Here is a 57671-nt window from a genome sequence, read left to right as displayed (position 1 = left end):
CGCCGCATCGACCCCGAAGACACCGCGCGGCGGCCCGAAGTAGGTCGACATGCCGGGTCGCGGCACCCCGTCATCGGTCGAAAGGACCTCGCGCAGCACCCCGGTCAGCTGATCGGTCATCTCCTCCATCGAGGCGAACCGCACGTCCGGATCGTCGTCGGTGGCGCGCAACAGGAACCGGTAGAGCGAATCGTAAGTAACCAGCAGCGGTTCGGTGTCCGGCCCCGGCAACTCGGCGAAATGCCCGCCCCGCTGCGGCACATCCATCAGCAGCACGGCCAGCGTGCGCCCGACCGTATAGACCTCGGTGGCGATGGTCGGCCCGGTCTCGGCGATCTCGGGCGCCTGATAGCCGATGGTGCCGTAGATCGGGCTGTCCTGATCGTCCATGGCGATCACCGCACCCAGGTCGATGAGCTTGAGCTGCTCGTCGGTCTGCATCACGTTGTCCGGCTTGAAATCACAGTAGGCGAGCCCGAGGGAGTGCAGATAGCCGAGCGCGGGCAGCATCTCCAGCACGTAGGCGATCGCCTGGGCCGGTGGCAGGAATCCGCCGCCCGCGTCGCGGTGCGCGCGCAGGATCTGCTTGAGCGAGGTGCCGCCGACGTACTCCATCACGATGTAGCCGACCGCGACCCCGTCCGCCCCGGCGTGCTCGACGAAGTTGTGGATCTTGACGATGCTCGGGTGCTCCACCTCGGCGAGGAAGCGCTTCTCCGCCACCGCGGCCAGCATCGCGTCCGCATCACCCGCGTTGAGCAGGCCCTTCAGCACCACCCAGCGGTCGCTGACATTGCGATCGATCGCCAGGTAGATCCAGCCGAGCCCACCGTGCGCGAGGCACCCGGCGACCTCGTACTGACCGGCGACCAGATCGCCCTTGGTCAGCTTGGGCGCGAAGGAGAATCGAGTGCCGCAGTTGGCACAGAAGCCCTCGCTGCGGCCGGGCTTTCCGTCCCGGCCCCGGCCGACCGGCTTCTCGCACTTGCCGCAGAACCGCTTGTTCTCCGGCACCTGCGCGTCGGTCATGATCGCGGTGCTCGGATCGATCCGCGGTACGCGCGGCACCTCGACCATGCCCGCGCCGAGCCGCCCGCGCCTGCTCGACCTGGACGAGGATCGGCCGGTGCGCACCGAGCGCGAGCTAGCCCTGGCACTGCGGGTGCTGCCGGACATCGTCGCGACCGTCTCCGGGGCGGGCGCGGTGCCGCATACCTCGCAGTAGCCGTCGATAATCGTTCCGCCACAACCGGGTTCGGTGCACTGCCGATGCACGGACTCGACCGTCGTCGACTCGGTCGTCGCGTTGGCCGCCCTGGCCTGGGTCAGCTTCGCCTGGGCCGCCGTCGAATGCACGGTCGTCGCCTCGGCCGGGGCGGTCCCGCACACCGCGCAGTAACCGTCCTCGATGGTGCCCGTGCAGCCGGGTTCGGTACATGTCCTCACGGTCGCCTCCCCGATTTCTCCGCGATGAGTTGCTGATAGTCGGCGACCGCGCGGGTGACCGCCGCCAGATCACACGGCGTGCGCGAGAGCAGCCCGGTGGCGATCTGATGGGAGGCGAGCAGGTCACGGTCCTCGCCGACGCCGAGCCGCGCTGCCTTGGCCTGGTAGGCGGCCAGCCTGCCGCGCAGTTCACCGCGCCGGTCCAGCAGGCCCTTGGCCAGATTCTCAGCGGCGGCGGCCGCCGCGATCGCCGCATCGATCCGGCGGCCGAGTTCCAGGAGCGCCGCTGCCGCACCCGGATTGGAGGGGACCGCGTCCAGTTGGGCGCGCAGTCGATCGATATCGTCCGCGGGTACCGGCAGCGGACCGGACACGATGGTGCGCTCGACCTTCGCCCTGGCCTGCGCGGCCCGCTCCCGCGTTTCCCGCAGCGCGTCGAGCCGCTTGCGCGCACCCGCGATCGCGGCGGGCCAATTCGCCGCCACCGCGGCGAGTTCGGCGAGCACGGCCGCCTCCCGCCGCAGGGCGCCGTCGAGTTCGGCGAGGCGGGCATCGATTTCGGCGGCGGTCAGCGCGAGCGGATCGGTAGCCGAGCGCCGCAGCAGTTCGGCGATGCCGTCGCTGACGGCGCGCAGCTCAGGGGTCACTCCCCCGGCTTTGTCCAGTTTGTTCTGCAGCGGGGCAAGTCCGGACATCACGCGGGTGTTCACCTTGTCCACCGCGTCGAGGAATTCGGCGATCATCGGGAAGGTCGCCCGCATGCGATCCAGCGTATCGGCGAGCCCGACGAACAGCACGAATTCGCTCGGACCGGTCAGCGAACGTTCGGCAAGCGGGATCGGCGTGCGCGACACCTCGTGCGGTCGGCCGCGCAGCAGCTCGGTCAGCTGCGCGCGTTGACCGTCGTCGAGCCTGGTGCGATTGCCGCGCACCGCGTGCGCCGAATCCAGGATCGCGCGCATCCGGCCGAAGTCCTCCCACATCAGCGCGAGCGCATCCCGGACCGGCAGCCAGCGCGCCTCGGTCACCCCGGAGGGTGGGTAGCTGCGCACCAGGTTCAGCCCCGGATGCTTGTCGAGCTCCAGCAGGGTGGCCACGATCGAATCGGCTTCGACTGCGCGCCTGGCCAATTCGCGGTCTATCTCGATCAGGGTGAGCGGTTGCATGATGGTCGGGCTCATCCCACATACCGTGGCTCGGGCGGATCCTGGGCCTGGCCGAGAGCGCCGAGCCGCGCCTCGGAGATCCGCCGCCAGGTGCCATCGGTCCGCATCCGCTCGAGCACGCCGTTGACGAAGCGGATCATGTCGTCGCCGCCCTTGGGCAGGCCGACCGCGTAGGCGCCGGTGCCGACGGGCTGGCCGACCACCTCGAGGTTGTGGTCCTGGGCGACCAGACCGAACAGGATCGGGTCGTCGCCGCTGATCGCGTCCACCTGGCCCAGTTGCAGCGCGACGAGGCAGTCGGTCCAGTTGGTCACGCCGACGACGGTGGGGCGCTTGGGCAGCGCGAACAGCGGCGCGGGGGCGGTGGTGCCGCGTGCCACGCACACCCGCTTGCCCGCCAGGTCGTTCGCGGAGTTGATGCCCGACGCGTGCGGCGCCAGAATGCGTTGCGCCGCACGGTAATAGACGGCCGAGAAGTCGACGTCCTTGCGCCGCTCGCAGGTCGCCGAGAAGGTCCGGACGACCATGTCGACCTGTTTGTCGCGCAGCGCGGAGATGCGTTCGGCGGCGGTCACCGAGCGCAGTTCGATCTTGTCCGGATCCCCGAACAGCGCCCTGGCGACCTCGCGCGCGATGTCGATATCGAAGCCCTCCAGCCGGCCGGTGGCCGGGTCGCGGAAGCCGAACAGGTAGGTGTTCTGGTCGACGCCGACGCGCAGCCGCCCGTTCGCCACGATCGTCGCCATCGGCGAACCAGCGGGCATCGCACCGACTCTCGGCAGCGGGCCGGGCCGCAGCGACCCCTCGGTGTCACAGTCGCTCTCGCCCTCGGCCTGCGGCGGGGTGGTGATCTCCGCGGCGCCCGCGGGTTGCGGGTCCACTGCGGCGAGCGTGCTCGGTGTCGGCAGATCGCCCGACCCACAAGCCGTCATCAGGACGCTCGCGCCGACCAGCAGCGCGGCGAGCAGCAGGCGGGTACTCACAGGAACTCCTTCAGCCGCGGCCACAGTCCGGTCACCACGGCGGCCGCGGCGAGCACCAGCAGCACGAGCGTGCCGAACGGGCTGATGATCAGCACCGTGCCCGCGTCCCGCAAGCCACCGCGCAGGTCGCGGCGGGCCTGGGTGAGGTTGTCGTTCAGCGAGCGGTCCAGCGCGGCGAACTGGGTGGCCGACGAGGTGGGCTCGGTGCCGATCGCCTGCGCGAGGGCGGCCGGATAGTTCGCCGCCTGATAGGCCGCGACCTGTGCGCGGTGACCGGCCGACCACTTGGTGAGCTGTTGCGCGGCAGCGGAGTCCGGGCCGACGACGGTGCCGAGACGGTCCCGCAAATCGGTGGCGTGCCGGTTGTACGAATCCTCACCCGCCGCGATATCGCCGCGGGTGATCAGCTGCAACGTTTCGTCGGTGCGAGCCTGCTGCGCCGCGATGCGCGCCTTCGCCAGCGTTTCGAAGCGATCACGCGCGCCGGACGCGCCGGTGTCCAGCACACTCGCGGCCACGCCGGTCGCGACGACCACCCACAGCAGGGCCAGGATCGCCGCACCCGCCGCCGCCATGACGCCGACGTTGGCCAGTCGGTTGGTGCGCCGCAACAGGATCCACGAACCCACCGCGCAGGTGAGCAGCACCAGCAGGATCAGCACGATGCTCACCACCGGCAGCGCGCCGATGGCCCGCTGGTCCTCCTGCACCGCGGCGAACCGGTCGGTGGTGAGCCGTTCGGCGTTGGGCAGCAAGGACTTCTGCATCACCGCCGAGGCCGCGCTGAGGTAGGACGACCCCACCGGGAAGCCCTGCCGGTTGTTCGCCCGCGCCGTCTCGATGAGGCCGGTATAGGCGGGCAGGTCGGCGGCGATCCTGGCCACGATCTGCCTGGTCTGCTCGTCGGAAACGCCCGCGGTGGCCTCCGACAGCGCGGCGGCGGCGTCGGCCAGCGATTGCTGATACTGCTGGCGCAGCGCGGGCGCCTCGATCCCGGTCGATAGGAACGCGGTGGCCGCCGAAGCGTCGGCGGCCGAGAGCGCCACGTACAACCGCTGCGCCGCGAAGGCCAGCGGTTCGGTGCGGTCGAGCGCGACGTCGCGGCGCGCGCTCTTGTCGCTCATCTGGTTCGCGCAGGCGAAACCGGCGAGCAGACACAGCACGACGGACACGACGACAACAACGGCGATCACCCCCGGCGTCGTTCCGGCGAAGCGTCGCAACCACAGGGTCCCGTTGCGGATGCGAGGTCCCACACCGTCCTCCTAACATCTCCCCGGCCGGTGCATTCGATCGCGATAGTACGGGAGGAGGATTACGGCTGCCGACCGATTGCCCAGGTAGTGGACAATCGGGGTTTCAGACGCCGGTGCGAACCAGCTTGGGCGCGGTGCTGATTCGAGCCACGACCAGTGCGGCGGCACACAGGCCGGTGATGGTCAGCCAGCCGAGATCGGCCGGCGGCCGGAAGGCTTCGGCCGAGGTCAGGGCGTCAGGATGGCTGGCGATCAGTGATCCGATGATCGCGACGCCGAGCGACTGGCCGATCTGCCGCGACGTGGTCGCCAGGCTCGCCGCGACGCCGGACTGCGCGGGCGGCAGCCCCGCCACCGCCGTCGCAGTGATCGGCGTGTAGATCAGGCCGATGCCCGCGCCGAACATCGCGTAACCGATGAGCAGCAACAGGTTTCCGCCGCCGTCGAAGGTCACCGTCAGCACCGCCGCCGCGGCGGTCGCCAGCACCGCGCCCGCGCTCAGCGCGCTGCGGGCGCCGCGGCGCGCGACGATCCGGCCCGACATCGGCCCGAACACGAACATGGCGACCGCCATCGGCACCAGCGCGAGCCCGGCGGTCAGCGGCGAGTCGTGCCGAATCTCCTGGAGGTAGAAGGTATTCAGGAACAGGAACCCGCCCAGCGCGGCGAAGGCGAGGATCGCGATCACGAACGCGCCGGTGAACGGGGCCGACCGGAACACCCGCAGGTCGATCAGCGGGTGCGGGTGCCGCGGCGCGTACCGCAGCAGCGCGACGAGGCAGGCCGCCGCCCCGGCGAAGCAGCCGATCGTCAGCGGCGCCAGCCAACCTCGATGCGGCCCTTCGATAATCGCGAACACCAGCAGCCCGAGCAGACCGATCACCAGCAGCTGCCCGAGCGGGTCGAGCGCGTGCGGGCTATCCGACTTCGATTGCGGAACGACCAGGAAGGTGAGTGCCAACGCGATCATCGCGATCGGCACGTTGATCCAGAACACCGCCTCCCACCCGATCGCGTCGACCAGGAAGCCGCCGACCACCGGGCCGGCCGCCATGCCGATCCCGACCGACCCGCTCCAGATCCCGATCGCCCTGATCCGCTGGCCGGGTTCGGTGAACACCGCCGAAATGATCGCCATCGCAACCGGAGTGAGCATCGATCCGCCGACGGCCTGCAGCACCCGGAACGCGATGAGCCAGCCGATCGAGGGCGCGAGACTACAGGCCAGCGAACTCGCGGCGAATATGGCGAGGCCGAGCTGGAAGATGGTCCGGCGACCGATCCGGTCGGCCAGCGAGCCGGACAGCGTCAGCAGGCAGGCCAAGGTCAACGTGTAGGCGGCGACCACCCACTGCGCCCCGGCCAGCGAACCGTCCAGCCCGTGCCCGATGGCCGGTAGCGCGACGTTGACCGCGGTGGTGTCCACGTTCGCCATCACCACCGCGGTGCAGCAGACCGCCAACACCGTGGTCTGCCGGATCGTCTTCGGGACACTCGGCGCGACAGGGGCGCTGATCGACATGCCAGCATACTTGCAGCATCCCGACGGTCTTCCGCTCCCAACACACCGTGCGGCTCGACTCGTTCCAGTTGGGAGCTCCTGCTGAACTCCCTAGTGGGCGCCCGCGGGGACCGGAGCCCTGGTCGGTACGGACGACCGGCCGCCGTGCAGCCGGAACTCCTGCGGCGGGCAGCCTTTCCAGCGGCGGAAGGCGCGGATGAAGGAGGCGGCTTCGGCGTAACCGAGGCGGGCGGCGACCTGTTCGGTAGTCAGATCGGTGTAGGCGAGCAGCTGCTCCGACATCAGCTGCCTGACCTCGTCGAGCAGGCCGCGGAAGGAGGCGTCCTCGTCGTTGAGTCGCCGCGACAGGGTGCGCGGGCTCATGAACAACTCGTTGGCGACCGCGATCTGATCCGGAATATTGCCGGGGGTGCGAACGAGCAGATCGCGGACCGCGCCCGCGACACCGGAGCGGGTGCGATGCCGATCGAGTAGATCGCGGCAGAGCTGCACACAGGCACTGCGCGCCCGTTCGTTGGTTTGCGGCACCGGAACGTCCAGTGAGCGGCCGTCGAACGAGACCGCGTCGGCCGCCGCGCCGAAAATGGGCACCACGCCGTATATCTCGTGATACCGACTGGTGTCCGCGGGCGTCGCGTGCCGGAATTCGACTCGAATGGAAGGAATTCCGGTATCGAACAGCTCGCTGCCGATTGTCTTGATACCGGCCAGGATTCGCTCGGCGAGAAAGACGCGCAGGTCCGGCGGGCATTCCGCATCGTCGAATCGCACGCTGGTGACACCCGCGGTTTCCTCCACCGTGAGCCGCCCGGAAACGGCGGCGCGGTCGAGATAGCGCACCATGACGTCGACCGCGTCGCGCATTGTGCGGCTGCTGAGCAGTGCGAGACCCCAGGGTCCGGACACGGGGATATCGGCCCGGCTGCCCGCTTCCGCACCGAGGCCGGGCTCCGTACCGACGCGTTCGAGCACATTACGCACGACCCGTAATTCCTGAGTGGCCGTGCACTCGATATCGGTCGGCGACAGCATGGTGCCGGATAGGCATTCCACAGCGGACATTCCGCGCTCCGCGGCGAGCGCGATCAGCACGCGAACGCTGGAAGTGCTGCGGCGAAAATCCCGGTCGAACATGTACTCGCATTCCTCATCGAATTCGCCGCGCCAGACGGCTTGGCGAAATCTATCAATGCGCGGCCGGTCGGTGGGGCAAAACGACAAACTGGTCAGGGCGCGCGCAGCAACATTTCGTTCAGCATGGCGATGATTCGGTCGCTGTCGAATCGGACGGGATCGTCCAGCACCAGTTGGGTCGCGGTGTGGATGATGGTCTCGAAGACGCGGACCAGGACATCGATATCGACGTCCTCGGCGCCGCGTTTGCCGGAAAGCCACGCGCCGAGAGCGTGATTCAGCGGGGCGCTCAGGTCGTCGCGGGACTTCTCGATGCGGTCGCGCAGGGTCGGCGGGACGCCGTCGATCGGGAAGTAGATCAGCCGCCAGCTGTCGGGCACGGCGCGCACCTCCGCGAGGAAACGGGCCAGTGCCGCCGACAACGCGTCGGCTCGATCCCCTTGCGGCACTGACGATTCGATGCCGAACATCGATCGGTCCACCGCTTCGCGCATGCGTGCGCTCTCGCGTTCGATGAGCTCGTGCAGCAGGTCGTCGCGGCTGGCGAACGAGTCGTAGACCACCGGACGGGTGACGCCACCGCGCTCGGCGACCGCGGCGATGCTGACGTCGCCGAATCCGCTTTCGATGATGATTTCCAGTGCGGCGTCGAGCAATTGGGCCCTGCGGTCGGCGGGCGCGAGCCGCTTGGCGTAGCGGCGGCGCTGCGGCTTGGCTTCGGGCTCCGACTTCGGCACCGGCTATCCAGCCTCTGCGGCGAGCGTGGCCTCGGTCATCCTGCGGAGCATCCAACGCAGGGTACGCGACACCGCGTCCCGCTGTGCGCCGCCGTCGGCCAGCGCCAATCGAACGCCGATCTCGCTGGCGCTTGTTATCGCGTGGCTCAGTAGCTCCGCGTCGATCACCCGGTCGTGCAGCGCGGCCACCGCCGCGATCGCCGCTTCGGTCTGCTGCCGAATCTCGTTCCTGCCGTGCTCGATTCGGTCGTGCGCGGCGGCCGGCAGGCCGTCGCCGGACATCACGACCAGCTGCCAGGTCTCGGGTGCGGACTGCACCATGTCCAGGAAGACGTCGACCGCGTCCACCACGAGGTCGACCACGATCTCGGCCGGGTCGGCGTCCGGCGGGATGGTCGGCTGGGCGGTCGCGGCCATCGCCACCACCCGTGCCTTCTCCCGGTCCAGCAGCGCCGCGAAAACCTCGTCGCGGTCACCGAATTCGGCGTAGAGCGCGGGCCGGGTAACCCCGGCCGCGCGCGCGATGGCGTGCATGCTGACCCCGACGTACCCCTCCCGGACGATGACCCCCCGCGCCGCATCCAAGATGCGCTCGCGTCGCGCCGACACGATCTCCTCCAGTGCTGCTCGAGCGGTGATCATCAGGTCGGTCGACCGGTGATCCGGTGGCGCCAGTGTACGCATCGGCTATAACTGCCGTGGCGGCATCGGGGTTCGACGACTGCTGATCAAAGATCGGATAGTACGTGCTCAGCCCGGCCTTGGTAGCGAAATTGACACTGTTGTTCTGGAGCCGAACCGGTGCTACCGTGTGCCGAGCGTTGGTGTGGCGGATCACAGTTGGGCAACCAGTCGCACCATCGACGCGCGAGCACGCGACCTCACCGACGCGGTTGTCGAGAACTGTCAACACCTTGGCCAGCTGAGCCACGAGCAACTCCACCGGTGCGACCGACCGTGCGGAGAGCCTTGTCCGCGGATCGCCGATCGATCCGCGGACGAGGCAGTAGGAGGACTGATGAAGGGCGCTCCCCCGCTCACGGAGCAGGAAGGCTCCGCCTCGGCCGGGCAGATCGTGCGTGAGAATCTCACCGGCACCGTGCTTTCCAGCCTGCGCACCTTCGGGCGCGCGGTGGACCTCGGCCTCGAGTCGGTGCGCGGCACAGTGACCGACGTGCTTGGTTTGCGCTTCCAATGGCAGGAAATGCTGCGCCAGGCTTGGTATCTGATCACCGTGACGGCGATACCGGCGGTGCTGATGGCCATTCCGTTCGGGGTGGTTGTTTCGCTGCAGGTGGGCAATCTGATTCACCAGCTCGGTGCCGACTCGATGATCGGTGCCGCGGGTGGGCTCGGGGTGATTCAGCAGGGTGCGCCGATCGCGACCGGGCTGTTGCTCGGCGGCGCGGGCGCTTCCGCGATCGCCGCGGATCTCGGCGCGCGTACCGTGCGCGAGGAGATCGACGCGTTGCGCACGATGGGGATCAGTCCGGTGCATCGGCTGGTCATTCCGCGGGTGACGGCCATGCTGCTGGTCGCGCCGCTGCTGAACATTCTGATCATCTTCGTCGGCATCGTCTCCGGTTACGCGGTCGCGATCGGCGCGCAGAACGTGACGCCGGGCAGTTACTGGGCCACGTTCGGTTCGTTCGCCGTGCTGGCCGACGTGTGGATCTCGCTGGCCAAGGCGATGCTGTTCGGCTTCATCGTGGTGATCGTCGCCTGTCAGCGCGGGCTGGAGGCCAAGGGTGGGCCGCGCGGGGTGGCCGACGGAGTCAATGCGGCGGTGGTGGTCTCGGTCGCCGGGATCATCGTGGTGAACCTGGTGATCACCCAGGTGGTGGCGATGTTCTTGCCGTTGCGGGTGGCCTGATGACCGCGACACCGTATGCCCCGAAGGGGCTCGGCTGGGCCTATCGCGTTGTCCGGCAACGCGGTCGGGTGTTCGCGCCGATCGAGACCGTCGGGTTCATGCTCGGCTTCGTCTTCCAGGCGCTGTGGGCGATCCCGCTCACCCTGCGCCGCTATCGGGCGCAGACGATGCGCACCATCACCGATATGACCTGGGGCCGTGGGTCGGTCCTGGTCGGCGGCGGGACGGTGCCGATGCTGGTGGTGCTCGGCATCGCGATGGGTGCGGGGGTCGGCATCCAATCCTTCGCGGCCCTGGATCTGCTCGGTCTCGGCCCGGTGACCGGTGTGGTGTCCGCGTTCGCGAATACCCGTGAGCTGGCGCCGATCGCGGCGGCGGTCGGGTTCGCCGCGCAGGCGGGCTGCCGGATGACGGCGGAGATCGGCTCGATGCGGATCTCCGAGGAGATCGATGCGCTGGAATCGCTTGGGCTCCGGTCGATTCCGTTCGTGGTCACCACCCGGGTGATCGCGGGGGCGGTCGCTATCGTGCCGACGTTCCTGATCGCGCTGGTGCTCAGCTATATCGCCTGTTCGACCGTGGTGGTGCTGTTGCACGGCCAGGCAGGCGGCGTGTACGACCACTACTTCTTCCAGTTCACCAGCGGCTACGACGTGCTGGCCGCGGTGATCAAGATTCTGGTCTTCGGTGTCGCGGTGATCCTGATCCATTGCTACTACGGCTTTTTCGCCTCCGGCGGACCCGAAGGCGTCGGCATCGCGTCCGGGCGTGCGGTGCGGGCGAGCTTCGTCGCAATCGTCGCCTTGGACATGGTGCTGTCGATTCTGCTGTGGGGCGTCAACTCCGCCATCGAATTCCCGGGGTGAGCTGATGCCGAACTACAGCATGCCCGGCGTCTCGATGACGCGCCGCGGCTCACTGGTCATCGGTGCGCTCGCCCTCGTCACGGCCACCGTGGTCACCCTCGGCTGGCGCGGCGTTTTCGACAACGCGGACGCCGACCGGGTGCGAATTCAGTTGCGCACCGAGCAGATCGGCGAAGGGGTCATCCCGGGCACCAAGGTGCGGATGGATGGGGTGACGGTCGGCGAGATCGCCACTATCACCAGCGCCGACCAAGGTCGGCAGTTGATCACCCTGGATCTGAACCGCGCCGAAACATCTTCGCTCACCGACGCTTTCACCGTCGACTACGCGCCGGACAACCTGTTCGGGATCAGCGCGCTCACCCTGCGCCGGGCCACCGGCGGCGCGGCGCTGCACGCGGGCACGGTCGTCGATCTGGCGGGCCGCAACGCCGACAAGGCGACCGATGTGACGATGGGCAGCCTGCTGCGCTCTCTCACCGAGACCTCCACCGAGGTGCTCACCCCGAAGCTGACCGAGCTGATCACCCGGTTCAACGGCGACTTACACGCCTTCACACCACTGTTGCAGTCCATGGTCGCGCTCAGCCGCGCGGTCGCCGACACCCAGCGCTACCCGACGCCGTACCTGCTCGATCAGTACGCCGCGCTGTTCGGCGGGATCGGCTCCTTCACCTCGGCCACCTTCCGGCTGCTCGATGCCGTCATGAATATCGAGGTGTTCGTCAACGATCGGGCGAAGTACGACGCGTTCATCGGCATGGTCGTCAACGATGTGTTCCCGGCGATCGGCCAGGTCGGTGACGCGGCGCGCGGCCAATTCCTCGGCTACGCCCAGATGCTCACGCCGCTGCTGGAAGCCATGGCCGCGACAGTGCCCGCCCCGCAACGGACCCGGGCCGAGGGCACCGAGCTGATCGACCGGCTGAACCGGATGTTCGCCGATACTCCGGACGGGCCCGCGGTGAACGTGGACGTGGTGCTGCGCGGCATGCCGGGCATCGCGACGCCACTGTTCGGCCGGCCGGGCCTCGGGGGTGTTCGATGAAGCAATTGCCGATCCGGTCGATCGTGGTGCGGCTCAGCGTGTTCGCGGTCGCGATGGTGGTGCTGCTGGTGATGGTCGCGCAGGCGATCACCCGGCCGATCGGCGGCGACACCGACGACTTTCGCGCGCGGTTCACCGATGCGAGCGGCTTGAAGACCGGCGATGACGTGCGCATGTTCGGGGTGCAGGTCGGCAAGGTCAGCGCGATCGACCTCGACGGCGCGACGGCGGTGGTCCGGTTCTCCGTGCAGCGGGATCGGCCGGTCTACGACGCCAGTGTGCTCGCCATCCGGTATCAATCGCTCACTGGGCAACGCTATGTCGACATCAAGCAGCCGGACCGTCCTGGCACCCGGCTGCGGCCGGATTCGACCATCGCCGAGGCGAATACGATTCCGTCGTTCGATGTCACCCAGCTGTTCAACGGGTTACAGCCGGTCATCGCCCAGTTCTCCCCCGGCGCGCTCAACCAGTTCACCGAGAACGTCCTTGCCGTGATCGACGGCAACGGCTCCGGCATCGGGCCCGCGCTGGAATCCCTCGACAAACTCAGCCGATTCGCCACCGATCGGCAGGCGGTGATCAGCACCATCGTGGCCAACCTCAGCACCATCTCCAGCCAGATCGGCGGCCGCTCACCGCATCTGGTCACCCTGCTGCGCGGGATCGCCGACGTGTTCACCGCGTTCCGCGAAAAGCTGGACGGACTCCTCGATTTCGCCGCCGTCGCACCGTCCGCGCTCGCGCCGCTCAACAGCCTGATGGACACCCTCGGCTTCACCGAGAACACCAACCCGGATCTGATGACCGATCTACGGCTGCTGTTTCCCGACCCGCAGGCGGCACTCGACCTGCTCGGCAGGCTGCCCGGACTGCTGCAGGCGCTCAGTGCCGTGCTGCCGCCCGCCGGTGCCGCGGCGAGCGAGGTGAACCTGACGTGTTCGAAGGGTTCGGCCGAGCTGCCGGAGGTCATGAAGATTCTGGTGGCCGGGCAGAGGATCACTATATGCAACGGGTGACGCCCCCGAAGGGCTTGCTGCACAAGCTGATTCCGGATCACGCGCACGTCGACCGGCATGAGGCCACGAAGAATCGGCGTGAGTTGCGGCTCGGTCTGCTGGGTGCCGCGTTCGTCGCGGTACTGCTGGTGATCACCGCGGCGATCTATGTGGTGCCGATCGGCAAGTCGACCTACACGGCCGAACTGGCCGAGGCGCAGTCGGTGAAGGCGGGCGATCAGGTGCGCGTCGCGGGGATCACCGTCGGCGCGGTCACCGGGCTGGAACTGAAGCCGGATCGGGTGCGAATGACCTTCACCGTCAAGCGGGGCGTGTTCCTCGGCGACGCGACCTCGCTGGAGCTGCGTATGCTCACCGCGGTCGGCGGTCACTACGTAGCGGTGTTCCCCGCGGGCTCGAAGCCGCTCGGCAACAAAGCTATTCCGATTGATCGCACGCGACTGCCCTACAGCCTGATCCGCACCTTGCAGGACGCCGCGCAGCCCACCCGCGACGTCGACGGAGATACGCTGCGGAAAAACCTGGCGGCCCTGCAGGATTCGCTGGATCAGAGCCCGGACGCATTGCGCCGGATCGGCGGGTCGGTGCAATCGTTCGTGGACATCTTGAACCGCCAGAACGCCGAGGTGTCGCGTGCACTCACGGTGATGAACGAGTTCCTCGGCACCATCGACCAGAACAAGGGCCTGGTAGGTGTATTCGTGCGCCAGATCGGGGTGCTGCTCACCGAGGGACTGGACAAGCGGGCCGAGATCGAGGTGGCGCTGCGGATCACCGCGCAACTGCTGTCCAGGATCGCCGCGCTGGAGCCGTCGTCGCGGGAGGTCCTGGAGCCGCTGGCCGGGAAGCTGCGCGAGACGCTGCCGCAGCTGGCCGAGCTCGGGGCGCAACTGGACGTCGCGATTCCGGCGTGGCGGGAATTCCGCGATCGCCTGGTCGCCGCCACCGCGGGACCGGACGGGATCGTGATCGACCAGACCGCGCTCGCGCCGCACGTGTGTGTGCCGGTGCCGGGGCGGGGGTGCTGATGAAACGTCTGCTTGCCGCACCGGGTTTCGTCACCGTGGTCGGTGCGCTGCTGCTGGCCGTCGTCGCGGTGACGGGGTACGTCATCGCGTTCGATCCGGCCAAGAAGATGCTGAGCTACTGCGCGCTGATGCCGGACGCCGTCGGCCTGTACACCGGCAATCAGGTGACCACCCTTGGCATTCCGGTCGGCAAGGTCACCGCGATCCGGCCGGAGGGCACCGCCGTCCGGGTCGATTTCGAGGTGGCGGCCGATCATCCGCTGCGCGGGCAGCCCACCGCGACCACTCTCTCGGACAGTCTGGTCGCCGACCGCACGCTCGCCGTCTTCGGTGAGCCGACGGCCCCGGCCGAATGGGACCGGAGCCGTTGCCTCACCAAGACTTTCACGCCGAAGAGCATCAGCCAGACGCTGGAAGGCTTCTCCCAGCTCGCGGCTCAGCTCGGCGGGGGCAACAATCCCGCCGATCAGACCCGAATCCGAGACGGTGTCAACGCTCTGCAAGCGGCCACCGCCGACACCGGCCCGCGACTCAACACCCTGATCAAGGATCTGGCCGGTGCGCTGCGGCAACCGGATGCCGCGATCGGCAATATCGGGCACCTGATCGACGCGTTCGCCTCGATCGCCGGGAGCATCTCGACGAACTGGGACGATATCGCCACGGTGCTGGTGCGGGCGAATACCGGCATCGCGTTCGTCAACGACATCTGGTCGAGGGTCGTGCAGATCGTCGATTCGCTGCTGGTCCTGTTGCCGTGGCTCAACCGCCTCGCCCGCGATTACGGCAGGCCGTTGCTCGGCGCGCTCGACGGTGCCGTGCCCGGGTTGCGGCTGCTGGCCGCGAATGTCGGTTCGCTGCAACAGGTCGTGAACATGATCCCGGCGATCGTGCAGGCCTTCCAGCAGTCGATCGATCCGGCGACCGGCTGGCCCCGGATCACCTACGCGGCACCGAAAGTGGCGCTGCCGCAGGAACAGGCGGATCAGGTGTGTGCGGCGATCAATGCGGTGAGCCCCGGCCGGTGTGGCTCGGCGGCGAATGGTCTGTCCGCGGTAGATGTGGTGCCGATGATCCTGGGATCGGTGGGTGCGCGGTGAGTACTTCTGGGACAAGACGATTCAGACTCGAGTCCGCCGTAGTCGCCGCTGCGGCGGCCGTGCTGCTGACTGCGTCCGGCTGCGCGTTCGACCCGGCCACGGTGCCGGTGCCGGGCGCGTCGGTGTCCGGTCCGACCTATCAGGTGCGCATCGAACTCGCCAACGCGCTCAACCTGCCCACGCAGGCGAAGGTGGTGGCCAATGGCGCGCAGATCGGCAGCCTGCGCTCGGTGCACGTGGTGGACCCGACCGCGACGAGCAGCGGCCGCGTCGATGCCATCGTCGCGATATCGAGTTCGGTGAAGTTGCCCGCGAGTACTACTGCGCAGCTGCGGCAGAACACCTTTCTGGGCGACATCTACATCGGACTCACCACCCCGGCAACGGGTTTCGCCGACATGATCCCGGACGGCGGCACCATCCCGCTGCGCCAGACCAAGGCCGCGTTGCAGGTGGAGGACCTGCTGGCCGGCATGTCGACCTTCGTCGGCGGTGGCGCGCTGCAACAAGCCCAGGACATCATCAACCGGGTGAACGCGGTGCTACCGGAGCAACCCACGGAAACAGCGCGGATCTTCGACGTACTCGGCCGCGACGCACAGGACGTCGCGGCCGACACGGGCTCGGTAGACCGGATGCTGGACGCGATCGAGAAGGATCTCAATGCGGTGCTGGACAATCCGACCCAGCTCGACGCATTGCTGAGCGATCGTGGCGCCGTGGAGATTCCCGCGGACGCGCAGTCGCTGGTGCTGACGCTCGGCGTGGTCGGCGGACTCGGCGTCGTCGGGCATGCGGTGCAGTGGCTCGGGCCCGCGCTGGAAGCCGGTGACGCGACGGCAAAGGCGCTGGTGCCGTTGCTGTTCGCGAATCGTCCCCTCGATCTGAACTCGCCGTCCAACCTCAACCGGGTGGTTGCGCTGTTGCGGGACAAGGTCATCCCGTTCGCCGAGCGGGGACCGAAGATCAATGTCACGCACGTCGGCATCGAAGGTGCGAGCCCGGCGGACGCCGACGAGCAGGTCGCGCGAATGATCGACGCGCTGCGGATGATCGGAGTCGTCCGATGAGGCACCTGGGCTCGATCGCGTCGCTCGGTTCGATCGGCGCGATCCTGATTCTCGTCGGTTCGTATCTCACCTTCGGCGTGGTCCGGGTCGACTGGTTCAAGGACAGCACCAGCGCGACCATGCTGCTCACGGACTCCGGCGGGCTGCTGCCGCGGTCCAAGGTGTTGTTGTCGGGCATCGAGATCGGCCAGGTGACGTCCGTGGCGCATCAGGGGCCGTCGGTCGTGGTGGCGTTTCGGTTCGACGCCGAGTATCGGATTCCGACGGCGAGTTCGGCTCGGATAGAGGCGCTTTCGGGTCTCGGCGAGCCGTATCTCGAGTTCCGGCCGACCGCGGCGGGCGGGCCTTATCTGCGGGACGGTCAGCGGGTCGACGCGACCACCGTCGCCAAGCCGGTCTCGATCCCCGAAGTCGCGCGCGCCGCAACGCGATTGCTCGAGCAGCTCGATCCGAAGGCGATCGCGGGCATCGTCGCGACGTTCGACCAGGGTTTGGCGGGAACCGAATCCGTCATTCCGCAGCTGTCCCGATCCACCGATCTGCTGGCGGCGACGCTGCTCAGCCGGACCGACGTGATCCGCAAGATGCTGGTGGACCTACAGTCGCGCGCCTCCGAAATGTCCTGGGCCGGACCGGAATTGGATAAGGCGGCCGGACCGTGGGCCGAATTCGGGCCGCGGGTCGCCGAAGTCGCCGCCGCCGTCGCCCGGATCGCCCGGTCGGGCGACATTCCGGGCGACTATCTCATCGACACCGACCAGACCATCGGCTTGATCCCGCTGCTGAAAGAAGTCGCCGCGAAGATCAACCTGCTCGGGCCGGACCTGCAGGCCCTGCTTCCGGTGTTCCAACCGGTGGTCGCCGCCACCACCGGGGTGGCGCGCCAGATCGACCTCGGCGCCCTCATCTCGCAGGCACTGAACGCCACCAGTCCGGATGGCGCGCTGCACCTGCAGCTCACTGTCAAATAGACCAGACGGAGTTACCGGCTATGCCAGAGCTGACTAAGACGATCGAATCCCCCACCGCGCCAACGGAACCCGCTCGCCGTCTCAGCGGCCGGTCGGTGAGTATCGAGATTCCCACGCTCATTCGTGGCGCCGTTATCGCAGTGCTCGTGCTGGCCGTGATCGCGCTGTCGATCTTCCTGGCCCGCGCGCGCGGCGAGCTGGCCGACGGACGGGCCGCGGCGGCGGACGATCGGCACGCCGAACAGATCGCCACCGACTACGCCGTGGGCGCGTCGACCATCAACTACGCCGACATCAACACGTGGATCGGCAAGTTGAAGGCCAACACCGCTCCCGCGCTGGCGAGCAAGTTCGATGCCGTCGGCCCGAAGATGGGCGAACTGCTCACGCCGTTGAAGTGGACCTCGACCGCCACCCCGGTGACCGCCAAGGTGACCGCGCGGAACAACGGGGTGTACACGGTGAACGTGTTCGTGGATCTCACCATCTCGAATGTGCAGAGCCCGCAGGCCGGTCAGGTGACCGCCACCTACACGGTGACGGTCGACCAGCATTCGGAGTGGAAGATCACCGAGGTCGGCGGGATGAATCAGGCGCTGCCGCTCAAGTAGTCCGGACCGACTTCGCGCGCAACACGGTGACGCTCACCGCGAGCAGCCAGAGAATGGTCAGTCCGCCCGTTGTCGCCGTCGTGCCCCAGCCGTTGGCCGCATAGAAGTTCGCGGGCTCGTTCCCGAAGAACATCGACGGCACAAAGACCAGATGGATCACGGCCAAGCCGAACGCCGACCACATGGTCCAGCGCGGCAGTAGCGCGGTGCCCGCGATCGCGAAGCCGAAGGCCGTCAGGAACAAGGCGATCAGCAGCTTCGACAGCGAGCCGTAGAGCAGATATGTGCCGGTGACGGCGATGGTGGGATCGATCGGGTCGGGTGCGGCGATGGTCGCGCCGACCTCGAGGCAGATCGAGACCGCGCTGACCGTCAGCCACATCACCCCGGCGACCGCGCTGATCGAGCCGATCCACGCGTACTCCGGACCACGCGTCCGCAGCAGATACGGCAGCCCGATCATGAACACCACGAGCAGCGTATTGCCGATGAGTCCGAACATGCTGCGGGTGATGATGTTCCAGTCCGGCGGTGGGCCGTCGTAGACGAAGTAGAGCGGTAATTCGACGAGCATCAGGATCGTGGCGACCAGGCCCGCCGTGCCGGTGGTGCGTCTGATGACGGTGCTGTCCATGGACTCTCACTTTCGCTGACCTGCCGCCCACATCGCGGCGACCAGGCTCTTTCCTCTTTAGTATATGTCTTATACTATATGACGCATGCTAACGTTCCGGCCGTTCGAGCACAAGCGCTGAGGAGGCGAACCGCACGATGGCCGACGACACCCCGCCGAACGAGTTGGTCCGCCTGTGGCGCCTGCCCATCGGTCCGCGGCTGGGCCGCCCGGCCGGGCTGGATGTCGATCTCGTCGTCCGTACCGCCGTGCAGCTGGCGGACCGAGACGGGCTGTCGGGTGCGACCTTGCCGAAGATCGCCGAAACCCTCGGCGTCACACCGATGTCGCTCTATCGCCACATCGGCTCCAAGGAGGAGCTGCTCGTCCTCATGGGCGACGCGGGCACCGGCCCGCCGCCGACTTACCCTGCGCCAGCAGGTGATTGGCGCCCGCCACTGCGCGAATGGGCCGTCGCCCTCTGGTCCGTGCACCGGCAGCGCCCCTGGCTGACCCAGCTGCCGATCGCCGGGCCACCCAGCGGCCCCGGTGCCATCGGCTGGATGGACGCGGGCCTGCGCGCCCTGCGCGGCACCGGCCTCGACGCCGGCGCGAAGGTCGGCGTGGTGACGGTGGTCAGCGGCTACGTCCGCCAGGCCGACCTACTCGCCCAGCAACTCGAACAGGGCAGGCGCACAACCGGTCTCGACGAGACCGAAACGAACCGCGACTACAGCCGCCACATGGCCCGCCTGATCGACCCGGCACGCTTCCCCGACGCGGCCGAACTCTTCCACTCCGACCTGTTCGAATCGGCCCCGCCGCCATCCACTCCCGACCCCGCCCAGGACGATTTCGAGTTCGGCCTGGCGGTCGTACTCGACGGTGTGGCCGCGACGATCGCCCGCGCCGACGCTTGATCGCTACTCACACACCGCGTTTCGGGCCGACGACGGATCAAGAAGGTAGCGCACGACGAGGCCGTCGATGCACTGGTTGACATCGTCGAAGACGACGGCGTGCCCGTCACCCTCCCGCGTCAGCAGCGGGCTGGCCAGGTAGTCCGCCATGCGCTCTGCGTTGCGCAGCGGAGTGGTCGGGTCGTGCCTCGTGCCGACGAGCAGCACCGGCGCCGAAGCGTCGGCGCGATGCGGCCGGAATCCCTTGGCTGTCCCCGAGAACGGCCAGAAATCGCAGATGTCCAGTGGGAACTCGGTGCGACGTGGTTCGTAGTCGTCGAAGGTCGCGGCGTCGTACACCGCCGCCTCGTCGGCTTGCCGCGCGGCCCGATCGTCAGTCGGCGCCGCGATGTCGGCGCAGGTGATCACCTCGAGTGCATTTTCGTACATGTCCGAGGTCCAATAGGCGAGACCGGTCTCCGAGCTGGCTAGTTTGCGCATCGGGGCGCCGTCTCCGTGCCGGACCGCGCCGAGCGCATCGAGATAGGGTGCCCAGCCTTCGGGCCACAGGTAGCTCGCGATCAACGCTCTCAGGATGGCGATCGGCTCGACCGCGCGCGCCGCGCCCGCGGGGACGGGATGGTCCTTCGCGTCGCGCAGGATGCCGCGAAAGACGTTCTGCGCCTGGTCCGGATCGTCGCCGAGTGGGCAATCCGGGTGCCCTTCCGCGCGGTACCGGCCGACACAGAAGGCGGCCACCCGATCGAAGGTCTCCTGAAAGCCCTTCTCCTGACCTACGCGCATCTGGGTGTTGTTCTCGGCGACATCGACGACGCCGTCGAGCACGGCGGCGCGATAGCCGTGCGGGAAACGGTCGATGTACATCGCCGCGACCTGCGTACCGTAGGACACCGCAAGAATATTCAGCTGCGACTCACCGAGTACGCCACGCAGGACGTCGATGTCATCGGCGGCCTCGTCGGAACCGATGTGCTCCAGCACTTTCGAGGCGGTGCCGCGCATACACGAATAGACGAATGCCCGCCGCCACGCCTCGGTCGCCGCCACCGAATCCGAATACTCCGTGCGGTCAGCGCCGGTGGGATCACACCAGATCCGCGGTGTCGAGCGACCGACGCCGCGGGGGTCGTAGGAGACGATGTCGTAGTGTCGGCGAATCTGTTCAGGGAACGCCATGTCCAGCATCGATAGGCCGGTCCCGCCGGGGCCACCGCTGATCAGCAGCAGGGTGCCGTGTTTCTCGGCCTCGGCGGGCAACCGCGCGACAGCGAGCGAAACCGTCGACCCCGAATCGGGAGCCGGTCGACCGATCGCGTGATAATTCAACGGCGCGAGTATGCGGGCACACCTGCGGCCGTCCGCGGGTGCGTCCGGGAACCAGTCGCTCGGTCCACTTTTCACGCAGCGGACCCATTTGACCTGCTGGGTGTAAAAGGCATCCAGCTCACCGTTGCCCGGATGTTCGACCTTGTCATCAGAGCATCCGCCGACCAGCAGCGCCGCCACCACCGGGACAACGACAAGAGCCAGCATTCGCAAGGCTTGCACGGGTCGGCCTCCTCACTGCTCGGAGCCAGACGTTCGAACTCGACGCTAGATGAAACATTAGCAATGGAGTAGCGAGGCCCCAGGGCTATCAGGAGTTCCGGACCGCGATGCCGAGGTGGCGGGCGAAAGCTGGTGCCAATTCCATCAATTGGCCGTTGTCGATGGTCGCGCCGCGGAGGGAATCCAGGCCGTCGGTGATGTCGAGGGCGCGGGCGCCGCGCAGGTCGACCTTTGTCAGTTTGACCCGGTTCATGACCAGGCTTTCCAGGATCGAGCCGGGGAAGGTGACGTTGGCGAGGGTGGCGTCGCCGAAATCGCAGTCGCGCAAGACGCATTCGACGAAGGTGACGTCGCGGAGTTGTGCGGTGCGGAAGTTGACGGAGTCGAACTTGCAGCCCTCGAAGCGCACTCGGCGCAGCCGGGCGCCCGCCAGGTCGACGCCGGACATGGCGCCGGCGATGACCTCGCCGTCGATCCAGCCGGTGTCGGCGAGCTCGGTGCCGATCCAGCGGACGTTGCGCAGCCAGACGTCGGCGAATCTGGTGTGGCGCATGCTGCCCCTGTTGAAGGCCATCGAGGTGAACGCCGACTCGCTGAAGCGGGCGTTCTGCACGTCGACCTCGTCGAGCTCACCGCCGTCCAGATGCACGCAGTCGTAGTCGCCTTCCGGCTCGAGGTCGCCTTCCAGTGGCGCGAGGTGGCGCGCGTAGGGCAGGTCTTCGAGCTCGCTGGGCATCCGGGATCCTCCTGATGACGGTTCATGGTGCGACAGCGGTCGAGTATTCCGGTCGGCACCGACAAGTTCATACCGAGGTCGGTCCCGGATCGAGACGGGCCGCGCGGGCGTTCAGGTACCGCTGTTGCGGCAGGCTCATAGCCCGTTGCGCCGCAAGGAGATACGCGGCGCGGGCGGCCGCGGTGTCGCCGGTGGACTCCAGCAGGTGGGCGCGTACGGCGTGCAGGCGGTGGTCGTCGGCGATGCGGCCGTCGGCTTCGAGGTCGTCGACCAGTTTCAGGCCCGCGTGCGGGCCGCGGGCCATGGATACCGCGACTGCGTGGTTGAGCGCGATCATCGGATTGTCGACGAGGGCGAGCAGGCGTTCGTAGAGCAGCATGATCTGCGGCCAGTCGGTCGCCGAGTAGCTCGGCGCCTCGTCGTGCAGCGCGGCGATCGCGGCCTGGAGTTGGTACGGGCCGGGCACGCCGCGCGGCAGGGCCGCGGTGATGAGCGCGATGCCCTCGGCGATGAATTCGGCGTGCCAGCGGGTGCGGTCCTGATCTTCCATCGGGACGAGCTCACCGCCGGGTCCGGTGCGCGCCTCGCGGCGGGCATCGGTGAGCAGCAGCAACGCCAGCAGGCCCGCCACCTCGGCGTCGTCGGGCAGCAGCCGGTGCACCAGGCGGGTGAGCCGGATTGCCTCCGTGGACAATTCGACGCGGTGCAGGCTCGGGCCGGAGGTGGCGGCGTAGCCCTCGGTGAAGATCAGGTAGAGCACGTGCAGCACCGCGGCGAGGCGCGCGTCGCGATCGCCGAGGGCCGGGGGCGCGAAGGGCACGCCGCTGTCCTTGATCGTTTTCTTGGCTCGGCCGATGCGCTTGGTCATGGTCGGCTCGGAAACCAGGAAGGCGCGGGCGATCTCGGCGGTGGTCAGGCCGCCGACGGCACGCAACGTGAGCGCGACCTGGGACGAAGGCGAGAGTGCCGGGTGACAGCACAGGAACAGCAGGATCAGGGTGTCGTCGGAATCCGTCGGCTGCCGATCGGCGGGTGGGGTCAGCCAATCCTCCGGCAGCGCCCACCGAGCGACCGTCTCCTCGCGCTGTTTTCGGGCCTGCTCGCCGCGCAGCAGATCGGTCAGTCTGCGAGACGCGACCGTGATCAGCCAGGCTCGCGGATTGTCGGGAACGCCTTGGGTAGGCCATTGCGTCGCCGCGGCGAGCAGCGCCTCCTGCACCGCGTCCTCGGCGGAATCGAAATGACCGTAGCGACGCACCAAGGCGGCGAGGACCTGCGGCGTGGAGACGCGCAGCAGGTCCGCCACCCCATCATTCGACATATCAGCCGAACTCTGGCGGCGCCTCGGCGAGCGGCCGCACATCCGCATATGCCGTGTCGGCGATATGCGCGGGCCCCGGGCACTTGCCGAGCCCGGCCGCGATTTCGGTAGCGCGATCGAAGCTTTCGCACTCGATGATCCAGTAGCCCGCGAGGACTTCCTGCGTTTCGGCATACGGTCCGTCGGTGACGAACGGTGCGCCGTCCTTACTGCCGATCCGCCGGGTGTGCACCGGATCGACCAGCGCGCGAGTCTCCACCAACTCGCCGGACGCCTCCAGCCCGTTGTTGAAGTCGGTCATGAATTCGACCATCGCCGCCACCTCCGCGGCCGTCCAGGCGGGCTTGCCGGTGCCCTTGCCCGCCATGCCGTCGTAGTCCTGCTGCGAGCCGTAGCTCAGGATCATGTATTTCACGGCAACTCCTCTGGGTAGTCGGCACCGCGGTGGCACCGCTCGTCAGGAACGTCGGAGCCGTTGACCATTCTCGGACATCTGAGCCGATAGCATCTCGAAGCAAGATCAAGTGATCTGGATCACAGTTTAGATCCGACAGACTGGTCGCTCCGAATCACGCACTTGAAGTTCTCTGAAAGTTTGCGGACGAGCGGTTTTCGTCCGGTCCTCGTGCTGAATCACAGTACCGCCGCCCGCGCCGCGCTGGCGGTGGGCTTGCTGGCACGGGTGCCTCGCAGGCGGTGTGACGACAACTCGACGGAACGGAGCGATCTGATGTCAGCAGCAGTGACTGACCCGCCCGCGGAGTCCGACCGACCGGACGCCGAGAACCCGTTCCCGCTATCGCACGCTCAGCTAGGCATCTGGAATGTGCAGCAGGTCGCCCCGGAGTTGCCGCAGACCGTTTCACAATATGTCGAGCTGCGTGGCGAACTGGACGTCGAGTTGCTCGCCGAGGCCATCTATCGCTGCGGTTTCGATATGCAGAGCCTGCAGGTGCGCGTCGTCGAGATCGGCGACCAGCCGTGTCAACTGGTCGATCCGGGAGTGCCGCTCGGCGTGCTGCACGTGGATCTGCGGGGCGCCGAGAATCCGCGCGCGGCGGCGCTGCAGTGGATCGAACGCGATGTGACGGTGCCGATGGATGTCGCCGGTACCCCGCTCGCGCGGAACGTGGTGCTGCAAACCGGTGTCGCCGAATACTTCTGGTACGGGAAGATGCACCACATCGCCATCGACGGATACGGCGGCATGCTGCTGTTCCTGCGGATCGCGGAGCGGTACAACGCGCTGCGCAACGGCGTCGAGGCGAGCCGGACCATGGCCGAGTCGCTGTACACGATCTACCGGATGGAGCGGGACTACCGCGCGTCCGCGGACTTCCTCGAGGACAAGCGGTTCTGGCAGGAGCAGGTGTCGCACCTGCCCGAGGTGTTCACGCTGAGTGGCCGGGCCGCGCCCGCGAACCGGCAGCGGCTGGTCGAGGCGGGCATCCTCACCGACGACGCGGCCGGCCTGCTCGACGCCGCCCGGACGGCGCTGCGGGTGTCGCGACCCGCGTTGTTCGTTGCCGGGCTGGCCGCGTATCTGGCCGCCGCCAGCGGGAATCGCGATGTCGTGCTGAGTCTTCCGGTGACGGCGCGTACCACGGTCGGGCTGCGCTGCTCCGCGGGGTTCGTCTCGAATGTGGTGCCGCTGTACATCCCGGTCGCCGAGGGCGCGCGGATCGACGAGCTTGCCGAGCAGACCCATCGGCAGATCACGGCCGTGCTGGCGCATCAGCGTTATCGCCATGAGGACATCCGGCGCGACCATGACGCAGGCCGTGGCTCGCGCGGCCTGTTCGGGCCGAGCATCAATATCATGTTGTTCCACAACGAGATTCGACTCGGCGAAGCTGTGGGATCCACCCATGTGGTGTCCACCGGGCCCGTCGAGGATCTGTCGATCAACATCTACAACGGGCCGCGTGATGCCGGTCTGCACGTCGACTTCGTCGCCAATCCGGACCGTTATGCGGTCGATGAGCTCCGCGATCATCATCGGCGCTTTCTCGACTATCTCGCCGAATTCCTTGCCGCGGCACCGGAAACCGCGGTGTCCGAGCTGGCACTGATGAGCGCGACCGAACGCAGCTTGGTCGAGGTGGAGGATGCCGCGACCGGAGTTGCGGCACCCGAGGTGACCTTGGTGGAGTTGTTCGAAGCTGCCGCGAAGGCGCATGCCGGGGCGACGGCGGTGAAGTTTCTCGACGAGTCGCTCAGCTATGGCGAGCTCGATGCTCGGGCGAATCGGTTGGGGCGCAGGCTGATCGAGGCCGGGGTCGGCCCGGAATCGCTGGTGGCCGTTGTGGTGCCGAGGTCGCTGGACCTTGTCGTCGCGCTGCTCGCGGTGCTCAAGGCGGGCGGTGGGTATCTGCCGATCGATCCGAGCTCTCCGGCGGATCGGATCCAGTACCTGCTCGGCGATGCGCGTCCGGTGTGTGTCGTCGTTTCCTCTTCCCATAGCGTTGAGCTGCCTGCCGGATTGCCTGCCATCGAGGTCGATTGGGCGGCGTTGTCCCGGTTCGACACCGCGGCGATCACCGACGCCGATCGTCGCGCGCCGTTGGTGCCGCGCAATGTCGCGTATGTGATCTATACGTCCGGCTCGACCGGACGGCCGAAGGGCGTGCAGATCCCGCATCGCAATGTGGCACAGCTGTTTACCCGGACCGAGGAGTTCTTCGGATTCGATGAGCGCGACGTGTGGACGATGTTCCATTCGGCGGCCTTCGACTTCTCGGTGTGGGAGTTGTGGGGCGCGCTGCTGCACGGCGGTTCGCTGGTGGTGGTCGACTACTACACCTCGCGTTCGCCTGCCCAGTTCCTGGAGCTGTTGCGGCGCGAGCGGGTCACGGTGCTGAATCAGACGCCGTCGGCGTTCTATCAACTGGCCGAGGCGGATCGGGTCGAGCGCGCCGGTCTGCCGCCGCTGGCGTTGCGGTACCTGGTGTTCGGCGGCGAGGCGCTCGAAGTGCGTCGGCTGACGGACTGGTATGCGCGGCACGATGATTCGCGGCCACGGCTGGTGAATATGTACGGCATCACCGAGACCACGGTGCATGTGACGTTCGGCGGGCTGGACCGGGCCGCCGTTGCCGCACCGAACGCCGGTGGCGTCGGCCGGGCGATCCCCGGGCTGCGGATTCTGTTGCTGGACAGCAGGTTGCGGCTGGTCCCGCCGGGGGTGGCGGGTGAGATCTACGTGGCGGGCGATCAACTGGCCCGCGGTTATCTCGGTCGGCCCGCGTTGACGGCGAGCCGGTTCGTGGCGAATCGGTTCGGCGGGCCGGGGGCGCTGTTGTATCGGTCCGGTGATCTCGGGCGGTGGCGCCCCGATCGGGGGCTCGAATATCTCGGCCGGGCCGACCATCAGGTGAAGATCCGCGGTTTCCGGATCGAGCTCGGCGAGATCGAGGCGGCGCTGCTCGAACACGATGCGGTGCGGCAGACGGCCGTGATCGTGCGCGAGGACGAGCCGGGTGACCGGCGGATAGTGGCGTATGTGGTCGGGCATCCCGATATCGCGGCACTGCGGGACCACGCCGGATCGCTGCTGCCCGAGTACATGATTCCGGCGGCCTTCGTGGTGGTCGAGGCAATTCCGTTGACCGCCAACGGCAAATTGGATCGCCGCGCATTGCCCGCACCCGTACCGGAGGTGACGGCGTACCGCGCGCCGCGGACGCCGATCGAGCAGGGTGTGGCGCGCGTCTTCGCCGAGGTGCTCGGGGTGGACCGAATCGGATTGGACGACAGCTTCTTTGCGCTCGGCGGGAATTCACTGGCGGCGACCCGGGTCGCGTCCCGGCTCGGTGCCGCGCTGAACACCAAGGTGCCGGTTCGGTTGCTGCTCGAGCAGGCGACCGTCGCAACGCTCGCCGCGCGGTTGGCCGAGCAGACGGGGGCCGCTGCGCGGATCGCGTTGCACGTTCGGCCCAGGCCGGCCCGGATCCCGCTGTCACCGCAGCAGCAACGGCTGTGGTTCATCAACCGGTTCGATCCCGAATCCGGTACGTACAACATTCCGTTCGCCTTGCGGATGCGGGGCGATCTCGATATCGAGGCGCTGCGCGCGGCGTTGGCGGATGTGATCGATCGGCATGAAGCGCTGCGGACGATCTTTCCCGACGGTCCGGACGGCCCGAGTCAGGTGATCCTGCCTGCGGCAGGTGTTGCGCCCGCGATGCCGCTCACCGACCTGTCCCCCGCCGAGGTCGAGGTCCATCTGCGGGCGTTGGCTCGGCGCGGATTCGACTTGACGATCGACACGGCGTTGCGGGTCGAGCTGCTGCGCACGGGCGACCACGACTATGTCCTTGCGGTCGTCATTCAGCACATCGCGGCCGACGGCTGGTCGCTGACGCCGTTGTGTGCCGATCTGATGGCGGCCTATCGTGCACGTCAGGGTGGACAAGCTCCGCAATGGGTGCCTTTGCCTGTTCAGTACGCGGATTACAGTCTCTGGCAGCGGGATACGATCGGCGACGAGTCGATGCCCGGCAGCGCGGCGGCGATTCAGTTGGCCTACTGGCGGTCTCAGCTGGCCGATCTGCCCGACGAGCTCTCCCTTCCCTACGATCGGCCGCGGCCCGCAGTGCAGTCCTTTCGTGGCGGTCGGGTCGGGTTCGCCATCGATGCCGAAACCCATCACGCGCTTGTCGAATTGGCGCGCTCGCACAATGCCACCTTGTTCATGGCGGTGCATGCCGCGCTGATGGTGCTGCTGGCCCGGATTTCGGGGGTGCCGGATGTAGCGGTCGGTACGCCGATCGCCGGTCGTGGCGAGGCCGAGTTGGACGAGGTGATCGGGATGTTCGTGAACACGGTGGTGTTGCGGACTCGGATCGATCCGAGCGAGTCGTTCACGGATCTGCTTGCGCGGCAGCGCGATATCGATGTCGATGCGTTCGCCCACGCGGAGGTGCCGTTCGAGCGGCTGGTCGAGGTGCTCAACCCGGTTCGCTCGACCGCACGGCATCCGCTGTTCCAGATCATGGTGTCGGTGGACAGTTCGGCGCCGGTACACGTGGCGCTGCCGGGGGTCGAGGTGGTCGCGGCGGAGATCGAGGCCGGTATTGCCAAGTGGGACTTGCAGTTCGCGCTGACCGAGTCCTATTCCGCCGATCGTCGCGCGGGTGGGCTCGAGGTGTGCCTGACCTATGCGACGGACTTGTTCGACGACGCGACGGCCGAGCTGATCGGTCGCCGGTTCGCCAGGGTGCTGTCGGCGGTGGCCGCGAACCCGGCGGTCATTGTCGGGGATATCGAGATTCTCAGCGCGACGGAGCGGGCGGCGTTGGCGGCTGTGCGCGGACGGCCCGCGACTGCCGCGGTCACTTTGGCCGACTACTTCGCCGCGGTTGTCGAACAGTCGCCCGACCACGTTGCGGTGCAGGCCGGTTCGGTGCGGCTGACCTATCGTGAACTCGACGCGCGGGCGAACCGGCTCGCCCGGATGTTGATCGGCCGTGGTATCGGCGCGAATGATGTTGTCGCGCTGGGATACGCACGGTCGGTGGACAACGTGATCGGCTGGCTCGGGGTCGCCAAGGCGGGCGCCGCGTTCCTGCCGATCGATCGCGGTCATCCGGCCGAGCGGATTCGGTCGGTGCTGTCGGACTCCGGGGCTCGGGTCGGTCTCACCACGGCGGACGGCGCGGCGAGCCTGCCCGATACCGTGCCGTGGCTGGTGGCTTCGGATCTGGACGCGTTCGACGCGGCGTCGGTCACCGATGTGGATCGGGTGCGCGCGGTTCGCGTAGATGACCTCGCCTATGTCATCTACACCTCCGGCTCCACCGGCACACCCAAGGGTGTCGCGGTAACCCACCGTGGGTTGGCCAGTTTCGCGGCCGAGCAACGCGATCGGTATCGGGTGCACCAGGATTCGCGGACGCTGCACATCGGGTCGCCGAGCTTCGACATCTCGGTGCTGGAGCTGCTGATGGCGTTGTGCGCGGGCGCGACGATGGTGATCGCGCCGACCGACATCTTCGGCGGCGACGCGCTGGCCGAGTTCCTGGCTCGGGAGCGAATCACGCACGCCGCCATCACCCCCGCGGCGCTGGCGAGTATCGACGCGGTGCGCTGGCCGTTGCCGCGGTTGCGGCTGCTGGTGGTCGGCGGCGACGCGTGCGGTACGGAACTGGTCGAGCGCTGGGCACCCGATCGGGACATGCTCAACGCCTACGGGCCGACCGAAGCGACTGTCGCGGTGACCATTTCCGAGCCGATGCGGCCGGGCGGGCCGGTGGTGCTCGGCCGGCCGATCCGTGGCGCCGGGGTCGCCGTGCTCGACGCGCGGTTGCATCCGGTGCCGCCCGGAGTGGCGGGTGAGCTCTATCTCGCCGGGGTCGGACTGGCGCGCGGCTATCACCGGCGGCCGGGTCTGACCGCGGGTAGGTTCGTCGCGAATCCGCATGGCGGGGTGGGTGAACGGATGTATCGCACCGGTGATCTGGCGCGGTGGACGGCCGCCGGTGAGCTCGTCCTGCTCGGTCGGGCCGACCATCAGGTGAAGATCCGCGGTTTCCGGATCGAGCTCGGCGAGATCGACTCGGCGCTGGTGAGTCATCCCGAGGTCGCGTATGCCACCACCTCCGGGTACGAGATGCCGAACGGGACAACGATTTTGGCATCCTACGTGCAGCTGACGCCCGCCGCCGAATGCGGAGCGAGTGAGCTGGCGGGTTATCTGTCGAACCGGGTGCCGAATTACATGGTGCCGCAGTCGATCACCGTGTTGGACACGTTGCCGCGCACGCCTGCCGGGAAATTGGATCGGGCGACGCTGCCGGAACCGGTGCTGCGGGCGGGTGCGGGTTATCGGGCACCGCGGTCGGCGGCGGAGTCGGCACTGTGCGAGGCCTTCGCGGAGGTCCTCGGTCTGGATTCGGTGGGCGCGGACGACAGTTTCTTCGAGCTCGGCGGAAGTTCGCTGCTGGCAACGCGAGTGGTCTCGGTGGTGCGTGCGCGGCACGGGTTCGACGTGCCGGTGCAGGCACTGTTCCTCGATCCCACGCCGGCCGGTGTCGCCGCCCGGCTCGAGCCGGGCGCTCATGGCGTCGCGGGCACGATCGACGCGGCCTTCCAGACGATGCTGCCGATTCGGGCGCAGGGCACGGCGGCGCCGCTGTTTTGTGTGCATTCGGTGAGCGGCGAATCCTGGAGTTACGCAGGGCTACTCGCGCATCTCGGGCCCGAGCGGCCCGTCTACGGGTTGCAGATCACCGACCTGGTCGAGGCCGGTGCCGAGGTCGACACGGTCGAGCTGCTCGCCGAACACTATGTCGCGGAGATCAAGAAGGTACAGCCGAACGGGCCTTACCATCTGCTCGGTTGGTCGCTGGGCGGAGTGATCGCCTATGAGATCGCCGGGTGCCTCGATGAGGCCGGTGATCGAGTGGCGCTGCTGTCCATGCTGGACACTCGGCTCATCGAGGGCGACCTGGAGGTCGCCGATCCGACCGCCGGTCAGCTGCTCAGCGCGCTGCTCGGTGATGCGGCCAGGGTGATGGACGAAGTCACTGCCGAGCAGGCCGCCGCGCTGCTGCGTGCGCATCAGGGCCGGTTCGCGTCGCTGACCGCCGCGCACGTCGAGCGGTTGTATGCCAGTTATCTCGCGTGCTCGCGCATGGGGTTCCGGTTCAAGCCGCGCGGTTACACCGGAGACCTGCTGTATTTCACCGCGGAGACGGATTCCGCGCCCGTCGACGAGCACGGCCGGATCGTCTCGGCCAGGGGTGCGGCGGCCTGGTACCCGTTTGTCGACGGTGCGGTGCACGAGCACTTCGTCGCCTGCGCACACGGCGAGATGACCTCTCCCGAGGCGCTCGCGGAGATCGGGCCGGTGCTGAGCCGCTACCTCGAAGAGGCCGCGTCGGAGGTCCGGGCCGAAGGGCAGGCGGCCTGCTGTTGTGAGCACTCTTCGCACTGTGCGAAATGCGCGAGCTGATCGCGTGACATGCTGGGTTACATGAGCATTGACGGAACGGTGGCGCCCGGGTTCGAGGCGGTCCGGGCGGCCTTCGCCGCGAATTTCGCCGATCAAGGCGATATCGGGGCGGCCGTGTGCGTGTATCGGGACGGGCAGCCGGTGGTGGACCTGTGGGGCGGGCTCGCCGATCCCGACAGCGGGCGGCCGTGGGAGCGCGACACGCTGCAGCTGGTCTACTCGGCGACCAAAGGTGTGGTCGCGGCGGCGACCCACCTGCTGGTCCAACGCGGTCAGCTCGACCTCGACGCACCGGTCGCGCAGTACTGGCCGGAGTTCGCGGCGGCGGGGAAAGCCGAGATTCCGGTGCGCTGGTTACTGACTCATCAGGCCGGTCTCGCGGCGATCGATAAGCCGGTGCCGCTGGCGGAGGCGCTGGCCTGGACGCCGATGGTCGACGCGCTGGCCGCGCAAACGCCGAACTGGACGCCGGGCACCGACCACGGCTACCACGGACGGACCTACGGCTATCTGGTCGGTGAGGTGATCCGCCGCATCACCGGACGTACCGTCGGGCAGTTCCTGGCCGAGGAGATCGCCGGGCCGTACGGCATCGACTTCTTCATCGGTTTGCCTGCCGCGGAACAGCATCGGGTCAGCCGGTTGGTGTTCGCGCCGAAGCCGGACCTCGATTCGGTGCCGGACGAAATGATCCCCGAGGAGATCCGTCCGATGGTCGCCGCGATGCGCGACCCGCAATCGTTGACGAACCGAGCTTTCCAGATCACCGACCCACCGGACATCGACTTCAACTCCCCCGCCGTACAAGCCGCGGAAATACCCGCCAGCAACGGCATCGGCACCGCCCGCGGCCTGGCCCGGCTATATGCATCGCTGGTAAGCGAAGTCGACGGCAAACGACTGCTCACCCCAGACACCCTCGCCGCCGCCATCCACGAACAAACCAGCGGCATCGACCGAGTCATCATGCTGCCGGACCGCTACGCCACCGGCTTCATGCTCCCCATAGCCGACCTAACCCTCGGCGGCCCGAACTCATTCGGCCACCCCGGCCGCGGCGGCTCCCTCGGCTACGCCGACCCCACCCGAAACATCGCCTTCGCCTACGTCACCAACCACATAGTCGAAGGCACCCTCGACCGACGCGCCCACAACCTCGTCGAAGCCTTGGAAACCGCCCTCCGATAGCACTGCCGCGCACAACTCCTCGCCCCGCGCATCAATTCGCCAGCAATATCGCACGCGGCCTGACAGAACACGCGCGGCACGACAAGTTACACGCGGCACAACAGCACACGCGCGGCACGACAAGTCACACGCGGCAAGCGCGCTTCGCGGCGCGCACGGTGTTGCGTGCTGCGCACGAATTGGGTTTCTGCGCAATGAATTGCCAGCAATATCGCACGCGGCCTGACAGCACACGCGCGGCACGACAAGTCACACGCGGCAAGCGCGTTTCGCGGCGCGCACGGTGTTGTGTGCTGCGCACGAATTGGGTTCCTGCGCAATGAATTGCCAGCGATACTGTGCGCGTGCTGATGAAACGTGCGCAGCATGGAGGGGGCAGCGGGGTGGTTGTGGTGGGGTTAGCGGAGGGTGCGGATCCAGCGGCGAGTGTCGGTGGGGTCGATGACGTCGTCTAGTTCCAGCAAGGTGGCGGCGGTCAGGGCTTTGCCGGTGGTGTAGGCGAGGGTTACCAGGTTGTCGAAGGCTTCCTGGCGTTTGGTGGGGTCTTCGATGGCGGCGAGTTCTTTGGCGAAGCCAAGGCGGACAGCGCCTTCCAGGCCCATGCCGCCGATTTCGCCGGTGGGCCAGGCGATGACGAAGCGGGGGGCGGCGAAGGAGCCTGCGGCCATGGCTTGGGCGCCTAGGCCGTAGCCCTTGCGCAGGATGATGGTGCCCCAGGGGACGGATAGGGCGGCCGCGTCGATGAAGAGGCGGCTGAATTTGGTTACGGTGGCGTCTTTTTCGGCGTCGGGGCCGACCATGAAACCTGGTGTGTCGCAGAGGGAGACGATGGGCAGGTGGTGTGCTCCGCACAGGCGCAGGAAGGCGCTGAGTTTGTCGGCGGCGGGGGCGTCGATGGCGCCGCCGAGGTGGTGGCAATTGTTGGCGATGAGGCCGTAGGGGTGTCCCTCGACGCGGATCAGGGCGGTAACGATGCCGACGGCCCAGTCGGCGCGTAACTCGAGGACGGAGTCGAGGTCGGCGACAGCATCGATCGCGGCGCGGATATCGAAGGCGTGCAGCCGGTTCTCCGGGATCACATGGCGGGCCAGGCGTGGGTCCGGTGCGGTCCAATCATCCACTGGGCCTTGGAAATAGGCGAGGTATCGCTTGGCGATGCGAACAGCCTCGGCTTCGTCGGCGGCGACGATGTGCACGACACCGTTGCGGCGCTGGACCTCGATGGGGCCGATGTCCTCGGGGGCGTACACGCCGAGGCCGCCGCCTTCGATCATGGCGGGGCCGCCCATGCCGATGTTCGCGTCGGGGGTGGCGATCACGACGTCGCACATGCCGAGCAGGGCGGCGTTGCCCGCGAAGCAGCGGCCGGAGACGATGCCGATCAACGGGACTCGACCGGACAGCGCACCCATGGCGCGGAAGGTGGTGAAGTCGAGGCCGGAGATGCCGGCGGTGTCGGTGTCGCCGGGACGTCCGCCGCCGCCTTCGGTGAAGAAGACCACCGGAAGGCGTTGGGTGCTGGCCATTTCCAGCATGCGGTCGGACTTGGCGTGACCGCGGTAGCCCTGGGTGCCCGCCAAAACGGTGTAGTCGTAGGACATCACGACTACGCGGGTCTGGTCGGCGCCGAAGCGGTCGGCGTTGATGGTGGCGACTCCGCCGATCAAGCCGTCGGCGGGGGTATTCGCGATCAGGTCCTCTGGACTGCGGCGCAGTCGTTGGGCGGCAACGGCCAGACCGCCGTATTCGACGAAGCTGTCCTCGTCGACGAGGTCGGCGATGTTCTCGCGGGCGGTGCGTCTGCCGAGTCGGTGGCGTTTGGCGACGGCGGCGGGCCGGGCCTCGTCGAGGCCGACGCGGTGCCGCTCACGCACTTCGGCCAGATCCGGGCGGACCGCGTCGAGGTCGATCGCCGCGATGTCGGCGACGGCCCCGTCGTGCTCGGCCTCTGTCCAAATCAGTAGAGGCGCATGTGGATCCACCGTCGCACCGGGTGCAGCTACGTGCCGTCGGACGCGCAGCGGTTGCTCGGCGCGCAGCACGTGCTGCATCTTCATGGCTTCCAGGACGGCGACCTCGGCACCGGCCGCGACGACGGTGCCGGGTTCGACCAGGCTGACCACCGTGCCACCCATGGGTGAGCGCAGTGTATGTTCGTCGTCTTGCAGGTCGACGGAATCCTGGACGACGGTGACGGTCGGCTCGAGATGCGGTGCGGGCGCGTAATCGATTGCCCGAGCGACGAGTTCGGGCAGGTTCCGCTCGAACCACTCGGTCGAGACGGTGGCGCCATCGGACAGCTGATCCAGCACCGCCCGCAACAGTGCCGCGTTCGTATCGACGCCGACCACGACGGTTTCGGCCAATGCGTCCGAACAACGGCGCAGCGCTGCGGAATACGACGGACCGCGAGCGATCACCTTGGCCAGCAGCGAATCGAACTGCGCCCCTTGCCGCATACCGGCATAGGCCGCCGTATCGACCCGAACACCGACGCCGGTCGGCGCGGCGAACTGCGTCACCGTGCCGGTACTGGGCAGCACATCGCCACCGGCAGTGAGGATTTCGGCGTTCACCCGGGCCTGCACGGCGTAACCACGCGGCGCACCAGCGGGCAACTCGAGGTCGGCGAGGGTGCGCCCCTGCGCCAGATCCAGCTGGATCGCGACAAGATCCACCCCCATCACCTCTTCGGTGACGGTGTGCTCGACCTGCAGTCGCGGATTCACCTCGAGGAACCACGCCTCATCACCACGCACGAGGAACTCGACGGTGATCACCCCGCGACAGCCCACCGACTCGGCGAGCCGCACCGCATCAGCTTGCAGCTGTTCCCGCAGCGCCACAGCGAGATTCGGCGCGGGCGCCACTTCGATCAGCTTCTGCTGCCGCCGCTGCACACTGCAATCCCGGTCGCCGACGGCAACGGCATGAACACCGTCCGCCACCACCTGAACCTCGATATGCCGCGCATCGGCCACCAGCGCTTCCGCGTACACCGTGTCATCCCCGAACCCCGCCAATGCCTCCGCCCGACACCGCTCATACGCCTCCCCCAGCGACTCCAACTCCCGCACCACCCGCATCCCGCGCCCGCCGCCCCCGGCCGCGGCCTTCACCATCACGCCATCCGGATGCCCGGCGAGCAGCGCGGCCATCTCACCGACCCCCGCGGCCGCCGACGTCGCCGCCAGCACCGGCACCCCAGCCCGCTCCGCTGCCGCCCGCGCAGCCACCTTGTCACCGAACGTGCGCAACACGTCCGGCCCCGGACCCACAAAAACCAGCTCGGCCGCCGCACAGGCGGAGGCGAGATCCGCACTCTCACTGAGGAATCCGTACCCCGGATGCACCAGCGCACCCGGCCCGGCCTTACGGGCCGCCGCCACCACGGCACTCACATCCAGATAAGCAGCGGCACCCGTCCCCGGCAACTGCACCGCATCATCCGCCAACCGGACATGCAGCGCGTCCCGCTCATCAGCGGTATACACCGCCAACGTCGCGCACCCACGCTCCCGGGCGGCCCGCAAAACCCGAACCGCCACTTCACCCCGGTTGACCACCACCACGCGCATGCCGCCAGTCTCCCGCATGCCGAGTGCACGGCGAACGGGACCTGGCTGGACTTCCAACTCACCGGATGTACCGCGACCGATCGGCCGCTGGCGAGCGATCTGAGCTACGCATCAACGCTTCACGCGAGCCGCCCGAAACTGTCAACACTGCAGGCGATGTCAGGTAGGGGCGGCTACGGGTGAAGGGTCAGGCGGCGTTGTGTTCGATCAGGCTGTTGGCGCAGTCGAGTACGGCCCGGTTGGCGGGGCGCGGTTCCCAGCCGAGGAGCCGCTTCGCCTTGTCGGTGCTGTGCCGGTTGCGGCGGCCGAGGGCGGGGATGACTTCGCCGAGCGACGCGTCGCTGAGGCGGGCGGCGAGACGGACGGCGAAGTCGGGCAGCTGACGGGTCGAGACCTGCTTGCCGCGCGAGCCGAGGCCGTCGTGCAGGGTGCGGGCCATGTCGCGCATCCACATGAATTCGCCGGTGGCGAGGAAACGTTCGCCCGCGGCGGCGGGGTCGGTCATGGCCTTGATGTGGATGTCGGCGAGGTCGCGAACGTCCACGATCTCGAGTCCGATCCGCGGGACTCCGGGCAGCTTGCCGGAGACCATGCGGGCCACGATGTCGACGGATCCGGTGGTGCCCGTGGTGAGGATGGGTCCGAAGACCGCGCCGGGCAGGATGGTGGTGAGCTCGGTCGGTCCGGCGTAGTCGGCCATGAAGTCCCAGGCCGCGCGCTCGGCGAGAGTCTTCGACCGGCGGTACGGGATCAGCGTCGGATCCTCGGGATCGGTCCACAACGTCTCGTCGGTGATGCCGTCGGTCGCGTAGGACGAGGGGCTCGAGGCATTCGCCGCCGAGGTCAGCACCACGCGTTTCACCCCGCCCTCGGTGGCCGCGCGCAACACTCGTAGCGCGCCGCCGCGTGCCGCGTCGATCAGCGCGTCCACATCGTCGGAGTTGCGGCCGAGCGGTGAGGCGACGTGCAGCACATAGTCGACGTCCTTGACCGCGGCCGCCCAGCCGTCGTCCGAGGTCAGGTCGGCGACGGCGAAGGTCAGCCGCCCAGCCGGGTCGACCGCCGTGGACACGGCCGAAATGACCGCGGCTTCCTTGTCTTTGCCACGCACGGTCGTCCGCACGTCGTAGCCGCGTTCCAGCAGCTCGACGATGCACCACCCCGCCACGTAACCACTTCCCCCGGTAACCAGAACCAGCTCACCCATCGTCGTCCTCCAATGTGTTCGGAACGCTTGTGCGAGAATGAAACGGAGACCCCTCCGCCAATGGCTACCACCATAACGGAGGGCCCTCCGTTTAGCAAAAGTCTGATGGATAGCACAGTGTGATGGATATGGAGCGCGACCATTGGTGAACACGCCGAAGCAGGCCAGAGCTGATGCCCGCACCAACCGTGAACGCGTCCTCGTCGCCGCCAGGGACGCGTTCGCCGCTTCCGGCGGCACGTCGCTGACGGCCATCGCCAAACAGGCCGGCGTCGGCATCGGCACGCTGTACCGGCACTTCCCGAATCGGGAATCGCTCATCGTCGCGCTCTATCGCCACGACATCCAGGAACTCATCGACCTGGCCCCGACCTTGCTCGCCGCGCATCCGCCGCTGACCGCGCTGCGACTATGGTTCGACGAGGTCGCCCGCTACGGACAGCTCAAATACGGTGTCGCCGAGGTCATTCACGCGGCAACGAACGGCGGCCTCGACGACGAGTACTACCGGCCCTTCGTCGGTGCGATCGCGCTGCTGCTCGCACCCGGCATCGCGGACGGCTCGCTCAAGCCCGACCTCGACCCCGAGGATGTACTGCTGCAGCTGAGCGTGCTGTGGCGCATCAATCCCGACAACGGCGGTGCCGAGCGGGCCGCGCGTATCCTCGATCTCATCGTCGACGGGCTCCAGGTGAATCCCCAGCCCGGGTAGCCGACTCCGCCGAATATCAAGCGGCAGTTGCTCTTAGCGTCTCTTTTCACCGTGCCACGAGTGCCATAGGGCGGCGTAGGTGCCCTCGCGTGCGATCAAATCGTCGTGGGTGCCCAGTTCGATGATCCGGCCGGCCGCCATCACGGCGACTCGATCCGCGTCGTGTGCCGTCTGCAGTCGGTGGGCGATCGCGATGACCGTGCGTCCTTCGAGCACAACGGCAAGTGCTCGCTCAGTGTTTCGCGCCGACGTCGGGTCCATTTGCGCGGTCGCTTCGTCGAGCACGACGGTGTGCGGGTCGGCGAGAACCACGCGCGCCAGCGAAAGCTGTTGCGCCTGTGCGGCATCGAGGAGGTATTGGGTGCCGTCCAGGTGGGTGTCGAGGCCGTCTGCCAGATCGTCGACCCAGTCGGCACCGACGGCGGCGAGTGCGGTGCGTAGCTGTGCGTCGGTGGCGTCCGGCCTGGCGATGAGTAGATTTCCGCGGACGGTGTCGTGGAATACGTGCTGATCCTGGGTGACCAGGGCGACATGGTGACGTAATCGATCCGGGTCCAACCCCGAGATCGGCACGCCGCCAACATGTATCGCGCCGGTCCGCGGTGTGTCGATCCCCGCGAGGAGCCGGGCGAGGGTGGACTTGCCCGCGCCGGAGGTGCCGACGACGGCGAGGCGCTCCCCCGGTTCGATGTCGAGCTCGACGCCGTGCAGCACGTCACGGCCACGGTCGTAGGCGTAGCTCACATCGACGATCCGGATCCGATTGTCCGTCGGCTCATCCGAGATGCCCTGGCGCGCAGTAGGTGTGGACGAGAGTCCCGCCAACCTCGCGTAGGACGCGATTGCGCTCTGCACCCCGTCGATCCACAGCATGGCCGTGTCCAGCGGCCCGATCAGTTGTCGCAAGTACACCGCCGCCGCGACGACGGTGCCGAGGCTGACGGCGTCGCGGCTGTGCAGCACACCGCCGATCAGCAGCACGGCAACCAGCGGTAGCACATACGAGACATCCAAGGCCGGGAACAGCACCGAGCGCAGTCGCAAGGTCGCCAATCGTGCGCGGCGCGCGGTATCGATCACGGAGGCGGTTGCCATAGCATGGTTTTCGGCCAGGCCGAGCGCCTCGATCGTCCGCGCTCCGGCGACGCTGGTTGCCAGGATTTCGGCCAGCTGGGAATCGGCGGCCGCCGAGGCGAGATACGCGGCGCTGGATCGGCGCAGATACCACCGCACGGCGACGGTGGCGACGAACAGACAGCTCAGACTCGATAGCCCGAGGACCGGGTTGAGCACCACTACCGCGCCGATGATGAAGGCGGCCTGGATGACCGCGACGAAAATGTCCGGCGCGGCGGTTCGCAGCGCGAAGGCGATGGTGGGCGCGTCGGTGGTGCCCCGGGCGATCAAGTCACCGTCGGAGCTGCGTTCGGCCACTGCCGCGGGCAACGCGAGGACACGATCGAGGAAACGTTCTCGAATGCGCGCCGCGGTGCGCTCGCCGAAGCGGTAGCCCACGTATCGGGCGCATCGGGTCACCACGATTTGCGCGACCGTACAGACCAGGATGACCAGGGCCAGCCGGTCGACAGTGCTGACCGCTTCCCGCGCCGGTGCCTTGCCGACCGCGTCCACGATCTTGCCGAGCAACCAGGGACCGACCAGGCCGACACCCACCGCCAGCGCGTTGAGCAGCAGAACCGCAGCGAATGCCCTTCTGTCCGTGCGGATCTCGTTGACTGCGGCATGCCGGATCTGGGCAGCGCCCGCGACCGGGAGCGGGGTCGTCATCGCGCCTCCTGCTCGCCACGCGTCACCAGGGCGCGGTAGCCGGGCTCGGTCGCCAGGAGCTCATGGTGAGTGCCCGTTGCCGCGGCGATGCCGTCGACCAGATAGACCACGGTTTCCGTGTGCGCCAACAGGAGCGGGGAGGTCGTGGTCACCGCGGTGGTTCGCCCACGCCGCGCGGCGAGCAACCGCTGCGCGATCGTGGCCTCGGTGTGCGCGTCCACGGCCGAGGTCGGTTCGACTGCCAGCAATACTTCGGGATCGGCGTAGACGGCGCGCGCGAGCCGAAGCCGTTGGCGTTGCCCGCCGGACAGATTCCCGCCTCGGGGATCGATCGTCGAGGCCAGACCATCGGGCAGGGCGTCAACGATGTCCGAGGCCACCGCGATGTGCAGTGCTCGGTGCAGTCGATCGTCGTCGGCCTCGTGGCGGCCGCGGACAACATCGCGGACGCTGCCGGTGAACAGATAGGCATCGTTGTCCGCCACCAGGATTCGCTGCCTGAGCTGGTGGGTGGCGATGACGTCCAAGTCGATGCCGGCCCAGGTGACGTCCGATTTGGTGAACCCGCCGATCCGATCGATGATCGCCGCGCTCTCCGCCGGGCGGTTGCTGACGATCGCGGTCGACATCCCGGGCCGCAATTCGACGCCGGAGGCAGGATCTCGCAGCATCGACGACGCCTCAGGAGCGCCCACCTGGTCACGGTCGACGGGCAGATCCGGTGGCAGCGACAGCAACCGGATCACGCGCCCCGCAACAACCCGGGCGCGGGTCAGATCACCCGCACCCTCGATGAAGAACTCCACCGGAACGACCAGCATCGCGGTGTACCCATACACCGCGACCAGACCGCCGACACTGATCGAACCCTCGGCCACCATCCGGGCACCCAGCCACGTGACGACCGCAAGGAAGGCCGCGGGCAGCCCCTTGGCCAGCGCGTCGACCCAACTCGCGGCCACTCCGACGCGGTAGCCCTGTGCCACCAGATCGTGCGAATCGCGTTGATAGCGAGCGGCATACACGGATTTGCCGCCGAGGGCGTTCAGCACCCGGAGCCCGTTCAACACATCCACCAACCGGGTGGTCAATGCGCCCTGCCGCTCGCGATAGCCGGCACTCGTCCGCTCGATCCGATGCAGTAGCGGCCCAACGGTCAGCACCAGCAACGGCACCCCCGCCAGCACCACCGCCGCGAGCAGCGGTGAGATGGAAAACAGCACCACGGCGACCACGATGTAGGCGACCGCGGCACCGACCCCGGGGCCGGTAATAGTCAGCGACTGAGCGATCACCTGAACATCGCCGCTGCCGATCGCCACCACCTCCCCCGCGGTCGTTCGACGAGAAAGACCCGCGCCCAGGCGAACACAATGCTCAACGGTCGCCGACACCGTCCGAAAAGCCGCCTCCATCCGTATTTTCGACATCGTTCGATGACGCGCGATGCCCAGCCCCGCGTTGACCACCCCGATACCGAACAACGCCACCACCCAACCGGTAAGCGCCCCAAGGTTCTTGGTGGCCAAGCCATCATCGATCGCGCGAGACAACAAATACGGCGGCACCGCAAGCGTCACCATCCACGCACTCCCCAACGTCGCCCCAAGCGCGACCCGTCGTCGTTGACCGACCACCAACCACAACAGGAATCGACCAGGACTGGACCGCTCACCTGGACCGGGGCCATCGGGGAAGAGGGTCACACCGCCCACGATAGTGAAACCTCTTGCGATGCAGCTGCGCGTTCGCGAGCAGGCGAATGATCAAAAAATGAGGTGCGCGCGTAACGGTGCGCGCCGAGCTGTCGAGGGACCTACCGGTCCGTACGAGCGGACCAAGAACCCGTATTCGATGACGTTAGGCCGATACCTGCGCGCTCCCTCCGCGTAGCAGTGGTGGCCGCAGCGCTGCTGGCGGCGGGATGGTGGAGCACGACGACACTGCGCGGGCGCGACGAATCGGTCGCCGCGCCCGCGCCCACCGCGGCGCTGGTCGGACTGGTCGCGCTGACCGGTTCCTCGGCATGGTTGGGTATCGGCCGGGTCGCGGGTGGCGAGCTGTCGATTCCGGCGATAGCGCTCTGCTATCTTCTGCTGCTCACGGGCGGTGTGCTGCTGGTCCGAAGATGGCTGAGCCGCACTGGATTCGGCGGACGGCATCGCCTCGCCTGCTATGCGGGCGCATTGGCGGGCTATGCCATCGACCAATTTCTGATCCTCCGGCCGACCGGCGCCGATCTGGCATTCGACGTGGTCGTGTGTGTTGTCGTGGCAGCCCTGTTGTGGGTGCTGGGCAAGGTCGTTAAGTAGATGTGCTGATGTGCAGGATCGTGTCGGCGGTGTCGAGGGTTGCCTGGTCTAGTGGGAAGTAGCCCTTTTCCGGCGGGGTGGCGGCGCGGGTTCGGGCGGGGGTGATTGTGGCGGCGGGTGTCAGGCCCCAGGTGGTGATGCGGCTTTGGAGTTGGCCCTCGTAGGTATCTGGTTCGGGGTCCGGGATTCCGAGGGATTCGCTGCGGCCCAGAGTGGCTGCGATGAAGGTGTATTGCTGGCCGAGCAGTGCGCCGACCAGGGCGCCGGCGCAGACCCAGTCGAGTATCAGGCCTGCTGTGTGCATGGTGCCCGGGTTTCGGCGCAGGTGGAAGTTGTGGGCGTGGGCCAGAGTCGGTCCGCGGCGGATCTCGAGGGCGCGGATGTCGAGGAGGTTTTGGGCCATGAGTGCGTCTCGGGTGCCAGACAGTAGGGATATCCGTGCGTTCAGATCGAGCTGGCGGGCCGCCTGCTTGTGGTAGCGGAGTAGACCGATTCCGGCGGTGAGATATGTTCTGGCCCGGTGCCACTCGGCGGGTGAGGTGGCCGCGATCAGTTCTGGTGCGCGTGTTTCGAGCGCGGTGAGCATGTTGTTGGCGATCACTCGCAGCCGTTCGGCCTCGGGGGTGGCGCCGATCGACTTGGTTGCGTCCAGGATTACCTCCTCGCGATTCCAAAGTTCGTCGACACCTACGAGATTCGCGATGTCGATGTCGAATTTCAGGTAGTCGCGGGCGTATTCGAGGTAGGCATGTGGGCTGGGCGCAGTGGTGTTCTCGGTTTGAGTGTCGAAGCCGTGGAAGGTGATTCGCTCTTCCGGCCGCCGGTGCTGGTTGTATTCGTGCATCCAGCTGACCAATTGCCTGTTGCCGTCGAGCTTTCCGAAGTTGTGGGTGAAACCCTCGCTCATCGCGGTGTCGAGGCTGCCGATGCCCTCTTGGACATAGTCGTTCACGGTGAGCGCGGCGATGCGATCGGTTTCGAGGGCGATCGAGCGGAAGCCTAGGCCGACCAATTGCGCGAACAGTTCGTTGCGGACCAGTTGGAAGGCTGGTTCCTGGTGGGTCGGCTCGCCGAGTGCTACCAGGTCACATGATGCGGGTACGAAGTCTCGAATGTTCTGACTCATGTGTCTGAATCGTATCGTTGAAAGCTCGGTTGAGACTTTTCCACGATCGACCACTCTGCGATGCGGTAAAGTCTCAAACCGGTGATCACCTTGCGACCAGCCGACCTAGCCCGCGAGCACGGCCTGTCGACCCAAGCTGTCCGCAACTACGAGCAGGACGGGTGCATCCCGCCCGCCGAACGCACAGCCAGCGGCTACCGGATCTACACCGAGGTGCATGCGGCAGCACTGCGCACTTACCTCGCGCTGATCCCGGCATACGGGCACGCGGCCAGCGGCCAGATCATGAACGCACTCCACAATGATGGACTCGACGGCGTCCTGGTGACCATCGATCGCGGCCACAGTCAATTGCTCCAGGACAGGGCGACGCTCGATGCAGTGCGGAAGGCGATAGCTCACCTGACAGCGGAGTCCGACGCGACCGCAGACCTATCCAGCGAAACCCGAACCATCGGCGAACTCGCGCACCAACTCCGGGTAACCCCTGCGACCCTGCGCAATTGGGAAACCGCGGGCATTCTCGCCCCGACTCGCGATCCGGCCACCGGCTACCGCCACTACGACGCAACCGACATCCGCGACGCCCACCTCATAGATTTACTCCGCCGCGGCGGCTACCCATTGGACCACATCCGCACCGTGATCCAGCAGATCCGAACAGCAGGCGGCACAGACGCATTGACCGCCGCCCTGGCCGACTGGCAGCGAAAGCTCACCGCCCAAGGCCGCGCCATGCTCAGCGCCGCCACCCAACTCGACCACTACCTGCGCGTGCTCGAACCGCCGCAATCAGGCGGTGCGGGTGGCGGCTAGCGGGCGGTCCTCGGTTTCGGCCGCGGCGCGGGTGAAGGTGAGGACGCCGTCCTCGATCGGCTCCTTGCGGAGCATCTTGCGATCGCGGAAGTAGTTGTTGATGACCTGCCACGGCCCGCGAGTGCCCTGTCGGGGCATCACCGCGTCGCCGCGCTGGATGTAGCCGGAGCTCAGCGCGCCGCCCATGACCGAATCGGCGGAACGGTCGCCTTCTTCGGCCACCGCAACCATTTTCGTATAACCGTGCGACTTCATGTGATTGAGGACGCGGCAGAAGTACTCGGCGGCAAGATCGGCCTTGAGGGTCCAGGAGGCGTTGGTGTAGCCGAGCACCATCACCGCGTTCGGGACGCTGTCGAGCAGCGCGCCCTTGTAGACGACGCGGTCGCGGGTGACCACCGGCTCGCCGTCCAGTTCGAGGGTCGCGCCGCCGAGCATCTGCACGCGCAGGCCGGTAGCACTGATCACGATGTCGGCGGCCAGTTCCTCGCCCGAGGCGAGCCGGATGCCGGTCTCGGTGAAGGTCTCGATGCGGTCGGTGACGATGGACGCCTTGCCACTGCGCAGCACCTTGAACAGGTCGCCGTTCGGCACGACGCACAGCCGCTGGTCCCACGGGTCGTAGGACGGGGTGAAGTGCCGCATGTCAATGTTCGGGCCGAGCCACATCCGCACCGCGCTGAGCAGCACCTTGCGCGAGGCGCCAGGATTGGTGCGGGACAGCTGAAAGCTGGCGCGCTGCAACGCGATATTGCGGGCGCGGCCCAGTCGGTAGGCCACCTTCGCCGGTACCCGGGCCGCCTTCATGCCGACGGCGACCGGGTCGTCGGCGGGCAGCGCGGTGATGTAGGTGGGCGAGCGCTGCAGCATGGTGACGTGCGCGGCGTCTTTGCTCATCGCCGGGATCAAGGTGATGGCGGTGGCGCCGCTGCCGATCACCACGACCCGCTTGCCGCGGTAGTCGAGATCCTCGGGCCAGTGCTGCGGGTGCACGATCCGCCCGCCGAAGTCCGCCTCGCCGGGGAATTCCGGCCGGTAGCCGTTGTCGTAGTCGTAGTAGCCGGTGCAGCCGGCGAGGAAGTTGCTGGTGAAGGTCTCGGTGGCGCCGGTCTGCTCGTCGAGTGCCTCAACGGTCCAGATGCCCGCCTCGCTGGACCAGCGGGCGGTGGTGACCTTGCGGCCGAAGTGGATGTGTTCCTTGACGCCGTACTCGATGGCCGTGTCCTCGACATACTGGCGGATGTGCGGCCCGTCGGCCAGCACCTTGGTGCCGGTCCACGGGCGGAAGCCGTAGCCGAAGGTGAACATGTCCGAGTCGGAGCGGATGCCGGGGTACCGGAACAGGTCCCAGGTCCCGCCGATGGCCGACCGGCGCTCCAGGATCGCGTAGCTACGCCCGGTTTGCTCGCGGGTGAGGTGGCAGGCCATGCCGATGCCGGAGAGGCCGGCGCCGATGATCAGTACGTCGACATGCCGCGTCATTGAGGAACTCGTTTCGTCTGGTCACGCCTCGATCACCATCGACCGAGGTTTCCGCCGAGGGTACGTGTTATTTGCGGTTACGTCTAGTGATGATAGCTGAAAACATGCCGGTGATCGCGCGTCAATTAAAACCTCGCTGGTTTCAACCGGTGACTCCGCCGCGCCGCGGGCACAGCATGGATGACTGCGGCGTGCTCAGCAGCGCTGCGCGGATCTTGTCCCCTACCCGAGGTGTCGCGTGTCATCAATTGTCTTGGAGCCGACACCGATTCGGGTTCGGTCGGCGGCTCGGTGGCGGCCACGCAAGACCTGGTTGCGGGTGGTCAGCCCGCTGATCATCGTGCTGGCGTGGCAGCTGGCCAGCGTCACCGAGGTGCTGCCGGAACGCCTATTGGCCTCGCCCATAACGATTCTGCGGACCACCGGAGATCTGCTGCGCGCCGGGACGCTGCAGGAGGCGATCACCGTGTCGCTCGGCCGGGCAGCGACCGGATTCGTGATCGGCGCGGTCCTCGGGATCGGCCTGGCGATTGTCGCCGGGTTGAGCACGGTCGGTGAGTACGTGGTCGATCCGCCGATGCAGATGCTGCGGACGGTGCCGTTCTACGGGCTGATTCCGCTGCTGATCCTCTGGTTCGGGATCGGTGAGCTGCCGAAGGTGGTGCTCGTCGCGTTCGGCGCGGCGATTCCGTTGTACCTCAACACGTTCGCCGGGATCCGTGGGGTCGACGGCAAACTGGCCGAGCTCGCGCAGGTGCAGCAACTCGGCCGGATCGCCGTCATCGGGCACATCGTGCTGCCGGGCGCCCTGCCGCAGATATTGGTCGGGCTGCGCCAATCGCTCGGTATCGCCTGGCTGGCGTTGATCGTCGCCGAGCAGGTCAATGCCGATGCGGGACTTGGTTTTCTGATCAACGACGCCCGCGAGTTCTTGCGCACCGACATCATCGTCGTCGGGCTGCTCGTCTACTGCGTGCTCGGTCTGCTGACCGACGCGTTCGTCCGATTGATCGAGAGGAAGGCGCTGGCATGGCGACGCGGATTCCTGGGACAGTGATCACCGAAGAGCTGATCGAAACGGTAAGTGCCGAAACGACATCGGCCCGCTCCGGAACGACCACGAACGGTAGGGACACCGTCGTAACAACTTCGGTTAAGACTGCCGCCGAAGTCGATTCGGCCGCAGCGACTTCTGCGGACGAGACACCGGTTGCCCGAGTGCGCGGCCTGATCCGCGATTTCGACGGTCGCCGCGTCCTCGACGGACTCGATCTCGACATCGCCCCAGGCGAATTCGTCGCATTGCTCGGTCGCAGCGGTTCGGGCAAGTCCACCTTGCTGCGTGCGCTCGCGGGCCTCGATCGTGGTGTCGAAGGCGAGCTCACCACGCACGGCACCATAGCCGTGGCCTTCCAAGAACCACGCCTCGTGCCGTGGAAACGCGTGCTGGCCAACGTATTCCTCGGCCTGCGGCACGACGACCCGAAGGCGGCCGCTCGCGCAGCGCTCGCCGAGGTCGGCCTCGACGAACGCGCGAACGCCTGGCCGCTCACCCTCTCCGGCGGCGAAGCACAACGCGCCAGCCTGGCCCGCGCCCTGGTCCGCGAGCCGGATCTGCTGCTGCTCGACGAACCCTTCAGTGCCCTCGACGCATTGACCCGCATCACCATCCACCGCCTGGTCATCGACCTGTGGCAGCGCCGCAAGCCGGGCGTCCTGCTGGTCACCCACGACGTCGACGAGGCGCTGCGACTGGCCGATCGGGTGCTCGTGCTCGGCGACGGCCGCATCGCGCACGAGTCCCGCATCGACCTGCCGCGCCCGCGCCGCGGCGACCACCCACACCTGCTCTCCCTGCGCAACACACTGCTCGCCGAACTGGGCGTAGCACCGGAAGGAACCGCGTGAAAGCCAGAAAGCTGCTGCTCGCAACGACTCTCGCCCTGGTCATGGCGGTCGGCACGGCCTGCGGGTCCGACAAGGCCGACGACAAGGCGGTGCGCTCGGACGGTTCCATCGACCTGTCCCAGGTGACGTTGCACGCGGGCGACCAGAAGGGCACCGGGCTGCAGGCGCTGCTCACGGCCGCGGGTGAGCTGAACAACACGCCCTACAAGATCACCTGGTCGCAGTATCAGTCCGGCCCGCCGATGCTGGAGGCGATCAACGCCGGTGCGGTCGATATCGGCGGCGTCGGCAATGCCCCGCCGGTGTTCGCGGCCGCGGCCAAGTCGGCGATCAAGATCGTCAACGGCTACCAGGGCGGCACCGAAGGCCAGGCCATCGTGGTGCCCAAGGATTCGCCGCTGCGCACCCCGGAAGACTTGCGCGGCAAGAAGATCGCCGTCGCCAAGGGCAGTTCGGCGCACCACCACCTGCTCGCGGTGCTGAACAAGGCGGGCATCAAGTGGGATCAGGTCGAGCCGCAGTACCTGCAGCCGCCGGACGCGCTCGCCGCGCTGACCACCGGCCGAGTCGACGCCTGGGCCATCTGGGACCCGTACACCGCGCAGGCCGAACAACAGTCGAACGCGCGAATCCTGGTGAGCGGCACCGGATATGTCGCAGGCGATGCCTTCTTCGTCGCCGGTACCAAGGCGTTGGAGAGCAAGGCGACCTCCGCCGCACTGCGCGACCTGATCGCCCGGATCGGCCGAGCGCACAACTGGGTGAACGATCATCCCGAGGAGTGGGCGAAGACCTACGCCGAACTCACCGGACTGCCCTATGACGTGATCCTCACCGTCGTGAAACGTGGCCGCTACCAGAACCATCCGCTCGATCCCGCCGCCATCGCCGCCGAGCAAGATGTCGCCGACGCGTTCGCGGGCGCCGGGCTCATCCCCGGCAAGGTGAACATCACCGACTTCACCGACACCCGTTTCAATGACCTGTTCCCCGCTTCCTGAGGAGTTGGCGCACCATGACTTTGTCCTTCCACTGGTTCCTGCCCACCTACGGTGATTCGCGCGGCCTGGTCGCGGGCGGGCACGGCACCTTCATGTCCGGTGACCGCCCGGCGACGCTGCGCTACCTGAATCAGATCGGCGCGGCTGCCGAGGACAACGGCTTCGAGGCGGTGCTCACCCCCACCGGAACCTGGTGCGAGGACGCCTGGCTCACCACGGCGATGATGGTGGACACCACCGAGACGCTGAAGTTCCTGGTCGCGCTGCGCCCGGGCCTGATCAGCCCGACGCTGGCCGCGCAGATGGCGGGCACCTTCCAGCGGCATTCGCGGGGCAGGCTGCTGCTGAACGTGGTGACCGGCGGCGAACCGCACGAACAGCAGGCCTACGGCGACTTCCTGGACAAGGAACAGCGCTACGCCCGCACCGGCGAATTCCTGCATGTGGTGCGGGAGCTGTGGAACTCGCCCGAGCCGATCACCTTCGAGGGCGAGCACATTCACGTCCGCAACGGACAGCTGAGCAACCGGCCCGACCCGATCCCGCCGGTGTTCTTCGGCGGCTCCTCCGCGCCGGCCGGACCGGTCGCGGCCCGCTACGCCGACACCTACCTCACCTGGGGTGAGCCGCTGCTCGCGGTGAGCAGGAAGCTGGAGTGGATCCGGCGCCTGGCCGTCGATCAGGGCCGCGTCCTCGACTACGGCTTGCGGATCCACGTGATCAGCCGCGACACCTCCGAGGAGGCGTGGGCCGAGGCCGATCGGCTGCTGCAGGGCATCGATCCCGCCGATATCGAGCGGGTGCAGGCGAGCCTGGCGAAAAGCGAGTCGGAGGGGCAGCGGCGGATGTCCGAGCTGCACGGCGGCAGCACCGATCGGCTGGAGATCGCGCCCAACCTGTGGGCCGGGGTCGGCCTCGTCCGTGGTGGCGCGGGCACCGCGCTGGTCGGCTCGCATGCCGAGGTCGCCGAGCGGCTGGTCGAGTACTCGAAGCTTGGTATCAGCCACTTCATCCTGTCCGGGTATCCGCACCTGGAGGAGGCGTACTGGTTCGGCGAGGGCGTGCTGCCGATCCTGGAGCGCAAGGGACTGTGGAGCCACCCGTCTCGTCCGGCCGCCGTGCCGGTCGCGACTCCCTTCGCGGCGTCGTCCAGCAGCTGACCCAAATACGCCTGTTCGAGTTCCTGAACCCGGTTCACCTGCGGTTTCGGCGGCGGGAACTCGAGCAGGGCGCTTTACCCAGTTGCACCCAGTTAACGGTGACTGACTCACTTCAACGAGAATGATCTATTGTCCGGCTCCCAGGCTGGACGTTTAGACGAGCTCATAAGGGAGTCATGACCACCTCCGCCGCCCAGCGCTGGCGTCGCCGCCTGCCCGATACCGCGACGACCGACGGAGCGCCCACGCTGGCGCGCAGACTCGGCCGCATCGACCTCACGGCGATGGGCGTCGGCACCATCGTCGGCGCGGGCATCTTCGTGATCACCGGGGTGGCCGCGGCGGAGAAGGCCGGGCCGTCGATCGTGCTGTCGTTCCTGCTGGCCGGGACGGTGTGCGTGCTGGTCGCGCTCTGCTACAGCGAGCTGGCGGCGATGGTGCCGGTGTCCGGCAGTGCCTACACCTATACCTACGCGACGCTCGGTGAGGGGCCCGCGTTCCTGGTGGGGTGGAATCTGTTGCTGGAGTTCGTGATCGCGGGGGCCGCGGTCGCGATCGGCTGGTCGGGGACCACGGTGTCGGCGCTGGATTCGATCTTCGGGATCACCGTGCCGAAGGCCATCGCGGCGGGGCCGGGCGAGGGCGGGATCGTGAATCTGCCTGCCGTGCTGATCATCGGGGTGATCGTCGCGGTGCTGGTCGGCGAGGTGTCGCTGACCGCGCGGATCACCAAGGTGCTGGTCGGGGTGACGATCGGCGTACTGGTGCTGGTGGTCGCGGTCGGTGCGCCGCATATCGATGTCAACAACTGGACTCCGTTCGCGCCCTTCGGTTTCAGCGGCGTCGTCGGCGGCGCGGCGATCGCGTTCTTCGCGTTCCTCGGGTTCGATGTGGTGGCGGCCTCGGCCGAGGAGGCGCGCAATCCGCGCCGGGACGTGCCGTTCGCCATCATCGCCACGGTGCTCGTCGCGACCGTGCTATACGCCCTGGTCAGCGCCGTGCTGACCGGTATCGCGCCGTTCGCATCGCTGAACAACGGGGCGCCGATCGCGACGGCGTTCGAGGGGTTGAAGATCGGCTGGATCGGCAATGTCATCGTGGTCGCCTCGATCATCGCGTTGACCAAGGGTTTGTTGATGATCGTCTACGCGCAGGTGCGACTGGCGTTCGCGATGTGCCGAGATCGATTGCTGCCCTACGGTCTTGCGCAGACCGGCAAGAGTTCTACGCCGGTTCGGCTGACGCTGCTGCTCGGTGTGTTCTGCGCGACGATCGCCGGGTTGCTGCCCATCGACATCGTGGTGGAGCTGGTGAATATCGGTGCGTTGTCCGCGTTCGCGGTGGTGTGCGTCGGTGTGCTGGTGTTGCGCAGGGCCGAGCCGGAGCGGGAGCGGCCGTTCCGCACGCCGTTCGTGCCGGTGGTTCCGGTGCTCGCGCTCATCGGGTGCGTGTTGCTCGCGACGACGCTGGACGGATTGACCTGGGTGCGGTTCGCGGTGTGGGTGGTTGTCGGCCTCGCCGTCTACCTCGGATACGGCCGCAAGCGCTCGACCCTCGCCCCGGCCGCAGTGGAATAGCAGGAGAAACCCGGCCGTTGCGGTCGGGATATCTCACATATGCCGTGGATTCCATTGCGCCCCATGCGCGTTTTCGGCAGGCTCACTAGATGCCGAACGTACTGGTGAGGCGCCGCATGAAGGGACGATGAACGATGTCGGACGACGAGAAGACGATCCGGGTTCTGATCGAGCGGTGGGCCGCCGCCGTACATGCTGGTGACCTGGCCGCCGTCCTCGCCGACCACGCCCCCGACATCGTCATGTTCGATGTCCCGCCGCCGAACGAGGGCCTGCGCGGCATCGACGCCTACCAGGCCGCCTGGCCGGGCTTCTTCGAGTGGCAAGCGCAGGGCGCGACATTCGAGATCGTCTCGCTGGACGTCACCGCCGGAGCCGACGTCGCGTTCGCACACGCCCTGCTGCTGTGTGGGACCGCCGAGGACTTCGCCAAGGACCCGGGACGCCGCCTGCGCCTCACCCTCGGCCTGCGCAAGGAAAACGGACGCTGGATCGTCTCGCACGAACACCACTCGTTCCCGGACGCCAGCCTGCCCGCCATCTGATGTAGTCGGCGGCCGGGCTTGCAGAGCCCGGCCGCCGATTCAGTCCGCCGGGATCGTGCGGTCAGACGTATCGGCTGCTGGGCAATTCATGAAGCGCGCCGGGCGGGACGGCGGCGCTGTCGGCCGAACACATCGCGGCGCTGCGGATGCCTGCAGCCGGTGATACGGCGCCATGACCGCACTCAATAGTCCGCTATTGCCCGTGGGGCGATGGCGAGCAGCCTATTCGAGCCTCGTGTGAGCCGTAGGCGGGTCGGAATCCGCGGTTGGCCGAGCTGCGGCGGGCCCAATGGAAGTCGCACCGATCAGCGGGGATTCGAAGCGGACCGCGCTGCCGAGGTGATTCGTCCGTGGAGTAGTACCTGGGCGCTAGGTGCGAGAGCGCTGACGAGTTCGCGGGGCAAGCTCGGTTCTGGTGACGGTGCGGCTGCGGCAGGACGTATTCCGAGGGCGCCGGTTCCTGCTCTGCGGCCCACAAACACTTCGCCGCCGGGGACCGGCAACCTGAGTTCGTCGCCGGGTCAGTACTCCGGTACTAGACGCGAATAGTGCTGCGGCGGGACGTGTTCCGGGGGTGCCGATTTCTACCTTCGATGCATGCCAACAACACATTTCGCGGCCTCACTCGATAGTCGGTCGTCGGCGCGGCATCGCCGCCGTGGTGCGCTGGTCGACGCCGCTGCCCGGCTACATCGGCCGCTGACGTGGATGACGCTCACGATGATCGCGTTGGTCGTGTTCTCGATGGTGGCGATGTTCGTCGATGACCGGATGCTGCTCGGCGAGTCGGTCTGGTTGAAGCCGATGAAGTTCGGTTTCGCGTTCGCCATGTACGGGCTCACGCTGGCGTGGCTGTTGTCGTTGCCGCACAAGGGAAGTCGCGCGACCTGGTGGTTGGGCACGGTGTTCGCGGTGGCCGGGTTCATCGATGTCGGATTCATCGCGCTACAGGCCGCGCGCGGCACGTTCAGCCATTACAACACCGAGACCGACGCGGTGAACCAGATCGGGCAGCTGGTGTTCCAGTCGGGCGTGCCCGGACTGTTCCTGACCACCCTGATCATCGCGCTGATCCTGTGCTGGCAACAGCTGGTGGATCGGCCGACCGCACGGGCGATCCACGCCGGGTTGTTCCTGTCGGTCGTCGCGATGATGATCGGCTACCTGATGGGTTTCACCGGCAAACAACTGGTCCGCGACTCCGACGGCAACATCGTCAAGCTGGTCGCCGGCCACACCGTCATCGACCCCGCAACCCGCGACCTGTCCCCCCGCGACGCCGCACCGGGCATGCCACTAACCCACTGGAGCACCATCGGCGGCGACCTCCGAATCCCCCACTTCCTCGGCCTACACGCCATCCAGGTCCTACTACTCGCCGTAGTCATCCTCTCCTGGCTCGCCCCCCGCTACCCCTGGCTACGCCCCGAACGCACCCGCACCGCGATAATCGGCGTCCTCGCCCTCGGCTACACGGGCCTGGTGGCCATCGTCTTCACCCAGGCAATGCGCGCCCAACCCCTGATCCACCCAGACACCACCACCCTGACCGCTTTCGCCGGACTCACCGCAGGCGTCGCCGTACTGCTCGCCCTCATCTACTGGCGAGCCCACACCACCCCAAACCTCACCCCCGACCATCCAACCCCGAACGCCCAACTCGTCCCCCTCCACCTGGCAACCACCACCCCAAACCTCCACCCCAAGGTCTAGCACCCCACTTGACGCAGGAAACGTGCTCCTAACTGACGCTGCAACATGCGTCAAGAGCACGTTCCCTACGTCAAGTCCGTCTGCCCCGCCCCTCGACTCTGAGCAACTGGCCCACGCCCCCTCCAGCTCTCCCCGCCCCACTTGACGCAGGAAACGTGCTCCTGACTGACGCTGCAACATGCGTCAGGAGCACATTTCCTACGTCAAGTCAGCTGCCTGCCACCGGCCCTCGACCGTGAGCAACGGGCCCGCGTCACCTCCAGCGTCCAGCTCTCCCCACATCGCACTTGACGTAGGAAACGTGCTCTTGACTGATGCTGCAACATGCGTCAGGAGCACGTTTCGTACGTCAAGTCGGTTGTCTGCCAGGGCTATTCGGCAAGAGGTCAGCGTAGGCGTTCGGCGTCTCGGGTTAGTTCGAGGAGGGTTTTGCCTAGCATCGCGAGTTCGTCGGGGCTGGCGCCCTCTTCGATGGCTGTGGCGACGTCTTCGGCGGCGCAGCGGGCGGCGAACCAGCGGTCGGCCAGGTCGGCGGCCTCTTGGGCGCTGAGGACGACGGAGTCGTCGGGGATGCCGGTCCCTTTGAGACTGTTGCGGTTTTCGTAGGCGCGTTGGCGACAGGACTGGCGGCAGTACCGGCGGCGACGGCCGGCCTCGGACTCCACGATTTCCCGCCCACACCACAGGCAGGACAGCTGGCGCGAGTGACGACGATCAGAGATGGAACACACCCCCTAGCGGGACAGCGAGCGGCGCGACATGACGCAGAACCTTAATCGCTCGACGGCGCGAACCCGCTCAGCGACCCCCGAGAACCGCCGGACGGCGGGCGCGGCGAGGTGGGCGCGCCGTTGGCACTACAATGGAACGGTTCCGCGGCCCGTCGGGAACTATCGGCGCAGGCCCGTTCGTTGCACATAAGGTCCAGCGAGCACCACACGCTCGTACGGTCGCAGCAACAAGACTCGAGCACACAGGGAGAGGCACACCATGGCAGATCGCGTACTCCGGGGCAGTCGGCTCGGAGCGGTGAGCTACGAGACCGATCGCGACCACGACCTGGCTCCGCGTCGGATCGCCCGGTACCGCACCGACAACGGTGAAGAATTCGACGTCCCGTTCGCCGACGACGCCGAGATTCCCCCGACGTGGCTTTGCCGCAACGGTCAGGAGGGCATGCTGATCGAGGGCACCACCGTCGAGACCAAGAAGGTCAAGCCGCCGCGCACCCACTGGGACATGCTCCTGGAACGCCGCAGCAAGGAAGAGCTCGAGGAACTCCTCAAGGAGCGCCTCGACCTCCTCAAGACCCGCCGCCGCGTCTAAAACGCACCCGAAAAGGCCGCCTACATCTCCGATGCAGGCGGCCTTTCGCACACCCAGCAAAATCCGCACCCTAACTCGGGACCTGCACTCGCTCTAGGGCCCTATTCCGAGTGCATGTCCCGAGTGCGAGTGCGGATTTCGGGCAACAGCGGTGGGCCGGGGCGGGCAGCGGGATTCGCACGCTCAGTGAAACCCCTTCCACGCCGCCGCCCGGCCACCCGCCTGTTGTCCAAAGCGCTTGTGACGGAACCACAGCCAGATGACCACCTCCAGAACGCGACACCGCGCACCTGACGCACACCTGAAGCCGGGTACGGCAGGCGACGCGCCCAGCACTACTCACGGGAAAGCGTGGATCGGTCTTCAGCTTCTATGGACAGGTCATCGCACGGAGTCCTAAGAAGCACTTGCCCGGATAGGTCTACCTTTCCGAGGATCTCTAGGTTTGGCAGGGAGTGAGGTGTCGTGCGGGGTTTGGGGGTCGCTGGGGCTCCGATGCGCGCCCTTTGTGGTGGCCGAACACCCTTTCCGTAACCTGCACACTCGCTGTACAGGGGGTTCGGTTTACGGAAAGGGTGTTCGGGTTCTGCAGAGGGTGTGCCGTCGCGGTGGTGGTTGGCCGTTCGGGCTAGTGGCTGGCTACCTTGCGGTACTGGGCCAGGGCGAGGGGGACGGCGACTGCGAGGATCGCGAGGGAGCAGGCGATGGCGTATTCGACGCAGTGGTCGGCGGGCCAGCCGGTGGCGTGAGCGAAGGTGGGTGGGGCGTTGTTTTCGAAGAGTTTGCGGCCAGCTCCGGCTACTGCGGTGATGGGGTTCCATTCGGCGATGGTGCGCAGGGGGCCGGGGAGGGTGGAGCCGGGGATGAAGGCCGAGGAGATGAAGGACAGGGGGAACAGCCAGATCAGGCCTGCGCTCTGGGCTACTTCGACGTTCGGTGACATCAGGCCGGTGAGGGCGCCGACCCAGGACATGGCGAAGGCGAAGAGCAGGATCACCCCGAATGCCAGTGCGGCGTCGGCGATTCCGCCGTTGATCCGCCAGCCGACGACGTAACCGCAGCCGACCATGACGGCGACGCTGAGGATATTGACGACCAGGTCGGACAGCGTGCGACCCATCAGCACCGCGAGCCGCGACATCGGCAGCGTGCGCATCCGGTCGATGATGCCCTTCTGCAGGTCGCTGGCCAGGCCGACGGTGGTGAACGCCGCGTTGAAAGCGACTGTCTGGGTGAAGATTCCGGCCAGCAGGAATTCGCGGTATTGGCTGCCGCCCAGCGATCCGCCGAAGATGTAGGCGAACAGGAACACGAACATCAGCGGCTGGATCGTCGCGGTCACCAATAAGGTCGGCACCCGCAGAATGGTCAGCAGATTGCGGTGCGCGACGATCGCGCTGTCCCGGAAGATTCGCAATCGCGGACCCGAATCGAACTGAACAACTTGCATTTTCGGGACCTCGACGACAGCGGTCACGACCGCACCTCGCTGACGTTCGGCTCCGTCGCGCCCGCAAGGGCGGCTGTGGCGGTACGCACTCTCACGACAGGATCTCCTCTTGTACGTCATCGGTTTCTGGCTGGCGCTCGGCCGAATCACGGGCCGGAGTGCCGGTGAGCGAAAGGAATACGTCGTCGAGGCTGGGGCGGTGGACCTCGGCGTCCACCACGCACACGCCTGCGTCATCGAGCCGACGCAACGCCTCGACCATGGTGCGTGAGCCGTCGCCGACCACGATCGACACCTCGTCGGTGCCGTCGTCGTGGCTCGGCTCGCCGACACCGACCTGGGCGAGCACCCGCAGGGCGGGTTTGACGTCCTGACCGGCGGCGAGAGTGACGGTGAGCCGATCACCGCCGATGGACAACTTCAATTCGTCCGCGGAACCACGCGCGATCACCCGTCCGCGATCGATGACGGTGATCCGGTCCGCGAGCTGGTCGGCTTCTTCCAGATACTGAGTGGTGAGCAGCACGGTGGTGCCGTCGTCGACGAGATCGCCGATGACGCGCCACATGTCGAGCCGCCCGCGCGGATCGAGCCCGGTGGTCGGCTCGTCCAGCACGACAACCGCGGGCCGGGCGACGAGCGCCCCGGCCAGGTCGAGCCGCCGCGCCATACCACCGGAGTAGGTGCCCGCCCTGCGGTCGGCCGCCTGCTCCAACCCGAACGCGCTCAACAGTTCCGCGGCCCGCGCGGTGGACTGCCGCTGCGACATCCCGTACAGCCGCGCCACCATCCGGAGGTTCTCGTACCCGGACAGATTCGCGTCGACCGCGGCGTACTGACCGGACAGACCGATCCGCCGCCGCGCCGCACCCGGATTACGAAGCACATCCACCCCGGCCACCCGAACCGCCCCGGCGTCCGGGCGCAGCAGCGTGGTGACGATGCGAACCGTCGTCGTCTTACCCGCCCCGTTCGGCCCGAGCAGACCCATCACCGTGCCGGTCGGGATCTGCAGGTCGATGTTGTCCAGCACCCGGATCTTGCCGTAGCTCTTCACCAGGCCGAGGACTTCTACTGCCAAGCTCACTGGTTTACCTCCACGAGCGACTCCCCCGCCTTCTCGGTCGGTCTGTCGGTGGACCCCTGCACGTCTCGCCCACTCACCTTTGCTTCTCCTTCTTTCTGATCCCGATGGCAGGCTTCTCGGATCGCGAGCCGTTCTTGGCCCGTTTCGGGTCTCCATTGACCGAGTGCGACCCGTTGGTCGACTGTCGTGCCGGCGTACCGTCCAGCTGCCTGCGCAGCACCGGGCCGATCGCGGCGAGCGATTCGGGTGCGGTCATCGCCGAGTGCCTGCACGGCAGTTCATGATCATGGATGGCGCCGGTGACGAACGGTTGCCACGCGGCCGCGCGGCGTTCCGGATCGGCCCGGTTGATCTCGTCCGCGGCGGCGGTGAAGAACAGCAGGTCGCCGTCGAAGACACGCGGCCGGAAACTGTGCGCGAGCAGCGTGCCGTTCGTGTATCCGGCGTAGAGCCGTTCGAGGTGCTCGACGGTGAGCGCCGCGAACGGCCCCGGCCGCGCGCACAGCAGCTCCGCCGCGTCGCGCAGGTTCATTGCCGGATCGATCGGGGTGTCGAGCTGGTCGCTGCCGAATTCCTCGATGATCTCGGCCACGCTCGGGATCGCGTGCTCGAGCCAGGCATCGGAAAGCCGGTAGCTGTCCATCATCGACAGCAGTGCGACCTCGTCGCCCGCCTCCTGCAGCCGCACCGCCACCTCGTGCGCGATCAGGCCGCCGAGCGACCAGCCGAGCAGGTGGTAGGGCCCCGTCGGCTGGATCGACTTGATATGCGCC

46 protein-coding genes (2 of these 46 running past the window's edge) are annotated in these 57671 nt (G+C 67.4%); 23 read left to right on the top strand and 23 right to left on the bottom strand.

Features of this window, described 5'->3' with window-relative positions; all coding sequences use genetic code 11:
- From ACIBK2_RS32370 to ACIBK2_RS32335, 8 genes are all read right to left on the bottom strand, one after another.
- On the bottom strand, window positions 1-1446 hold the 5' portion of the coding sequence (locus ACIBK2_RS32370) for a tetratricopeptide repeat protein (protein ID WP_396972762.1). Its footprint begins 963 nt before the window's first position; the window shows 1446 of its 2409 coding nt (coding positions 1-1446); it begins with the start codon at window positions 1444-1446; its stop codon lies off the left edge, out of view.
- Window positions 1443-2627, bottom strand: a complete 1185-nt coding sequence (locus ACIBK2_RS32365; RefSeq protein ID WP_396972760.1) for a hypothetical protein — start codon at window positions 2625-2627, stop codon at window positions 1443-1445. The genes ACIBK2_RS32370 and ACIBK2_RS32365 overlap by 4 nt, the downstream gene beginning before the upstream one ends.
- Window positions 2624-3595, bottom strand: coding sequence for a glutamate ABC transporter substrate-binding protein (locus ACIBK2_RS32360; RefSeq protein WP_396972758.1), 972 nt, complete (start codon window positions 3593-3595; stop codon window positions 2624-2626). The genes ACIBK2_RS32365 and ACIBK2_RS32360 overlap by 4 nt, the downstream gene beginning before the upstream one ends.
- Window positions 3592-4851 (bottom strand): hypothetical protein, encoded by a 1260-nt coding sequence (locus ACIBK2_RS32355; RefSeq protein WP_396972756.1) that lies wholly within the window; start codon window positions 4849-4851, stop codon window positions 3592-3594. Before ACIBK2_RS32355 ends, ACIBK2_RS32360 begins: the two co-directional genes overlap by 4 nt.
- Window positions 4852-4954: 103 nt before the next feature.
- Window positions 4955-6373: an MFS transporter gene (locus tag ACIBK2_RS32350; RefSeq protein WP_396972754.1), complete on the bottom strand. Its 1419-nt coding sequence runs from the start codon at window positions 6371-6373 to the stop codon at window positions 4955-4957.
- Between the two features lie 90 nt (window positions 6374-6463).
- Window positions 6464-7507, bottom strand: a complete 1044-nt coding sequence (locus tag ACIBK2_RS32345; RefSeq protein ID WP_396972752.1) for an AraC family transcriptional regulator — start codon at window positions 7505-7507, stop codon at window positions 6464-6466.
- A gap of 92 nt (window positions 7508-7599) precedes the next feature.
- Window positions 7600-8244, bottom strand: a complete 645-nt coding sequence (locus ACIBK2_RS32340) for a TetR/AcrR family transcriptional regulator (protein WP_396972750.1) — start codon at window positions 8242-8244, stop codon at window positions 7600-7602.
- 3 nt (window positions 8245-8247) lie between these two features.
- The gene (locus ACIBK2_RS32335) at window positions 8248-8928 is read right to left on the bottom strand and encodes a TetR/AcrR family transcriptional regulator (RefSeq protein WP_396972748.1); all 681 of its coding nucleotides are present in this window, start codon (window positions 8926-8928) and stop codon (window positions 8248-8250) included.
- Between the two features lie 334 nt (window positions 8929-9262).
- Between ACIBK2_RS32335 and ACIBK2_RS32330 the strand changes: the two genes are divergently transcribed.
- From ACIBK2_RS32330 to ACIBK2_RS32290, 9 genes are read left to right on the top strand one after another with little or no spacing between them, the layout of a single operon-like run.
- Window positions 9263-10117, top strand: coding sequence for an MlaE family ABC transporter permease (locus tag ACIBK2_RS32330; protein ID WP_396972746.1), 855 nt, complete (start codon window positions 9263-9265; stop codon window positions 10115-10117).
- On the top strand, window positions 10117-10983 hold the full coding sequence (locus ACIBK2_RS32325) for an ABC transporter permease (RefSeq protein ID WP_396972744.1): 867 nt from the start codon (window positions 10117-10119) through the stop codon (window positions 10981-10983). Before ACIBK2_RS32330 ends, ACIBK2_RS32325 begins: the two co-directional genes overlap by 1 nt.
- A gap of 4 nt (window positions 10984-10987) precedes the next feature.
- Window positions 10988-12031, top strand: coding sequence for an MlaD family protein (locus ACIBK2_RS32320; protein WP_396972742.1), 1044 nt, complete (start codon window positions 10988-10990; stop codon window positions 12029-12031).
- Entirely contained in the window at window positions 12028-13050 is a 1023-nt protein-coding gene (locus ACIBK2_RS32315; RefSeq protein WP_396972740.1) for an MCE family protein, read from the top strand. The genes ACIBK2_RS32320 and ACIBK2_RS32315 overlap by 4 nt, the downstream gene beginning before the upstream one ends.
- Window positions 13038-14078 carry an MlaD family protein gene (locus tag ACIBK2_RS32310; protein ID WP_396972738.1) on the top strand — a complete coding sequence of 347 codons (1041 nt, stop codon included), beginning with the start codon at window positions 13038-13040 and terminating at the stop codon, window positions 14076-14078. The genes ACIBK2_RS32315 and ACIBK2_RS32310 overlap by 13 nt, the downstream gene beginning before the upstream one ends.
- A complete protein-coding gene (locus tag ACIBK2_RS32305) occupies window positions 14078-15178 on the top strand; it encodes an MlaD family protein (protein ID WP_396972736.1) in 1101 nt (366 codons plus the stop codon). The genes ACIBK2_RS32310 and ACIBK2_RS32305 overlap by 1 nt, the downstream gene beginning before the upstream one ends.
- Window positions 15175-16248: an MlaD family protein gene (locus ACIBK2_RS32300; RefSeq protein ID WP_396972734.1), complete on the top strand. Its 1074-nt coding sequence runs from the start codon at window positions 15175-15177 to the stop codon at window positions 16246-16248. Before ACIBK2_RS32305 ends, ACIBK2_RS32300 begins: the two co-directional genes overlap by 4 nt.
- The gene (locus ACIBK2_RS32295) at window positions 16245-17219 is read left to right on the top strand and encodes an MlaD family protein (protein WP_396972732.1); all 975 of its coding nucleotides are present in this window, start codon (window positions 16245-16247) and stop codon (window positions 17217-17219) included. The genes ACIBK2_RS32300 and ACIBK2_RS32295 overlap by 4 nt, the downstream gene beginning before the upstream one ends.
- A gap of 20 nt (window positions 17220-17239) precedes the next feature.
- Window positions 17240-17830, top strand: a complete 591-nt coding sequence (locus ACIBK2_RS32290) for a hypothetical protein (protein ID WP_396972731.1) — start codon at window positions 17240-17242, stop codon at window positions 17828-17830.
- Here ACIBK2_RS32290 and ACIBK2_RS32285 read toward each other — a convergent pair.
- The gene (locus ACIBK2_RS32285) at window positions 17823-18464 is read right to left on the bottom strand and encodes a hypothetical protein (protein ID WP_396972729.1); all 642 of its coding nucleotides are present in this window, start codon (window positions 18462-18464) and stop codon (window positions 17823-17825) included. The genes ACIBK2_RS32290 and ACIBK2_RS32285 overlap by 8 nt on opposite strands.
- Window positions 18465-18601: 137 nt before the next feature.
- Between ACIBK2_RS32285 and ACIBK2_RS32280 the strand changes: the two genes are divergently transcribed.
- Window positions 18602-19363: a TetR/AcrR family transcriptional regulator gene (locus ACIBK2_RS32280; protein WP_396972727.1), complete on the top strand. Its 762-nt coding sequence runs from the start codon at window positions 18602-18604 to the stop codon at window positions 19361-19363.
- A gap of 3 nt (window positions 19364-19366) precedes the next feature.
- Here ACIBK2_RS32280 and ACIBK2_RS32275 read toward each other — a convergent pair whose 3' ends face one another.
- From ACIBK2_RS32275 to ACIBK2_RS32260, 4 genes are all read right to left on the bottom strand, one after another.
- Window positions 19367-20911 carry an alpha/beta hydrolase gene (locus ACIBK2_RS32275; protein ID WP_396972725.1) on the bottom strand — a complete coding sequence of 515 codons (1545 nt, stop codon included), beginning with the start codon at window positions 20909-20911 and terminating at the stop codon, window positions 19367-19369.
- Between the two features lie 88 nt (window positions 20912-20999).
- The gene (locus ACIBK2_RS32270) at window positions 21000-21647 is read right to left on the bottom strand and encodes a pentapeptide repeat-containing protein (protein WP_396972723.1); all 648 of its coding nucleotides are present in this window, start codon (window positions 21645-21647) and stop codon (window positions 21000-21002) included.
- Between the two features lie 67 nt (window positions 21648-21714).
- Window positions 21715-22968, bottom strand: coding sequence for an RNA polymerase sigma factor (locus ACIBK2_RS32265; protein ID WP_396972721.1), 1254 nt, complete (start codon window positions 22966-22968; stop codon window positions 21715-21717).
- Between the two features lies 1 nt (window position 22969).
- On the bottom strand, window positions 22970-23374 hold the full coding sequence (locus tag ACIBK2_RS32260) for a YciI family protein (RefSeq protein ID WP_396973064.1): 405 nt from the start codon (window positions 23372-23374) through the stop codon (window positions 22970-22972).
- A 324-nt stretch (window positions 23375-23698) separates the two neighbouring features.
- On the opposite strand from ACIBK2_RS32260, the gene ACIBK2_RS32255 reads away from it, so the two are divergent.
- Together ACIBK2_RS32255 and ACIBK2_RS32250 are read left to right on the top strand one after the other, a co-directional pair.
- Window positions 23699-30922, top strand: a complete 7224-nt coding sequence (locus tag ACIBK2_RS32255; protein ID WP_396972719.1) for an amino acid adenylation domain-containing protein — start codon at window positions 23699-23701, stop codon at window positions 30920-30922.
- Between the two features lie 21 nt (window positions 30923-30943).
- Entirely contained in the window at window positions 30944-32110 is a 1167-nt protein-coding gene (locus ACIBK2_RS32250; RefSeq protein WP_396972717.1) for a serine hydrolase domain-containing protein, read from the top strand.
- Window positions 32111-32508: 398 nt separating this feature from the next.
- Here the strand turns inward: ACIBK2_RS32250 and ACIBK2_RS32245 are convergent, their stop codons facing one another.
- Both ACIBK2_RS32245 and ACIBK2_RS32240 read right to left on the bottom strand, forming a co-directional pair.
- Window positions 32509-35688 carry a carboxyl transferase domain-containing protein gene (locus ACIBK2_RS32245; protein ID WP_396972715.1) on the bottom strand — a complete coding sequence of 1060 codons (3180 nt, stop codon included), beginning with the start codon at window positions 35686-35688 and terminating at the stop codon, window positions 32509-32511.
- 187 nt (window positions 35689-35875) lie between these two features.
- Window positions 35876-36895, bottom strand: coding sequence for an NAD-dependent epimerase/dehydratase family protein (locus ACIBK2_RS32240; RefSeq protein ID WP_396972713.1), 1020 nt, complete (start codon window positions 36893-36895; stop codon window positions 35876-35878).
- A 145-nt stretch (window positions 36896-37040) separates the two neighbouring features.
- Between ACIBK2_RS32240 and ACIBK2_RS32235 the strand changes: the two genes are divergently transcribed.
- On the top strand, window positions 37041-37607 hold the full coding sequence (locus ACIBK2_RS32235; protein WP_396972711.1) for a TetR/AcrR family transcriptional regulator: 567 nt from the start codon (window positions 37041-37043) through the stop codon (window positions 37605-37607).
- A gap of 33 nt (window positions 37608-37640) precedes the next feature.
- On the opposite strand, the gene ACIBK2_RS32230 is transcribed toward ACIBK2_RS32235, so the two are convergent.
- Both ACIBK2_RS32230 and ACIBK2_RS32225 read right to left on the bottom strand, forming a co-directional pair.
- Complete coding sequence (locus ACIBK2_RS32230; RefSeq protein ID WP_396972709.1) at window positions 37641-39395, bottom strand: ABC transporter ATP-binding protein; 1755 nt, start codon at window positions 39393-39395, stop codon at window positions 37641-37643.
- Complete coding sequence (locus ACIBK2_RS32225) at window positions 39392-40978, bottom strand: ABC transporter ATP-binding protein (RefSeq protein ID WP_396972707.1); 1587 nt, start codon at window positions 40976-40978, stop codon at window positions 39392-39394. Before ACIBK2_RS32225 ends, ACIBK2_RS32230 begins: the two co-directional genes overlap by 4 nt.
- Window positions 40979-41293: 315 nt before the next feature.
- Here ACIBK2_RS32225 and ACIBK2_RS32220 point away from each other — a divergent pair, with 315 nt between their 5' ends.
- On the top strand, window positions 41294-41707 hold the full coding sequence (locus ACIBK2_RS32220) for a hypothetical protein (protein WP_396972705.1): 414 nt from the start codon (window positions 41294-41296) through the stop codon (window positions 41705-41707).
- Here the strand turns inward: ACIBK2_RS32220 and ACIBK2_RS32215 are convergent.
- Window positions 41700-42833, bottom strand: coding sequence for an erythromycin esterase family protein (locus tag ACIBK2_RS32215; RefSeq protein WP_396972703.1), 1134 nt, complete (start codon window positions 42831-42833; stop codon window positions 41700-41702). The two genes, ACIBK2_RS32220 and ACIBK2_RS32215, sit on opposite strands and share 8 nt — an antisense overlap.
- A gap of 81 nt (window positions 42834-42914) precedes the next feature.
- Between ACIBK2_RS32215 and ACIBK2_RS32210 the strand changes: the two genes are divergently transcribed.
- On the top strand, window positions 42915-43649 hold the full coding sequence (locus ACIBK2_RS32210) for a TioE family transcriptional regulator (protein WP_396972702.1): 735 nt from the start codon (window positions 42915-42917) through the stop codon (window positions 43647-43649).
- Here ACIBK2_RS32210 and ACIBK2_RS32205 read toward each other — a convergent pair.
- Window positions 43626-45131 carry a flavin-containing monooxygenase gene (locus ACIBK2_RS32205; protein WP_396972701.1) on the bottom strand — a complete coding sequence of 502 codons (1506 nt, stop codon included), beginning with the start codon at window positions 45129-45131 and terminating at the stop codon, window positions 43626-43628. The two genes, ACIBK2_RS32210 and ACIBK2_RS32205, sit on opposite strands and share 24 nt — an antisense overlap.
- Before the next feature lie 319 nt (window positions 45132-45450).
- Here ACIBK2_RS32205 and ACIBK2_RS32200 point away from each other — a divergent pair, with 319 nt between their 5' ends.
- The 7 genes from ACIBK2_RS32200 to ACIBK2_RS32170 all read left to right on the top strand — a co-directional run bounded on the left by ACIBK2_RS32200 (window position 45451) and on the right by ACIBK2_RS32170 (window position 53035).
- Window positions 45451-46188, top strand: coding sequence for an ABC transporter permease (locus tag ACIBK2_RS32200; RefSeq protein WP_396973062.1), 738 nt, complete (start codon window positions 45451-45453; stop codon window positions 46186-46188).
- Window positions 46161-47039 carry an ABC transporter ATP-binding protein gene (locus tag ACIBK2_RS32195; RefSeq protein WP_396972699.1) on the top strand — a complete coding sequence of 293 codons (879 nt, stop codon included), beginning with the start codon at window positions 46161-46163 and terminating at the stop codon, window positions 47037-47039. Before ACIBK2_RS32200 ends, ACIBK2_RS32195 begins: the two co-directional genes overlap by 28 nt.
- Window positions 47036-48040, top strand: coding sequence for an ABC transporter substrate-binding protein (locus tag ACIBK2_RS32190; RefSeq protein ID WP_396972698.1), 1005 nt, complete (start codon window positions 47036-47038; stop codon window positions 48038-48040). The genes ACIBK2_RS32195 and ACIBK2_RS32190 overlap by 4 nt, the downstream gene beginning before the upstream one ends.
- A 14-nt stretch (window positions 48041-48054) precedes the next feature.
- Window positions 48055-49200 carry an LLM class flavin-dependent oxidoreductase gene (locus ACIBK2_RS32185; protein WP_396972697.1) on the top strand — a complete coding sequence of 382 codons (1146 nt, stop codon included), beginning with the start codon at window positions 48055-48057 and terminating at the stop codon, window positions 49198-49200.
- A gap of 176 nt (window positions 49201-49376) precedes the next feature.
- Complete coding sequence (locus tag ACIBK2_RS32180; RefSeq protein WP_396972695.1) at window positions 49377-50777, top strand: APC family permease; 1401 nt, start codon at window positions 49377-49379, stop codon at window positions 50775-50777.
- Between the two features lie 134 nt (window positions 50778-50911).
- Window positions 50912-51322 carry a YybH family protein gene (locus ACIBK2_RS32175; protein ID WP_396972693.1) on the top strand — a complete coding sequence of 137 codons (411 nt, stop codon included), beginning with the start codon at window positions 50912-50914 and terminating at the stop codon, window positions 51320-51322.
- 597 nt (window positions 51323-51919) lie between these two features.
- A complete protein-coding gene (locus tag ACIBK2_RS32170; RefSeq protein WP_396972691.1) occupies window positions 51920-53035 on the top strand; it encodes a hypothetical protein in 1116 nt (371 codons plus the stop codon).
- Window positions 53036-53421: 386 nt separating this feature from the next.
- Here the strand turns inward: ACIBK2_RS32170 and ACIBK2_RS32165 are convergent, their stop codons facing one another.
- Window positions 53422-53757: a hypothetical protein gene (locus ACIBK2_RS32165; protein WP_396973060.1), complete on the bottom strand. Its 336-nt coding sequence runs from the start codon at window positions 53755-53757 to the stop codon at window positions 53422-53424.
- A 268-nt stretch (window positions 53758-54025) separates the two neighbouring features.
- On the opposite strand from ACIBK2_RS32165, the gene ACIBK2_RS32160 reads away from it, so the two are divergent.
- Window positions 54026-54361: an RNA polymerase-binding protein RbpA gene (locus ACIBK2_RS32160; protein ID WP_040731279.1), complete on the top strand. Its 336-nt coding sequence runs from the start codon at window positions 54026-54028 to the stop codon at window positions 54359-54361.
- 628 nt (window positions 54362-54989) lie between these two features.
- On the opposite strand, the gene ACIBK2_RS32155 is transcribed toward ACIBK2_RS32160, so the two are convergent.
- The 3 genes from ACIBK2_RS32155 to ACIBK2_RS32145 all read right to left on the bottom strand — a co-directional run.
- Entirely contained in the window at window positions 54990-55772 is a 783-nt protein-coding gene (locus tag ACIBK2_RS32155; protein WP_396973058.1) for an ABC transporter permease, read from the bottom strand.
- A gap of 130 nt (window positions 55773-55902) precedes the next feature.
- Window positions 55903-56898: an ATP-binding cassette domain-containing protein gene (locus tag ACIBK2_RS32150; protein WP_396972689.1), complete on the bottom strand. Its 996-nt coding sequence runs from the start codon at window positions 56896-56898 to the stop codon at window positions 55903-55905.
- 73 nt (window positions 56899-56971) lie between these two features.
- Window positions 56972-57671, bottom strand: the 3' end of a protein-coding gene (locus ACIBK2_RS32145; RefSeq protein WP_396972687.1) for an amino acid adenylation domain-containing protein. The gene runs 13112 nt beyond the window's last position; only the last 700 of its 13812 coding nucleotides appear in the window; its start codon lies beyond the right edge, outside the window; it ends in the stop codon at window positions 56972-56974.

The sequence above is a fragment of the Nocardia sp. NPDC050175 genome, assembly GCF_044459885.1.
Taxonomy (GTDB): Bacteria; Actinomycetota; Actinomycetes; order Mycobacteriales; family Mycobacteriaceae; genus Nocardia.
This window is presented reverse-complemented; position numbering and strand designations above follow the sequence as displayed.

Bases quoted from the DNA above. Each gene is read 5' to 3' on its own strand.
- ACIBK2_RS32365 (WP_396972760.1), bottom strand. From the start codon at position 2,627: ATGAGCCCGACCATCATGCAACCGCTCACCCTGATCGAGATAGACCGC.
- ACIBK2_RS32350 (WP_396972754.1), bottom strand. From the start codon at position 6,373: ATGTCGATCAGCGCCCCTGTCGCGCCGAGTGTCCCGAAGACGATCCGG.
- ACIBK2_RS32345 (WP_396972752.1), bottom strand. From the start codon at position 7,507: ATGTTCGACCGGGATTTTCGCCGCAGCACTTCCAGCGTTCGCGTGCTG.
- ACIBK2_RS32335 (WP_396972748.1), bottom strand. From the start codon at position 8,928: ATGCGTACACTGGCGCCACCGGATCACCGGTCGACCGACCTGATGATC.
- ACIBK2_RS32330 (WP_396972746.1), top strand. From the start codon at position 9,263: ATGAAGGGCGCTCCCCCGCTCACGGAGCAGGAAGGCTCCGCCTCGGCC.
- ACIBK2_RS32325 (WP_396972744.1), top strand. From the start codon at position 10,117: ATGACCGCGACACCGTATGCCCCGAAGGGGCTCGGCTGGGCCTATCGC.
- ACIBK2_RS32320 (WP_396972742.1), top strand. From the start codon at position 10,988: ATGCCGAACTACAGCATGCCCGGCGTCTCGATGACGCGCCGCGGCTCA.
- ACIBK2_RS32315 (WP_396972740.1), top strand. From the start codon at position 12,028: ATGAAGCAATTGCCGATCCGGTCGATCGTGGTGCGGCTCAGCGTGTTC.
- ACIBK2_RS32310 (WP_396972738.1), top strand. From the start codon at position 13,038: ATGCAACGGGTGACGCCCCCGAAGGGCTTGCTGCACAAGCTGATTCCG.
- ACIBK2_RS32305 (WP_396972736.1), top strand. From the start codon at position 14,078: ATGAAACGTCTGCTTGCCGCACCGGGTTTCGTCACCGTGGTCGGTGCG.
- ACIBK2_RS32295 (WP_396972732.1), top strand. From the start codon at position 16,245: ATGAGGCACCTGGGCTCGATCGCGTCGCTCGGTTCGATCGGCGCGATC.
- ACIBK2_RS32290 (WP_396972731.1), top strand. From the start codon at position 17,240: ATGCCAGAGCTGACTAAGACGATCGAATCCCCCACCGCGCCAACGGAA.
- ACIBK2_RS32285 (WP_396972729.1), bottom strand. From the start codon at position 18,464: ATGGACAGCACCGTCATCAGACGCACCACCGGCACGGCGGGCCTGGTC.
- ACIBK2_RS32280 (WP_396972727.1), top strand. From the start codon at position 18,602: ATGGCCGACGACACCCCGCCGAACGAGTTGGTCCGCCTGTGGCGCCTG.
- ACIBK2_RS32270 (WP_396972723.1), bottom strand. From the start codon at position 21,647: ATGCCCAGCGAGCTCGAAGACCTGCCCTACGCGCGCCACCTCGCGCCA.
- ACIBK2_RS32265 (WP_396972721.1), bottom strand. From the start codon at position 22,968: ATGTCGAATGATGGGGTGGCGGACCTGCTGCGCGTCTCCACGCCGCAG.
- ACIBK2_RS32260 (WP_396973064.1), bottom strand. From the start codon at position 23,374: ATGATCCTGAGCTACGGCTCGCAGCAGGACTACGACGGCATGGCGGGC.
- ACIBK2_RS32255 (WP_396972719.1), top strand. From the start codon at position 23,699: ATGTCAGCAGCAGTGACTGACCCGCCCGCGGAGTCCGACCGACCGGAC.
- ACIBK2_RS32250 (WP_396972717.1), top strand. From the start codon at position 30,944: ATGAGCATTGACGGAACGGTGGCGCCCGGGTTCGAGGCGGTCCGGGCG.
- ACIBK2_RS32245 (WP_396972715.1), bottom strand. From the start codon at position 35,688: ATGCGCGTGGTGGTGGTCAACCGGGGTGAAGTGGCGGTTCGGGTTTTG.
- ACIBK2_RS32240 (WP_396972713.1), bottom strand. From the start codon at position 36,895: ATGGGTGAGCTGGTTCTGGTTACCGGGGGAAGTGGTTACGTGGCGGGG.
- ACIBK2_RS32230 (WP_396972709.1), bottom strand. From the start codon at position 39,395: ATGACGACCCCGCTCCCGGTCGCGGGCGCTGCCCAGATCCGGCATGCC.
- ACIBK2_RS32225 (WP_396972707.1), bottom strand. From the start codon at position 40,978: ATGGTGACGCTTGCGGTGCCGCCGTATTTGTTGTCTCGCGCGATCGAT.
- ACIBK2_RS32215 (WP_396972703.1), bottom strand. From the start codon at position 42,833: ATGAGTCAGAACATTCGAGACTTCGTACCCGCATCATGTGACCTGGTA.
- ACIBK2_RS32205 (WP_396972701.1), bottom strand. From the start codon at position 45,131: ATGACGCGGCATGTCGACGTACTGATCATCGGCGCCGGCCTCTCCGGC.
- ACIBK2_RS32195 (WP_396972699.1), top strand. From the start codon at position 46,161: ATGGCGACGCGGATTCCTGGGACAGTGATCACCGAAGAGCTGATCGAA.
- ACIBK2_RS32185 (WP_396972697.1), top strand. From the start codon at position 48,055: ATGACTTTGTCCTTCCACTGGTTCCTGCCCACCTACGGTGATTCGCGC.
- ACIBK2_RS32180 (WP_396972695.1), top strand. From the start codon at position 49,377: ATGACCACCTCCGCCGCCCAGCGCTGGCGTCGCCGCCTGCCCGATACC.
- ACIBK2_RS32175 (WP_396972693.1), top strand. From the start codon at position 50,912: ATGTCGGACGACGAGAAGACGATCCGGGTTCTGATCGAGCGGTGGGCC.
- ACIBK2_RS32170 (WP_396972691.1), top strand. From the start codon at position 51,920: ATGCCAACAACACATTTCGCGGCCTCACTCGATAGTCGGTCGTCGGCG.
- ACIBK2_RS32160 (WP_040731279.1), top strand. From the start codon at position 54,026: ATGGCAGATCGCGTACTCCGGGGCAGTCGGCTCGGAGCGGTGAGCTAC.